Raw genomic sequence first — 53,653 nt, forward strand, 5'->3', positions numbered from 1 at the left:
TTCCGCCAGGCGCAGTTGCGTCCGAACCCCCACCCCTAACCCCTCCCCTCAAGGGGGAGGGGGATGCCCCGGTCCTGCGCCTCTTCGCCGAAGGCTCCTATGAACTCGTGCCGCACGACAATATGCGCAAGACCATCGCCCGCCGGCTGGTCGAGGCGAAGTCGACCATCCCGCATTTCTATCTCACCCTCGACTGCGAACTCGACGCACTGCTTGCGCTTCGGGCGCAGTTGAATGCCGCCGCTCCGGTGAAGAAGACCGAAAAGGGCGAGGCTCCCGCCTACAAGCTCTCGGTCAACGATCTGATCATCAAGGCGCTGGCGCTGGCGCTGCGCGACGTGCCGACGGCCAATGTCTCGTGGACCGAGACGGCCATGGTGCAGCACAGGCATGCCGATGTCGGTGTCGCGGTGTCGATCCCCGGCGGGCTGATCACGCCGATTATCCGCAAGGCCGACGAAAAGACGCTGTCGGTGATCTCCAACGAGATGAAGGACATGGCGGCAAGGGCGCGCAACAAAAAGCTGAAGCCGGAGGAATACCAAGGCGGCACCACGGCCGTCTCCAATCTCGGCATGTTCGGCATCAAGGATTTTTCCGCCGTCATCAACCCGCCGCACGCGACGATCCTGGCGGTCGGGGCGGGCGAGGAGCGGGCGGTGGTGAAGAATGGCGAAGTGAAGATCGCCACGATGATGTCGGTGACGCTGTCGACCGACCACCGCGCGGTCGACGGCGCGCTGGGCGCCGAACTCCTCGGCGCCTTCAAGCGGCATATCGAGAACCCGATGGGAATGCTGGTTTAGGGCAGCTAACCGGCGGCCGCTCCGATACCTTCTGTATGAAAACCCAGCTTCGCCAACTGCAGCCCGACCTCGTTCCAGTTCGCGCAGGTCGCCGCCGCGCCATAAGCCGTCAGGCGTGCGCCGTGTTCGGGATAGGTGTGGCCGCCGCCGGTATAGCCGATGGCGGTCATGCCGGCCGCGACCGCGCCCTCGATGCCGAACGGGGAATCCTCGATCACCACGCAGTCCGCCGGGTTTGCGCCCATTTTCTCGGCGGCGTGGAGGAAAATGTCCGGAGCGGGCTTGCCGCGCCTGACCATCGACGAACTGTAGATGGACGAGCCGAAAAACCGCGCCAGCCCGGTGATGCCGAGGCTGTGGTTTATGCGCTCGACCGACGACGACGACGCCACGCAGCGTTCGACCGCAAGTGAATCCAGGAACGGCATGATGCCGTGGGTCGGTTTCAATTCTTTGGTGAACAGGATCTTCGTCTCGGCCCAGATGTCGTCGTCAGCGTGCTCCGGAAACTGATGGCCGGTCAGTTCCCTGATCCTGACGATAATGTCTGACTGCTTCATGCCTACGCACTGCGCGATGATGTCCGCGCCGACGCCGCTCATGCCGTGCTTCTCGTAGACGCGCTCATAGGCGCGGGCGGCCAGCGGCTCGCTGTCGACCAGAACGCCGTCGCAGTCGAAAATAATCAGCTTCGATCGCGCCACGCGCTTCTCCCCGACAATTCAAAAATCGCGCACATCGCTATCCACAAAAAACCAGGTGTTCAATAGACGGGATTGCTGCCCTGCCGAATAGAGGCTCAAAGCTGCGGGAGGGCGCTGCGGCGCGATGCGCCCAGCGCCTGCTGCATGGCCTGCCGGGCCTGCGCGCGGTCGGGCGCAATCCAGTTGGGCTCGGTGCCTAGAAAGCGGTCCAGGAAGGCGACGGCATAGGCAGGCATCTCGGTGACGTTCTCGCGATACGACCACCAGGTGCGCAGATCGTCGGCGCATTTGTCGATCGTCGGCATACGCCCGAATTCCTGCTCGTAGATCGCCGCGATCGCCGACACGCAATAGTTGGTGTAGAGAAAACCCTCCGGCCAGAACCGTACGATCTCCAGCGCTTCCGGGTTGGCGGCATCCTTGTTCAGGCTATCGAGGCCGGAAACCAGCCGGGCCGGCTCCTGCCGAATCAGTTCGCGCAGAACCAGGCCGGCGGCGAAGACGATGAAATCTGCCCGATCCACCTGCGCAAAACGCTTCTGCGCCTCCATGATCTCGACCCAGTCGAGAAAGGCCCGCGTCAGCTTCGTCTCGTCGATCTCGAAGCGCAGGCCATAGGTCGCCGAGACTTCCCGGGCACTGGCGCGGAACGTCGCCCTGAACCAGCGCAACTGCCGCAGCCGATGCCGAAGGTCGGGCATCAGGGCCAATTCGTCCTTGAACCGCAAATCCATTGTTCAGGGCATCCTTTTCCAGCAGAATCTAGCACGGCTGCCTGATAAACCAAATCGGTCCACCGCTTTGTGACAGGTTTGATACGTCACGATATCATACATATTGACATCGCAGGAAACAAATGTTCTCTAATTGAAGCCGTGCCGCGCCACGTCAGCGCGGCTCGGCAAATCCTCGGGAGGAGGAGAAATATGGCGATCTGGCAATGGGGATTGCTGCTGCTGGTGGTGGTCTGGGCGCTTCAGTCGCTCGGCGTCTGGGTCCAGATGCGGCACTACTCCGGGGTCTTCAAAGGCATCACCGAAAAATACAGCGACGGCTTCGTCGGCGCCGGCAACCATCGCGGGCGCTTCGGCAAGGGAACCATCGTCCTCGTCGTCGTGACGCCCGATCTGATCGTGCGCCGCTTCCTGGCGATGAGCGGGCGCTCCGTGTTCGCGAAATTCAAGAGACACGAAGAATTCGAGGGTGTCGCCCTCGACAAGCTCCGGTCCGATCCCGCGGTTTTGGGTGAGGGGGAACCCGGTGTGGCCGAGGCCGTGAAACGGGCGATCGAGCAGATCGACCGCGCGCGGTCGGAGCCGGTCAAGCAGCCGGGCCTGTCCGGCTTGAACACAGCACGCGCATAGAGGACTGCCGCGAGCCGGGGGGACAAAGCCGGCAAGGGCTGGATAGAGGAGGAGAAATGTCCATAGTTTCAATGTTGGCGCAGCATGCCGACATGGCCGTTCAGAACCTGCATATCGCGGGTTCTGTGGTTTCGGATGCTGCATTGCACGGCAAGCTCGCCGCCGGACACAGCGCGAACGATTTTGTCGTTCTCGCCCAGGCCGAGGGCGGCATAAGCGTCGAGGAATTCCGGCAGAAGCTGGAAAACGTCCAGCAGGAGGAGCAGCTCGGCTGGCTGACCGCCGTCGGCAAATACTTCATCGGCATTTTCCAGAAGGGCGGCGAGGTCTTTGCCGGTTTCGTTACCGGCATCATCCCGACGCTCGTCGTGCTGATGACGGCGTTCTACGCCATCACCGAACTGGTCGGCGAAGAGCGCGTGCACGGGCTTGCCCGCGGTGCGGGCAGGATCGCGCTGACCCGCTACACGGTGCTGCCGCTGCTGGCGGTGTTCTTCCTGACGAATCCGATGGCCTACACTTTCGGATCGTTCCTCGAGGAAAAACACAAGCCGGCCTTCTACGATGCGGCGGTGTCCTACGTTCACCCGCCGCTCGGCCTGTTCCCGCACATCAATCCGGGCGAATATTTCGTCTGGGGCGGCGTGCTGGTCGCGCTTCTCGAACTGGAGCGCAGCGGCGCAGTGCCTTCCGGCTACCACATCAACGTCGCCATCTGGTACGCCATCGTCGGCCTCATCGTCATCCTGCTCAAGGGCATGCTGACCGAACGCATCACAGCCATCATGGCGCGCCGCCAGGGCGTCGAGCTGTAATCGGGGGAGGGCGAAATGGTTACCATGACCAAGACCTACAAGGCGGTAAAGATCTCTCGCGGCTCGGGAGGCTGGGGCGGTCCGCTCGTCATCCAGCCGACCGAACAGCGCAACAAGGTTGTGTCGGTTACCGGGGGCGGGATCCATCCGGTGGCGAAGCTCATCGCCGACATGACCGGGGCAGAAGCAGTCGACGGCTTCAAGGCGCCGCCGATCGAAAGCGAAATGGCGGTTGTTGTCGTCGACTGCGGCGGAACCGCGCGCTGCGGCGTCTATCCGCGCAAGCGCATCCCGACCGTCAATCTGACGCCGGTCGGCCAGGCGGGGCCGCTCGCCCAGTTCATCACCGAAGACATCTACGTCTCCGGGGTGAAGGCCAACAACATCGCTATGGCGGACGGGTCTGAGCCGGTCACGACCGCGGGTGCAGCCACCGGCGCCGGCCCGAGCCCGACGGGCTCTCCGGCGGTGAGGGCGGCCGACGCGGCGCCAGAAAGCGAAGGCGGGCTTGTCGGGCTGATCAGTTCGATCGGCCGCGTCATGGGCCGCGTCGTTGGCATCTTCTTCAATGCCGGCCGGCGCACCATCGACCAGGTGATCCGCAACGTGCTGCCGTTCATGGCCTTCGTGACCATGCTCATCGGCTTGATCCTCTATACAGGCATCGGCGATGTGCTGGCCCAGCCGATGGGTCCGCTGGCCAACAACATTGTCGGACTGCTGATCATCTCGGCGATCTGCGGCCTGCCGTTCCTTTCGCCCATTCTCGGGCCGGGAGCGGTCATTGCGCAGGTGATCGGCGTAGCCATCATCGGCCCGCAGATAGCCAACGGCACGATCTCTCCCGCAATGGCCCTGCCGGCGCTGTTTGCCTACAACACGCAGGTGGGCTGCGACTTCGTTCCGGTCGGCCTGGCGCTCGGCGAAGCAAAACCCAAGACGATCGAGATCGGCGTCCCGGCGGTTCTGATCAGCCGTCAGATCATGGGGCCGGTGTCCGTGCTGATCGCATGGGTGTTCAGCCTGTTCGTGCTCTAGAACCTGCCCAAATTCTGTTCCGGCGACCTGCAAAGGCTCGCCGGGGCAGGCATCGAAGGAAGAAGAAGGCGATCATGACAGTTCTCTTGCGGACACGGATCACGGAGATCGGGCCCGAGGTGGCGGATCTCGCCGAAGGCGGCGTGGTCATCCTGTTTGCAGACGGCTCGCCGTCGGAACTCGCGGAAGTCTCCGTGCTCCACAAGACGGAGCAGGGGCCGAGCGACGGCGCACCTCAAGCCGGCGCATCGATCGCGATCGGACCGCTGTCGGCCACGATCACCGCTGTCGGCCTGACGGCTTGGAGCAAGGTACGCGAGATCGGCCATGTGGTGATCTCGTTCAACGGCGCTGCCGAGGCCGAGCGGCCGGGCGAAATCTGCGCCTCGAAGGTCGACCGAGAATCGCTGGTGGCCGCCCTGAAAACCGACGCGGTCATCGAGATCGCCGCCTGACCTGGTTTGCGTTGCCGCTTGCGGTGGTGGCGCTCCCGAATACAGAGTATGCGCCATGGAACGCTCGACCATCGTCAGAGTGCATGAAGGATTGCACGCCCGCCCGGCAACGCGGTTCGTCAAGCTCGCCAAGAGCTTCGAATCCGACGTCGAGATCGTCAAGGACGGCAAGGCGGCGAGCGCCAAGAGTTCGGTGAAACTGATGCTGCTCGGCGTCAAGGAGGACCAGGAAGTCACTGTCCGCGCCACCGGCGCCGACGCGATCGAAGCAGTGGAGGCGCTGATCGGCTATCTGGAAAACCCGCTGTCGGGTCTCGATGGGGATGCAGCTGCTCAGAGCGATGCGGCCCCGGCCGTCGCGGAATCGGCACCGGCTGCGCCGGTTGATGCTCCAGAGCCGGCCGCGATGGCGGATGGAACGCTGCGCGGCATAGCCGCGAGCGAAGGAGTGGCTATCGGCCCGGCCTTCACGCACTTTCCGCCTGAAATCCGGGCGGAAGGCCGTGAACTTGCAGCCGGCGAAATTCCCGCCGAGATCGAAAGGCTGAGGAAGGCGATAGCAGCGGTCCAGCGGCGAATGGACAAGGCGCTGGCTGAGAACAGCCTGTCGGCGGGCGACCGCGGCATCATCGCCGCGCTGAAGGATATTGCGGCGGACGAGACTCTGACCGGCGAGGCCGAAACGCTGGTCGTCAGGGGCGTCGACGCGGTCTCCGCAGTGATCAGCGCGACATCGAAGATCGCGTCGGAATTCGGCGGCGTCGACGATCGCTATCTGAATGCGCGGGCCGACGACGTCCACGCCGTCGGCCGGCAGATCTGCCTCGCACTGCTAGGGCAGGACGATGTCAGCCTCGAAAACATCCCACAGGGCGCGATCCTGATCGCCGACGACATCGGCGCATGGGATCTGGCGCGCGCGCCGTTGAAGCGTATCGGCGGCGTGGTCTGCGGCCATGGCGGCGCGACTTCGCATATCGCCATCATCGCGCGGTCGCATGGCATACCCGCCGTGCTCGGCCTGGGCGAGCGGGTCAACGCGCTGCGCGAGGCAAGGGAAGTAGCCCTCGACGGCGACGCCGGCCATGTCATCGCCGACCCGGATGATGCCGTCCGCGCCGACTTCGCCCGGCGCGTGGGCGAGGCAGCCAAGGAACGCAATGCTCTGACGGCTTTCCGGGATGTCACGCCGAAGCTGGCGGACGGCACGGTCATCGAGGTCGCCGCCAATATCGGCTCGCTGGAGGAGATCGACGCAGCGCTGGAAGCGGGCGCGATGGGCGTCGGCCTGTTCCGCACCGAACTCCTGTTCATGCGCCATATGCATCTTCCTTCGGAGGACATGCAGGCCGAGACTTATTCCGCGCTGGCGCGCGCCTTCGCACCGCATCCGGTGATCGTCCGCACGCTCGATATCGGCGGCGACAAGCCGATCGCGGGGATAGAATTTCCGGAGGAGGAGAATCCCTTCCTCGGATGGCGCGGTATCAGGATGTGCCTCGACCGGCCCGACATCTTCAAGCGCCAGCTGCGCGCGCTGCTGCGGGCGGCGGTCCACGGCAACGTCAAGGTCATGCTTCCGATGGTGTCGGAGATGGACGAGGTGCGGCGGACGAAGGTGCTGATCGCTGAATGTGCGGCCGAACTCAACGCGGAGGGCGTGCCTCACGCGATGTTCCCGCTCGGCGTGATGATCGAAACGCCCGCCGCCGTCCTCATAGCTCCGGCGCTGGCGCGCGAGGTGGATTTCTTTTCCATCGGCACCAACGATCTGACGCAATATGTCATGGCCGCGGATCGCCTCAACCCGACCGTGGCGAAGCTCAACGATGTCGCCAACCCGGCAGTGATGTCGGCGATCGAGATGACCGCGCGGGCAGGCGTCGAAGCAGGCATCATGGTCGGCATGTGCGGCGAGGCCGCCGGCCGCCCCGATCTCATCCCGGCCTTCATCCGCATGGGCCTGACGGAACTCAGCATGAGCCCCGCCTCGATCCCGCGCGCCAAGAAAGTGATCGCCGACCTGAAAGCCGCCGGAGGTTAAGGCAGATGGGCGAGCAGCACGGCGAACACGGTCGTCAATTCGCCGAGCCGATCTGCCTTGCCGTAGGCCTGGACGATGCGGTCATGGCGGACATCCGCGGCCAGCATGGTGATCTCCAGCATGTCGGCGGCCGCCAGATCGTCCGCGCCGATGGTCGCAAGCCCGCAGGCCAGCGCAAGCGGCGCCAGGAAACGGATCTCCAGATCGAGGTTCCGGCCGCCGCCCTGTGCGCCCTCATTGAAGCGGATCGGGCGATGCTCGACGAGTTCGATCAGCAGCGCCGCGCAGAGCACCGCGGCTACCGCAATGCGCTCGTCCGGCTCCGCAGCGACATCCAGTTCGGCGATGAGATCGGCATGCCGCTTGCGCATCGAAGCGTGCGCGGCGGCGAGGCTCGCTTCGTAGATGCGGGGGGCGCCGGCGGTCTTCCTGGTCGCGATCGCCTTGGCGAGATAATACATGTCGCGCCGGAACGCCCGCTCGCCGTCCAGCGAGGGACTGCGGCCATTGCTGCGGAAGTAGTGGTCGAAGCTCCTGACCGTCGCGGCGTCGGCACTTGCCGGGCGCTCATGCGGCACGAGCGCTTCGGCAAGCGACATGGCGTCATCGACGACGCTGGCGGCATGTCCAAGGAGATCCTCCAGACCCTTGGCCGGCGAGGAAGGCGAACTGCGCCCCTCCGCCTCCACGGCGGCATTCCGCGCGTGATCGTGGCGGCTCTGGCGGATGACGTGGCGCACGTCCCGCAGCCGGTCCTTGAGGTTGACGCGGACATCTTCGGAAATCTGTCGGAGCATTTCAGGTCGCCTCGGCACTTCTCCCGGCGGCGGGCCCAGCGCCCATCGCCATGCACAAGAATTGTTTCTACCGATTGGTAGATCAATAGGCGATACTGCGCCAGCGCGCAGAATCGGTAGGGCCGAAGGATCGGGGGACGGAAGTGGCGAAGCGACGGTCGAATGGCGGAACCGGAGGTGCGGCGGGCGAAGCCGGCATTGCCGAGCAACAGGTGAGCGAGAGCAGGACCGACCGCCTCCGGATCCGCGCGGCCTGGATGTATTTCATCGAGCAGATGACGCAGAACGAGATCGCCGAGGTGCTTGGTGTCGGCCGCGTCACCATCGTGCGCATGCTTGCAGAGGCGCGCGCGCGCAACGAGATCAAGATAGCCATCGAAAGCGAGTTGAGCGAACTCGTCAGGCTCGAGCGCGCGCTGGAAAAGACCTTCGGCATCCAGCAGGCTTTCGTGGCGCCGCTTTCCAAGCCAGAGGCCGACCCGATCCCGGCGATTTCCGCCAAGACCGGCGCTTATCTTTCGGAGGCGATGAAGTCGAGCATGCGCGTCGGCGTCGGCTGGGGCCGCACTCTTTTCAGCACATTGTCCTTCATCACGCCAAAGTCCCTGTCGGACTTCAAGGTGATTTCGCTTCTCGGTGGCGTCGGCGTGGCTCGACAGATCAATCCGGCTGAGTTCGCCTGGCGGTTTGCGCAGACCTTTCAGGGCGAGGGTTACCTGATCCCCGCGCCGGCGGTTGTCGACAGCGTCGAGACAAAAATCGCCCTTATCGACCGCTGCGGCCTGCAGGATATCTTCCGCATGACCGATGATCTCGACGCCGTTCTGCTGAGCATCGGCGGCATCAGGTCGGCGACGACGTTCTACCGCGGCGGGTACCTCAAGGAAGCCCAGAGGGAGGAACTGATCGCGCGCGGTTCGGTCGGCGATCTGCTCTTCCACCCGTTCGACATAGACGGCCAAATCGTCGACCATCCGATCAACGGCGTGGTCATGTCGGTGGATGTCGAGCGGCTGCGCCGAGCGCCGCTCCGCATCCTGACCTCCGGCGGCCCGGAAAAGATCGAGGCGCTGCTCGGCGCCATGAGCTTGATCGCGCCGACAGTGCTGATAACCGACGAGGAAAGCGCGCGGCGGGTGCTGGAATTGCATGCCGCTCGGGAGGGGCGGCAGTAGCGCGCATCAGCTTTCGGGGTACCGCTGCGAGCCGAACCCTGCCATCGTCGCCTTCACTTCGCGGGTGATCCAGCGCTTGAATTCGAGGACCTTGGCGCTTTGCCGGCCGGATGCCCGCGTCACGAGATAGTAGCCGAGACCGCTGGCGACCGTGACGCCGAACGGTGCGACCAACCGGCCGTCGGCCAGCGCGTCCGCAGCCAGCAACTGCCACGCCAGCATGACGCCCTGGCCGGCGATCGCCGCCTCAAGGCAAAGCACCGGGTCGGTAAAGGTTGCACCCGGAAGCGGCGTGACCGGCTCGCCCCCGGCCGCCGCGAACCAGCGGTCCCAACTGAGCATGGTGTTTTCGTCCTGGATTACGGAAACGTGAGCGAGGTCGGCCGGCGAGCGCAGCCGCTTCGCGAGTTCGGGCGAGCAGACCGGAAAGATCTCCAGCGGAAGCAGGAGTTCGGCCCGCACGCGCGGCCAGTTGCCTTCGCCCATGCGGATGGCGAGCTCGACATCGGAGTGCTCGAGGTCGACGAGACGCGTCGAGGCGTCGATCCGCAGAAGGATTTCGGGGTGGAGCGCGAAGAAGCGGCTGAGCCTCGGCACCATCCAGCGCGACGCGAAAGCAGGCGGCACCGACACGACCAGAGTGTTGGTCGCCTGCTCGTCGGCCATCGCCACCGCCTGCGCGAGTTCGTGGAACCCAACCGAGAGCCGCGCGGTGAATAAGGCGCCAAACGCTGTCGGCGTCAGTCCGCCGCTCGTACGCTCGAACAGTTTCTTGCCGAGTTGCAATTCGATCCGGCCGATCTGCTGGCTGACTGCGCTGGGCGAGACGCCGAGTTCTTCGGCGGCCTTGGCGAGCGACCCGCAGCGGGCCGCCGCTTCCGCGGCGCGCAGGCCATTCAAATGCACGGAGTTGAGGTTCATGGCTTTAGATTTTCTAACGTTCTGCTCGACATTTCTGGATTGAAAATCGCCGGATTAGGCAGATCATACAGTCATTGAACCAGATGGGGCGAGAAAAACATGAAGATTTTCTCAATCAGAGCCAGAGCGGCGGGCGAGACGCGGAGAAGGCCGCGCGATATGTCAGCCGGCGAAGAAAGCTGGATACTCGACCCGCTGTCGCACCCGGCTGTCGAGGCGATGACGGAGCGCGAACTGGCCGACCTGCCGTTCAACCGCGGTTATCGCGGCGCGCCGGAATGCTTGGGCGAACGGTGCAGCGGCTGAATTCGCCTCGCTAAACCAGCGACTGAAGCACCTTGGTAGGGCGCTTCGGCTTTGCGGCTGGTCCAACGGGAAGGCGAGCGCCGCTATTGTATGCTCGGCCGACGGCAATATTGTCGCGCCATGGTTTCGAGCCCCGCGCCTCCGCTCCGTTTCGCCATCGCCGGCATGATAGCGATGGCGGTCGCCATGGGCTTCGGGCGCTTCGTCTATACGCCGATCCTGCCCGGCATGATGGACGAACTCGGCCTGTCTTCGGCCGATGCAGGGCTGATCGCTTCGGCCAACTATCTGGGCTATCTGGTCGGCGCCATCGTCGCGGCGGGCGGTTGGGCCCATGGCGGCGAACGGGCGCTGATGCTCGGCGCGCTGGCGGCGAGCGCGCTGCTCTCGGCGCTGATGGGCCTGAGCGACAGTCTGCCGGTCTTCCTGCTGATCCGCTTCCTGGCGGGACTGGCCAGCGCCTTCGTCATGGTATTCCTGACCAGTATCGTCTTCAGCCATCTGGCGGTAGCCAAGCGCAGTGATTTGCAGGCCATGCATTTCGGCGGCGTCGGCGTCGGCATTGCGGTCTCGTCGGCGATGATGGCTGTCCTGCTTGCCGCCGGTTCGCACTGGCCCGCAGGCTGGTTGTGGTCGGGCGTGATTTCGGCCGCCGGCTTCGCAGTGGTCGCGCTGCTCATCGATCGCGGCCCGCTGACCGTAGGGCCTGCCCGTCGCGAGCCGCGCCTGCCCAAAAGTGCGGCACTCGCCAAGATCATCCTCGCCTACGGCATATTCGGCTTCGGCTATATCGTCACCGCCACCTTCCTGGTGGCGATCGTGCGCCAGGGCGACGCCGGCCGGCAGTTCGAGGCGCTGGTCTGGCTGGCGACGGGGCTGGCCGGCATCCCGTCGGTCTGGCTGTGGAACCGCATCGCCGCGCGCGCCGGGCTGACGGCGACATTTGCCGTCGGCTGCATCGTGGAGGCTGTGGGCGTGACCGCGAGCGTCGCGTTCGGCGGTTTCGCCGGCCCCCTCCTCGGAGGCGTGCTGCTCGGCGGCACATTCATCGCCGTCACCGCGCTCGGTCTGCAGATCGGGCGGCTGCTTGCGCCGGAAGCGCCGCGCCGGGTGCTGGCGCTGATGACCGCTTCGTTCGGGGTGGGGCAGATCCTTGGGCCGATCGCGGCGGGCTGGGTCGCAGAGTGGACGGGAAACTTCGTCGCGGCCTCGATCGGCGCGGCTGTCGCGCTACTCTTGGCCGGCGGCATCGGCTACGACGCCGGAAGAAAGCAGAAGCTGGGCCGATAAACATCTGCCTGATTCTGCCGCAATGCGCTGTCAGGGGGATATTTCATTCGCGGGTATTCTGTGACATGCCCGCAAGCGCACTGCCGATTTGCCCCCACAGGAACTAGCCGAAATGTTCGTATCGTTTTTCCCGCAGCCGAAGCTGTTCTTCATTTCGGCGGCCGTCTGGAGCCTGGCGCTCGTTATTGTGTGGTTCTTGGGCGGGGAACAATTGGCCGCCGTTCTCGGCTGGCCGGCGGCGGCTGCAGACGTGCCGCCCATCATTGAGCCGTCACGCTTCCTGACGGCGCAATACCTCTGGTTCTACGTCTACTTTGCCGCGGGTATCGGCCTCTTCTATCTTTTTTGGGCGTGGTATGCGCCGCATCCGTGGCAAAGCTGGTCGATTCTTGGATCAGGCTTGGTCATTTTCGTCACCAATTTCTCTGTGCAGGTAAGTGTCGCGCTGAATGATTGGCGCGGCATGTTCTACGACATGGTGCAGAGGGCGTTGACAACGCCCGGAGCGGTCGCGCCGGCAGAGCTTTATTATGGCGTATGGCAGTTTCTCTCGCTGGCACTAATTGGCATTACGGTGGCAGTGCTCAACCTCTTCTTCGTCAGGCACTACGTTTTCCGCTGGCGTACCGCGATGAACGAATATTTCACGTCGTACTGGTCGCGGCTGCGCCACATCGAAGGTGCATCGCAGCGTGTCCAGGACGATACAATGCGCTTTTCCGGGACAATGCAGGGGCTCGGCGTCAATTTCATCGATTCGGTGATGACACTGATTGCGTTCCTACCTTTGCTCGCATCTCTGTCGGTTCATATCGAGACGTTGCCGCTCGTTGGATCGATCCCATATCCGCTCGTAGTCGCAGCCGTTGGCTGGTCGCTGTTCGGCACATTTTTGTTGGCTGTGGTTGGCATCAAGCTGCCCGGTCTCGAGTTCAAGAATCAACGTGTCGAGGCCGCGTTCCGCAAGGAGCTGGTTTTCGGAGAGGACGATGCCACTCGCGCCCAACCGCCAACTCTGGCCCAACTTTTCGGCAACGTGCGAAGGAACTACTTCCGCCTCTATGCGCACTACGTCTACTTCGACGTGGTACGCTATCTGTACATCCAGGCGGATGCTGTCTTCGCTACTCTGATTCTCGTTCCCACGGTCGCAATCGGGAGAATCACCTTGGGTGTGTTTCAGCAGACCGTCGCTGCTTTCACCCAGGTCGCAAATTCCTTCCAGTACCTGGTCAATTCGTGGCCGACGATCGTGGAACTGATCTCGATCTACAAACGCCTGCGCGCCTTCGAAGCGACACTGGAGGGCGCCCCCCTGCCGGAGATCGATCGGACCTATCTGGAGCGCGAGGAGAAACTCGGGGAGGAAGCAGCTACCGCCGAATGACTCGAGGCGAAAGGCTCTCAGCCGCCGAGGCCGGGTTCGGTTTTGGCTGGCTCGGCCCGATTACGCCCCAACCAGGCCTCGTGGCTCAAGCACTCGACATCCCGCTTCACGCAGATCTCTTCGGCGAAGCGTTCCAGCGCGCGCCAATAGGCGCCACCATTCATCAGCGTGAAGTGGAAGCCGATCTGCAGCGGGACGCGCTCGCCGGAATATTGCACCTCGAAGGCGGCGCGAAATGCTTCAAGCGCGCGCGTCTCGAACGCCGCTGCCTCGCCGGCGCGTTCAAGACCGCCCGAGTGGCGCACGAACAGATTGTAGTCCATGGCGATCACCCGCCGCGAAGCCGGCCCTTCGCTGATCTGCGGCAGGGCGAAACGGGTCACCCCGCCAGCCCCTTCCGGTTCCGCCGGCCCGCGCGAAACACCGCTCGCGTCATAGGCGAATTTCGCCTCGGATAGCGCCGCGTAGAGCGCCTTGCTCGTCGATAGATAGGGCGCACGAAAGCCGGAGATTTCGGTCTCCGCGAATTTTCGCCAGTCCGCCGGTTCGCGGGCGATGCCGTTAATCGCATAGGCGTCGCGCAGGATGGTCGAGAACGATGCGAATTCGTTCAGCCAGTCGGCCTTGCTCCAGTTCTTGCCGTCGAAATGGCCGCAGCCATGGCTGGCGATCTCATGGCCCTCCGAGCGCGCCAGCCGGATTTGCGCGAGCCGCGCGGCCACCTCCTCTTTCGACTGAGCGAAGCCGACATTGGATTTGCCTGCGCCCTTGCCGGGCGCGTGGTATTCACGGCGCGTTTCCTTCGACAGCAGGAATACGCAGGACAGGAAATAGGTGAAGCGCGCTCCGGTGCGGGCCGCGAGCGTGCGGCTGCGCTGCCATTGCGCCAGGTCATGCGCGCCGTCGAAAGAGATGATGACGTGCTGGATCGGCCGGGCGCCGGAATGAGCGACACTTGAAACGGGGACGGAAAGAAGGGCGCAAGCGGCGACACAAACGCGGAACGCAATGGACATTGGCATCAATTCTGAAAAGGCATGAAACGGATCGGCAAACGGCTAGGGCCGGAATGTGGCCGAGGTTGGATGGCCTGTCGCCGTGCCATAGGCAAGGGCGTAGCAGCGCGATAGGATGCCGCGTTCGTTGGTACGGGGGAGGCCGCGATGGTTCCGCTCATTCTGGGTTTGATAATCTTTCTGGGCATCCACTCGGTTCGCATCGTCGCGCCCAAATGGCGCGACCGGCAGATGGCGGCGATGGGCGAGGGGCGCTGGAAAGGTATCTACTCGCTGGTTTCGGCGGCCGGGCTGGTTCTCCTTATCTGGGGCTACGGCAGGGCATGGGAGGTGGCGCCGATCCTCTACGAGCCGCCGGTCTGGATGAAGCACACGGCCGCGCTGCTGATGTTCTTCTCCTTCGTCTCGCTGATGGTGTTCAGCTTTCCAGCCGGACGCCTGAAGCCGATGCTCAAGCACCCGTTCCTGGTTGCGGTGCAAATCTGGGCTGTCGCGCATCTGCTCGCCAATGGCGATCTGGCGTCCGTGATCCTGTTCGGCGCCTTCCTTGCATGGGCCGTGATCGACCGCCTCGCGGTGGAGTGGCGCGGGGAGGCGGCGGCGCTGCCGGGGCCGGTCAAATGGGACGCCCTCGCGGTAGTGTCTGGCGCGGTGCTCTACGTCCTGTTCATCTGGAGACTGCATCTTTGGCTGATTGGCGTGCCGCCGCTCGCCTGAACCCAATCCGGATGAAGCCAGGCCGATTTTCCGCCTCGCCCCCTTCCATGCCGGCGAAATATCGCTAAAACGCAGGCTCAACGCGCCCTTCCGCGCAGGATATGGTATAAAAACGCATGTCGGACGACAGTTTCATTCGCGAAGTCAATGAGGAAATCCGCCAGGACCAGGCGAGGGCGCTGTGGGACCGTTTCGGCCCGGCGGCGATCGCGCTTGCGGTGGCGGTCGTCCTCGGCACGGCGGCCTACGTCGCCTATGACTACTGGGTGGAAACGCGGGCGAACCGCTCGGGCGACCAGTTCTCGCAGGCCCTGGCGCTCGCCAATTCCGGCAAGCCGGACGAGGCGCTGGCCGCGCTCAAGACGCTGGAGGCGGAGGGCTACGGTGCCTATCCACTGCTGGCCCGGATGCGCGCCGCAACGGTGCTTGCCGAGAAGGGCGATTTCGCCGGCGCGGTCAAGGAATTCGACGCGGTTGCGGCCGACACCTCCATTCCGGAGGCTATCCGTGACACCGCACGGCTGCGGGCGGCCCTCCTGCTGGTCGACAACGGCTCCTACGCCGACGTTTCGGCGCGGGTGGAAACGCTGACCTCCGACACCAACACGCTGCGCCATGCCGCCCGCGAGGCGCTCGGCCTGTCGGCCTGGAAAGAGGGCAAGTCGGCCGACGCGCTGAAGCTGTTCGAGCAGGTCGCATCCGACGACGCCGCACCGCGCAACACGCGCGAGCGGGCGAACCTCATGTCCGAACTGATCCGCGGTTCGGGCAGTGCGTCGTGACGGAAGATGAGCTTCAAGGTAGCCATTCTCGGCCGGCCTAACGTCGGCAAATCGACGCTTTTCAACAGGCTGGTCGGTAAGAAGCTGGCTCTTGTCGACGACACGCCGGGCGTCACGCGCGACCGCCGCGTCCATCCGGCCAAGCTCTATGATCTCCATTTCGACGTGATCGACACCGCCGGCTTCGAGACGGCCGCCGCCGCGACGCTGCAGGGCCGCATGCGCGCGCAGACCGAGATCGCCATTCGCGAAGCCGACCTGATCTTCTTCATGGTCGATTCCAAGTCCGGCTTGATGCCCGACGACAAGGCCTTCGCCGACATCGTGCGCCGCTCCGGCAAGCCGGTGGTGCTGGTCGCCAACAAGGCCGAAGCGCGCGGCGCGCAGGGCGGCATGCTGGAAGCCTGGGAAGTCGGGCTCGGCGAGCCGATCCCCATTTCGGCCGAACACGGGCAAGGCATGCCCGATCTGCGCGATGCGGTGATCGCAGCGCTAGGGGAAGAGCGCGCCTTCGGCGAAGAAGACACGGTCGACGAGATCGCTGAAAGCGAAGCGCTGATCGGCGAAGACATAACCGACCCCGACGCTGAAGACATCCCGGCCTATGACGAAACCAAGCCGATGCGGATCGCCGTCGTCGGCCGTCCGAACGCGGGCAAGTCGACGCTGATCAACGCGCTGGTCGAGGAAGAACGGCTGCTCACCGGCCCGGAAGCCGGCATCACCCGCGATTCCATCTCGGTCGACTGGGAGTGGCGCGGACGCCGGATAAAGCTGTTCGACACCGCCGGCATGCGCCGCAAGGCGAAAATCCAGGAAAAGCTGGAAAAAATGTCGGTGTCGGACGGTCTGCGCGCCATCCGCTTTGCCGAGATCGTCATCATCGTCTTCGATGCGACCATCCCTTTCGAGAAGCAGGACCTGCAGATCGTCGATCTGATCGTCCGCGAGGGCCGCGCCCCGGTGATTGCCTTCAACAAATGGGACCTGATCGACAATCCTCAGGAGATGCTGGCCGAACTGCGCGAGAAGACGACGCGCCTTTTGCCGCAGGTGCGCGGCATAAGGGCGGTGACGTTGTCGGCCGAGACCGGCCGCGGTCTCGACAAGCTGATGGAAGCCGTTCTCGGCACGCACAGGGTCTGGAATAGCCGCGTCTCTACCGGAAAGCTCAATCGCTGGCTGGAGGGAATACTGGCGCACCATCCGCCGCCCGCCGTCGCCGGCCGCAGGCTGAAGATAAAATACATCACGCAGGCCAAAACCCGCCCGCCGGGATTCGTGCTTTCGACCTCGCGCCCGGACGCTATGCCGCAGTCCTACATACGCTACCTCGTCAACAGCCTGCGCGAAGCCTTCGACCTGCCGGGCGTGCCGATCCGCATGGTGTTGCGCGCCTCGGAGAACCCGTTCGCGGGCAAGGCCAAGAAGCGCGATTGAGTTCGCCCGCCACACTGACGCCGCAAGTGCACCGTTAACGCTCCATCAAGGTTAATGCATCATCGTCACCTCCAGTGGGGTCTTGTTGCGTTCTGGAGAGTAATCTGTGCATCGACGTCTCGTGACGCGGCGGCTGGCTGCGGCCATCCAAAGCAAGCGCTCATTCCTGCCTCCCATCATCATTGGACTTGGCATCTGGATCGGCTTTCCGACCACGGCGGCATTTCAGGACATGAGAAGCCTGGTTTCGGGCGCCGAGGCTTCCAATGCCTCCAATGCGCGCTGGGGCTCGTTTGTCGAGCAATCCGTGGCGGGTTCGGTGCACGCCGCCGAAATGCCTTTCGCCGACGCCAATCTGCCGGTCGGCTCGATTTCAGGCGGCGGCGTGGCCATTCCGGGCGTTGGCGACGTGTCGTTCCGCACGAAGAACGGCGCGGTCGGCGAGACCCCGGATGAAGAGCGCGTCAGGCGCGGCGACAAGAAGGGCCGCATCGTCAACGTCGCCCCGGTGGCGCCGCCCAAGGCGTTCAATGCCGGCTCGGTGCTGGACCGCACTTCCTTCCTGTTGCGGCCGACCACCGGCAAGGGCCTGGCAATGACGTTTGTAAAGCCCGACATCAAGGGCAAGGAAATCCAGATCGCCACCGCCTTCTACGTCAGGGAAGACAAGAAGCCCGACCCCGGCGTGCCGGCGGTGCTCGCCGCATTGGTCAACAACGAGAAGGCCGACATCCTGGCGACCGCCTACGCGCCGCCTGAGCCGGACTACGCCAAGGCTTCGCCCTTCGCGAGCCTGCTGCAGGACGAAGACGCTACCGCGGGCCGCTTCATCCCGCCGGTCGGCGAGGGCGATCACTATTGGATGAGCCAGCCGCTACCGGCCGCAGTGTTTTCGCAGGCCGAACAGAAGTGCCTGGCGACCGGCATCTATTTCGAGGCGCGCGGCGAAACCCTGAAGGGGCAGGCGGCGGTGGCGCAGGTCATCCTGAACCGTGTACGCAACCCCGCCTACCCGAACACCATTTGCGGCGTGGTCTACCAGAACGACCACTGGAAAAACCGCTGCCAGTTCTCCTTCGCCTGTGACGGCAAAAAGGACAGGATCACCAACCGCTCCGTTTACCGGATGGCCGAGGAGGTCGCGATGGCCGTAACGGCCGGCAAGATCTTCATTCCCGAAGTCGGCTCGTCGACGCACTACTATGCCGACTACGTCAATCCGCGCTGGGCCCGCACCATGGAGAAGATGAAGAAGATCGGCCTTCACATCTTCTACCGCACCTATGGCGGCGGCTGGAGCTGATCGGCCCGCCGCCCGCTCCGCGGCAACGTCGATTTTTCCGGGATTCGCCAATGCCGCCACGCGCAAAGCGCGGGGCAGGATGTCGCACTTGTCTAAACCATTGATCTAACAAGACAAATCACGGCTGCATCTTACCCATTGCGTGGCTTGACGGGGGCGGGGGCGCTAACTATGTTGCCCGCGACTTTGAAGCGGATGGACGATTGCCTTCCATCCGGGCATGGGGGTTGCGGTGGCCGACAAAAACGGGCCAGACGAAACCGGAAAAACCGGGCCCGGAGAGCAAGGCAGACCCGACATTCGCGACGACGACCTCGAGCGTCGCCGGCGGGAACTTGAAGCATTGCTTGCGACAAGACGCCCGGATCGACGCGAAGGGGGAGAAGGCGGCGCAAGCTCTAGCAGCACGGCCGGGTATGGCCAGGCCCTGAAGCTTTCCAGCGAGTTCATCGCCGGCATTGCGGTGGGTGCGGGGCTTGGCTGGGCGATCGACCGGATGGCGGGGACCTCGCCATGGGGGCTGATCGTGTTCCTGCTGCTTGGCTTCGGCGCGGGTATTCTCAATGTCCTGCGTTCCGCGGGCGTCGTTGCAGACCAGGGTTTGAAGGCATCCGACAAGGCTGCCGGCAGACCCGAGAAAGAACAATAGCGCCTGCGGGCGCGTCTTGCCGAGGGGGCCCGATTTGGCCAACGATCCGATCCATCAGTTTCAAATCGCGAAATGGATTCCGATCGAGATCGGCGGGCTCGATTTCTCGTTCACCAATTCGTCGGCCTTCATGGTCGCGACCGTCGCCGCCGCCGGCGCTTTCCTGTTCCTGACGACGTCGAGCCGAGGCCTCGTTCCGAGCCGCCTGCAGTCCGTCTCGGAAATGTCCTACGAATTTGTGGCCTCGATGCTGCGCGATGCCGCCGGCTCGCAGGGGATGAAATTCTTCCCCTTCGTGTTCTCGCTGTTTATGTTCGTCCTGGTCGCCAACCTGCTAGGGCTGTTCCCCTATTTCTTCACCGTAACCAGCCACATCATCGTCACCTTCGCGCTGGCGCTGCTGGTGATCGGCACGGTCGTTGTCTACGGCTTCATGAAGCACGGTCTGGGGTTCCTGAAACTGTTCGTGCCGCAAGGCGTGCCCGCGGTTCTGGCGCCCTTGGTGGTGCTGATCGAGGTGATCTCGTTCCTGTCGCGGCCGATCAGCCTTTCGGTTCGTCTGTTCGCCAACATGCTGGCGGGCCACATCACCCTGAAAGTGTTCGCCGGCTTCGTGACCTCGCTGAGCGCGCTGGGCTTCGTCGGCGTCGCCGGTTCGATCCTGCCGCTCCTGATGACCGTCGCCATCACCGGCCTCGAAGTTCTGGTGGCATTCCTGCAGGCCTATGTGTTTGCAGTCCTGACGTCGATGTACATCAACGACGCCATCCATCCGGGCCACTGACGACAATTTCGCCGGCGGATTTCCCGCCATCCTGACGATTTCAACCGAACTTTAGATCCACAAGGAGTTGGACAATGGAAGTAGAAGCAGCAAAGGCAATCGGCGCGGGCATCGCCTGCCTCGGCATGGGTGGCGCGGGCATCGGCCTGGGTACGATTTTCGGCAACTACCTGGCGGGCGCGCTGCGCAATCCGTCGGCTGCCGATGGCCAGTTCGGCCGCCTGATCTTCGGCTTCGCGGTGACGGAAGCTCTGGGCATCTTCTCGCTCCTCGTCGCCCTGCTGCTGCTCTTCACGTAAGAGCGGGCCGCCTGCCTAAAATGCTTCCGGCCGCGCTGTGCGGTCGGGTGACCGACAGGGGACCGAAATGTTTGTGACACCGGGATACGCGCAGGAAACAACTGCTCCCGCGTTGGACGAAGCCCATACGGTGGAAGACGCCGCCCATGGCGGCGGCGCGTTTCCGCCATTCGATTCGTCGACTTTTCCCTCGCAGCTGCTGTGGCTGGCGATCACTTTCGGCCTTTTCTACCTTTTCCTGAAAAGGGTGGTGCTGCCGCGCGTCGGCGGCATCCTCGAGGTGCGGCGTGACCGCATCGCGCAGGATCTCGACCAGGCCGCCCGCATGAAAAGCGAGGCGGACGCCGCGGTTGCGGCCTACGAGCAGGAACTGGCTGAGGCGCGGGCCAAGTCCAACGCCATCGCCCAGCAGGCCCGCGACAAGGCCAAGGCCGACGCCGACGCCGAGCGCCGGACCGTCGAGGCGACGCTTGAAAGCAAGCTTGCCGAAGCCGAGGCCCGCATTGCATCGATCAAGGCGTCGGCGATGAAGGAAGTCGGCGCCATTGCCGAGCAGACCGCCGCGACGATCGTTCAGGAACTGGTCGGCGCCAAGGTCGACAAGGCCGATGTCGCCGCAGCAGTGACCGCGGCGCGGAAATAGGAGCGGTCCATGGACGCGACATTCTGGGCGACAGTCGCCCTTCTGATCTTCATCGGCATCGTCTTCTACATGAAGGTGCCGGGCATGCTCGGCAAGTCGCTTGATGAGCGCGCCGAGCGCATCCGGGCCGAACTCGAAGAGGCCCGCCGCCTGCGCGAGGAGGCCCAGCAATTGCTGGCCGAATACCAGCGCAAGCGTAAGGAAGCCGAGAAGGAGGCTGCCGACATTCTCGACGCCGCCAAGCGCGAGGCCGGCCAGTTGGTCTCGGAAGCGCAGCAGAAGACGGAGGACTACGTCGCCCGCCGCACTGCGCTCGCCGAGCAGAAGATCGGCCAGGCCGAACGCGAGGCAGTCCAGGAGGTGCGTGCCAGCGCCGTCGATATCGCGGTCGAGGCAGCGCGTGCACTGCTCGCCCGCAAGGTCGATTCGGCCACGGGCGCGAAGCTTTTCGAGACGTCGGTTCGCGACGTGAAGTCGAAACTCAACTGAGTTTTCAGCCCGCCATTCGTCGAAAAAGCCGCCGCATCCCGGCGGCTTTCATGCCTCCTCGATCAGGCTTTCGCTGATTTCGGCCAGGCCTTCTTCGACGAGGCGGAACGGCGCGAAGCTGGCGCGGTGCAGCCGCGGCACGGCGCCGTGAACGCCGATCGCGGCGCGGTGGCGCTCCGTCGCGTAGCCCATATGGCTGTCGAAGCCGTAATGGATGTGGGTCTGGGCGCAGCCCGCCATCATGCGGTCGCGCATGACCTTGGCGACGATCGAGGCCGCTGCGATCGACTGAGAGCGCTGGTCGCCCTTGATCAGCGCACGGCAGCCGCAGGGCAGGCCGGGCGGTATGTCGCGGCCGTCGGCCAGCGCATGGCGCGGCTCGATCGGCAGGCCGATCAGCGCGCGGCGCATCGCCTCCAGGCTGGCGCGCAATATGTTGAGGCGGTCGATGCCGTCGGCGCTGACCGACGCCATCGAGACGCCGAGCGCGGTTGAAATGATTTCGGCGAACAGCTCTTCGCGCCGCGCCGCCGTCAGCCGCTTGGAATCATCCAGGCCATCGGGAATCTTTGCAGGATTGAGGATCACCGCTGCGGCGACTACCGGCCCCGCGAGCGGTCCCCGGCCGGCCTCGTCGAGGCCGGCGACCGGCCACAGGCCCTGCCTCTTCGCCTTCCGTTCGAAGGAGAAGTCGGGCCGCTCGATGATCTCGAAGAGGAGCGGAGAATCGGAACGCGATTGAGCCATTGTGCGGCAATGCTCGCATCGGTTCCGATTCTCCGCAAGGCCTTCCCGGCCATTGGGGCGGGGCGGGGAAGGCGCCGTCGGGCTGCGGGGAAAAGCCGGACGGGTTCTTTCAACGCGCAAATGGGCGCGGAGTTCTCCTCAGAGCAGCATGAGCTGCTCGTGGCGCTTTTCGGCTGCGACGAAGAGATCGGTGCGCAGCGGCGTCTTTTCGACATTGAGGCCGAGCCGTCGCGCCGCGATCTCGAAGCGCCGTCCGATCTGCCAGGCGTAAGGGCCGCTGCCCTTCATGCGCTTGCCCCATTCCGAATCGTAGTCCTTGCCATCGCGCATCGAGCGCACCAGCGACATCACATGCCGGTAGCGGTCGGGATAATGGCGCAGCAGCCAGTCCTTGAAGATCGGGCTGACCTCGAGCGGCAGCCTGAGGATAACATAGCCGGCTTCGCGCGCTCCGGCGTTGCGCGCCGAGTCCAGGATGCGCTCGATCTCCGGATCGGTCAGGCCGGGGATGATCGGCGCGACCATCACGGATGCCGGGATGCCGGCATCCGTGAGCTGGCGGATGGCTTCGAGCCGCCTCGTCGGCGTCGCCGCGCGCGGCTCCATCGTGCGGGCCAGCATGCGGTCGAGCGTCGTCACCGACAGCGCCACCTTGGCGAGGCCCTTCTCGGCCATGCGCGACAATATGTCGATGTCGCGCATCACCAGCGCCGACTTGGTGACGATGCCGACAGGATGGTTGCGCGCCTCCAGCACCTCCAGCACCTCGCGCATGATGCGGTACTGCTTCTCGATCGGCTGGTAGGGATCGGTGTTGGTTCCGATGGCGATGGTGCGGGCCTGATAGCCTTCCTTCGACAACTCCTTGTCGAGCAGCCTGGCCGCGTCGGGCTTGGCGAACAGCTTCGATTCGAAATCGAGCCCCGGCGACATGCCCATGAAGCTGTGGGTCGGCCGGGCGAAGCAATAGACGCAGCCATGCTCGCAACCGCGATAGGGATTGATCGAGCGGTCGAAGGAAATGTCCGGCGACTGGTTGCGGGTGATGATGGTGCGCGGCTTTTCGACCTGCACCTCGGTCTTGAACGGCGGCAGCTCGTCGATCGAGTTCCAGCCATCGTCGAAGACGTGCCGGGTCACCGGCTCGAAACGGCCGCTCGGATTGATGCCGGCGGCGCGGCCGCGATTGCGGTCAGGCCGAACCCGAACGCCGCTCTGCTCGACCATCGCATTCGCCATTTCGGCCCGTCCGGCTCCGAAGGCGGCGATATCGGCGCGCACGATCTGTTCCATTTTCGCCCTTTCCCAAGGCATGTCCGCCGGTCTGCGAATCGCTGTTCTCATGAAACTATTCCTATGTTCCCTAGGAGAACAAATCAAGAACTTTTTGGTTCCGCAATGGGCAACTGGTGCGTCGGGCGGCTTTGGGCTATTCGGCAGGGATGCTGACCGTGCTCATTGAAACGCGTAATTCCGAGGAAGCGCTGGCGCGCACGCTGGCTTCGCTGATCGGCGCGGCCGTCGAGGGCGTGGTGCGCGAGGTGATCGTCTGCGACCGCGGTTCGACCGACAACACGCACAAGGTCGCCGACCAGGCGGGCTGCCATTACCTCGCCGAGGGCGGCATTACGGCAGGCGTGCGGCAGGCCAAGGGCGACTGGCTGCTCCTCATAGAACCCGGCGCGCGGCTGGTCGAGGGCTGGACCGAGGAAGTGCTGGAGCATATCGGCCGCACGACCGGGCCGGCGCGATTCTCGCGCGCCCGGGCAGACCGGACGCCGTTCCTGGCGCGGGTGTTTTCGGCGCGCCGCGCGCTGGCCGAGGGGCTGGTGGTCAGCAAGATGCAGGCTGCGGCGTTGTGTAAGTCGGCCGGCAGTTCCGAAGCGCTGGCGCGCGGACTGGCGACGAAGCGGCTGGCTGCGGAGATCCGCATCGCACCGCCGGTGTGAGGCTCTTCTTCATACACATGGTGACGTAGAAAGGGGCGCTGCTTTCCAGTGCAGTGAAAAGGCTTATCTAACGTTTATCTAAGGTTGTCGTCGAAATTATCTTACCAGTTTTTCTTGATAAGTCATAGTTTTGCTTGTCGATACATATCGACGGGACAAATGGGTAGTTTTCATCGCTGAGTTTTTCTGATATTTTACTGAAATCTGATTGTGCAATCGCAAGCTTTGCCAGATATCGTGAGGTTCCCATGCTCCGGTTCCTGATCGCGGTTACTTCTGCGGCTTTCTTTACGGCTCAGGCGGGCGCGCAGACCCCCGATATTCGGCAGCAGGACTTGGAAATTGTGCCGTCGGTGGGAGGATGTCCGATCGATCCCGCGCCTGAGACCGTCGAGATCAGGGAGGCGAATCCGGCGATTGACAAGGCGAAGCATGATGAGATGCGGCAGCTTCTGTTCGATAAGGCGCAGCAGGCCAATGCGACAATTCTGTTAGGCCCAAACGTCACTATCGATTTCTCCGATGCACCCGGCCTGGTGCCAGTTGGCTTCGGCCCTTGCGTGACGGTCAAGAGCGTCGCCGCTTTCCCGCCCGCTAACTCGGGCCAGATCTTTTCGCGCACAGCGCCTGCGTTAGCCAGGCGCCTGGGTCCGGGCGATGTGGTCGATCTCTCCGACCTGACGTTGGAGCAGCCTCGGCCGGAACTTCCCGTCGGCTCCGCCCGCACGCCCAGTTCTCCCGGCCCTCTTCTCAAATTCGGCAAGCACGCGCGGGACGTCGCAAGCTCCTTCCTGTCCATCCGTTGCGATGTGGGCGACGATACGCCGAGCGACCACGTCCACCTTTCAGGCTTCCGAGTCGAGGGTCCGAGCCGTGGGCAGCAAACCGTCGATCAGTTCGGCATCTTCATATTTCGATGCCTCGACATCGAAATATCCAATATGGAGATCGCCGGCTGGGGCGGCGCGGCGATACGCGTTCTCGATGATGGCGGTCATGGCCCAGGCCAGGAGCCGCCGTCGAACCGTCCGGGCGACAGAATCGGCAGACCGGAGCAGGTCCGCATCCTGAACAACTACATCCATCACAATCAGCATGAATCGTCGGAGGAAAACGACGGCGACTCGAATCCCTTCACGCAGCATGCCGCGGGCTATGGCGTGGATGTTCATCACGGCGCCTGGGCGCAGATCACCGAAAACCTGTTCGACTTCAACCGCCATGCGATCGCCTCGTCAGGCCATGCCGGCGGTTATGACGCGACCCGAAACCTGGTGCTGAAGGGCGGCGGCTATCACGGCAGGATGTTCAACACCTGGACGCATATTTTCGATATCCACGGCACCGGCTGCATCGCCTATAGCTGCGGCCAGGCGGCCGTACAGTCCTGGTTCACGGACAATGCGTTCCAGTATCGCAACGACAATGCGATCAAGATTAGGGGAAAACCCCATGTCGCGGCGTACATTCGCGGCAACGTCTTTCCGCATGAAGGGCTGGAGGACGATTGGGGCGACGACGCCATTGCGCTCCAGACCACGCAGAATGTCGATATAGGCGCTGGTAACATCATCGAAACCGATACATACGGCCGCTATGGCGTGTGCGACTTCGATGCCGATGGCATAGACGATCTATTCCTTGCCACTCGCGCGGGCTTCTGGTTCTCGAGTTTCGGTGAGTTTCCGTGGGCGTATCTCGGCCCGCAGAAAGACAAGCTCAGCGACATTCGCCTGGGTTATTTCGACGCCGACCAGCGCTGCGACGTTCTGGCGGAGGACCGCGGGGCCTGGGTTATCTCGAGCGGAGGCCGTGGGCGCTGGCATCCGATCGGCTCCTTCGGAGCCAGGCTCGCCGACGTCGCCTTCGGCCAGTTCGATCCCAACAAACGCGACCACAGGCCGGGCGTGACCCGCCGGACCACGCATGCCTTCATGCGGGGTGCCGACGGCCAGTGGTTCGTTACCTCCTTGGCACAGCCGGACTGGCAGCCGGTGCAAAGCTCGGGCAAGCCGATGGGCGAACTACGCTTCGGTGACTTCACCGGCGACGGCGTGACCGATGTGCTCTCCGTGGACGGCGGCCGCTGGGCGATTTCCGAGAGCGCGCGCGGGACATGGCGGAGGCTCAACCAGCATCATGGCGATGCAGTGAGATCACTGTTCATCGCCGATCTCAACCATAACAATATCGACGACCTGATCCGTCTCGAGGTGATCGGCGGCGCGGCAGCCGGATCCGGTGCGGCCAAATTGACCTGGTGGGTGTCCGACGACGGACGCGGACGGTGGCGCCGGCTCAAGACGTATAATTTCCAAGCCATATTCGAGGGACGGCTGCCCAGTCTTTTTGGGCTTGCCGGACGTTTCGGTGCCGCCCCCGGCGGTGGCGTGCTGGTCGGCGACTTCAAGCGCATCGGCCACTTCTTCAGCGAAGCGGAAATCGCCGCCGGCGCCTCGCCCGATTGGACGAGCACGTTCGAATATTGAGTGTCGAACTGACGCTGGCGCTCACTTGGTCATGCCGCGCTTCAAATGCTCGTCGAGTCGCGGCATGATCTCTACGAAGTTGCAGGGCATGTGGCGGTAGTCAAGCTGCGGTTTCAGGATGCCGTCCCAGGCGTCCTTGCAGGCGCCGGGCGAGCCGGGCAGCACGAAGACGAAGGTGGCGTTGACGACGCCGCCCGTCGCCCTCGACTGGACGGTCGAGGTGCCGATCTTGTCGTAGGAGATGCGATGAAACACTTCCGAAAAGCCATCCATACGTTTTTCGAAGATCGGCTCCAATGCGTCCGGCGTCACGTCGCGGCCGGTGAATCCGGTGCCGCCGGTGGTGATGACCACGTCGATCTTTTCATCCCGTGACCAGGCGAGCACTGTGTCGCGGATCTTTTCCCGGTCGTCGGTGACGATGGCACGGTCGGCAAGAATGTGGCCCGCCTCGGCTATCCGGTCGGCGAGCGTCTGGCCGGATTTGTCGTCCGCCAGCGTGCGCGTGTCGGAGACGGTGAGCACCGCGATGCGGACCGGAATGAAGGGGCGGGTCTCGTCAAGCCGGGGCATGGACAGAATCCTTCGAAGCGATGCTTTCGGTGGCGACCACCCACCATCCGGGCTGGCGCGCCTGGATTTGCGCGGCAGCGCGGGCGGCGGCTGAGGGCGTTTCGAACAGGCCGAAGCAGGTGGCGCCGGAGCCTGACATGCGGGCGAAGGTTGCGCCGGCGGCCGTCAGCGCTTCGATGGCTTCGGTGATGGCCGGAGCGATGGAGATGGCTGAGGCCTGCAGATCGTTGCGCGTGGAGGCGAGCCAGCGGCAAATGTCGCCGAAGGCAAATTGCTCCTCACCCTCAAAAGCAAAATGCCCCTCACCCTTACCCTCTCCCCGTGATCCTTCGACAAGCTCAGGACGGGGAGAGGGGGGCATCAACGCCGCCGCTTCGTCCTTCTCCTCCGGCTCCACCGGCAGAACAGAACTGCGCTCAGCGCTGGCGGCCCCCTCTCCCCGTCCTTCACGGGGAGAGGGTAAGGGTGAGGGGCGATTGAAGAGCGGCAGCGGCGGCAATCCTGCATTCTCCCACGATGCGAGTGCGCGAAATACCTTGGGCGTCGAAACCGCCACACCCGGATTGACCAACACCAACGATAGTGCCGGGAAGCCTGCGGCCGGCTCTATCTGCTCGCCAATTCCGCGCGCGATGAGTGGGCTGCTGCGGAGGCACATAGGCACGTCGGCGCCAAGCTCCTTGCCGATTTCAGTGAGCTGTTCTGGGCTAAGCCCGAAGCTGCATAGCCTGTTCAGCGCCGTCAGCGTCGCCGCCGCGTCGCTCGATCCCCCGCCTATGCCGGAAGCGATAGGCAGGTGCTTCGTGAGATGTATCGATACCGGCTGTAGTCGGACGGAATGAAAGTTGGCCAGACTGCGCACCACATCCCTCGCTCGCACCACCAGATTACCGCCATCGAGCGGGATCTCGGCGCCGAACGGGCCGCTGGCCGAAAAGGAATCCTCGGACGCCGCGGCCACCGTCACCCGGTCGCCATGCCTCGTGAAAACCGCCAGGCTTTCGATCAAGTGAAAACCGTCCGGCCGGCGGCCGGTGATATGCAGAGCGAGATTGATCTTGGCCGGCGCGTGCTCGGCCAGTGATGCTGCGCTGAAATCCACGTCAGTCCTTGGCGAGGCGGTATTCGCCCGTTTCCGGGTCTCGGACCAAGGTGCCGTTGGCGCCGCTGGCCGTCTCATTTTCCTGCCGGCGCACCTTGGCGGTGACGCGCTCCGCCTCGCGGACGAAGGAGCGGTAGCCGAAATACGCGACCAGGCCGATCAGGGCGAAAAAAATAAGCTGCGGCATGTTCTACTCCTCCCTGTTGGCTCCGGCGCTGCCGGTCGGGTTGGCCGTCCGACAATAGCCGGCTTTGCGGCGTTCTCAAAGGCCGAAGCGGCCCCACAGCGCGCGCTCGTCGGCGGCTTCGATCAGGCCGGCCGCGGCAGCGCCCGCAATATCCGGCGCGGAAAACCCGCCCGAAGAACCGAACAGGCCGAGCTTGCGCCCGAACAGTCCGCGCGGCGGCGTGATCAGCTTGAGCTGCGCCTTGGCCCCGTAGCGGTCTTTCAGCACGGTGCGAATGTCGCCCAACGCATCGACCAATCCAAGCGAAAGGCCCTTCTTGCCGGTCCAGAACAGGCCGGTGAAGAGATCCGGATCGTCCTTCAGCTTGCCGCCGCGGCGCTCCTTGACCATGTCGATGAAGGTCTCGTGCACTTCGAGCTGCAGCGCCTTCAGCCGCTCGACATCTTCCTTCTTTTCCGGCTTGAACGGGTCGAGCAGCGCCTTGTTCTGGCCGGCCGTATAGACGCGGCGCTCGACGCCGATCTTCTTCATCATTTCGGTGAAGCCGAAGGAGGCCGAAACCACGCCGATCGAGCCGACGATGGAGGAAGGGTCGGCGATGATCTCGTCGCCGGCCACCGCTATCATGTAGCCACCGGAGGCGGCGACATCCTCGACGAAGACCAGAACGTCCTTGTTCTTCTCGGCCGCAAGGTCGCGGATGCGCTTGTAGATGAGGCGCGACTGCACCGGCGAGCCGCCGGGCGAGTTGATGGAGAGGGCGACCGCCGGGGCATCGGGGTAAGAGAAGGCCTTTTCGAGAACGCCCGCCGTGGACGCAAGCGACAGCGTCGGCCGGAACTGGCCGCCGCCGGCCATAATGGTGCCGTGCAGGCGCACGACCGGGATCGTCACCACGCCCGGCCGCATCGACTTCGGAAGCAGACGGCTCAAAAATTGTTTCACAGGCAGGGATCTCCGGTCATATCTTTGCTTGGCATGTAGGAATTCGCCGGAAAACCGCAATCCCGCCTGCGTGCGTCTTTTAAGTGTCAGCCGCATGATCTTGTCCAAAAAGTCTGCAACTTTTGGGATCATGCTCAGTCGCCGAAAAGCGAAGCCTGGCCGGCATTGATCGCCTCGGCGCGCGCGGAAAAGCCGTTGCCGGCAGTTTCGTGCAGGATAAGCGGCGGCATAATCGACAGCCCGCCGCGCGCACCGCGGGTCGCGCGAAGCACGATGCGGATCGCCGGCGCGTCGGGGCGGGCATGCACGGGAACGATCTGCGCGGTGCCGAAACGGCCGGCGAGTGTGGCGAGGATCGGCCCGAGCGATGCCGGCCGGGCGATGATCGCGACCCCGCCGCGCGGCCTGACGATTGCCGCGGCGGTGCGGAGCCAGGCTTCGAACAGCCCGTCCTCCATGACATGCGCCTGCCGCCTGAGATCGTCGGGCGTGGCGCGGTCGATTTCCGCATTGAAGGGCGGGTTCATGATGGCGAAATCGAAGGAATTGTCGGCAAGCCCGGCAGCCGTGCGGGCCTTGCCTGCCAGCGCGACATCGGCCTCCAGCACCGTGACGCGGCCGCGAAGCCGCGCATTTTCGGGAAGCTCGAGGCTTTGCCGGGCATAGCCGGCCATATCGGGGGAGTTTTCGACGAGAACGACGCTCGCCGCAGGGCAGCGCGAGGCGACGGCGAGGCCGGCGGCCCCTGCGCCCGCGCCGAGATCGGCGATCCTGCCGGCAAAGCCGGATGGCACGGCGGCGGCCAGCGCCAGCGCGTCCATGCCAGCCCGATGGCCGCCGCGCGCCGGCTGCACGAGGAAAAAACCGTCGCGATGGAAGGCGTCGATCGTCTGGGTGGACACCGAAGCTAGCCTTCGCGCATCTCGTTGCCGATGCCGGCATCGGTGAGCAGGCGGCGCGCAGCGATGGCGTCGTCCGCCCCGATCATGACGCGGCGCGGCAGGATGCCGATCGAGCCGTCGAGCACGCTCATATTCTGGTCGGCGACGAAGCATTCGATGCCGGCGTCGCGCAGCAGCGATTCGACGAAGGAGATGATGACGGCGTCGTTGGTGCGGATGAGCTCAATCATGCGCGGAAGTTCGCAGTTCGCCGCCGCGATGTAAACGGGGGCGGGCGGCGTCACGCCCTGTGCAGGCGGAGCGGTTTTGTCTTTTCGCGCTTGATGAGGCCTTTTGCTTCGAGATCGAGCTGGACCGCCTTCATCCACCACCCCGCCTTGGCGCCGCCCGGATAAAGCGTCTCCGGCAAGTGTGCTGGAACTGCACTCTGAACCTCGCCGACGGTCATCCCGGGTGCGCTTGCCGGAAGCACCGTCAGGACCGCTTGCTTCATGGCCTCGAACATGGCGGCGTCGACGCGCTCGACCTTGCCCGGATGGTTCACGTTCTCGATTGCGATCTTAGTCATGGCAGTGGCTCCCTGGCTCGAATCGGACACTCCCGATCCTGCCACAGGACGCACCGCGTTGGCCGTATTCGACAACCCGCCCAAATTTCTGCGCCAATTCGCCACTTGCCGGACACACCATCGCCGCCCTAAATCAAATCCGGTTCCAAGACGGGAGTGCTGGCCGTGGGTGTCGTTCTCAATCTCGAAAACGGGAAGCGCGGATCAGCGTCGATCAAGGAACTGATCGGCCTCACTGCGGCCGATATGGGCCGGGTCAACGAACTGATCCTGTCCAAGGCCGGCTCCGACGTCGAGATGATCCCCGAAATCGCCAACCATCTGATCTCGTCGGGCGGCAAGCGCCTGCGCCCGATGGTGACGCTCGCCGCCGCCCAGATGTTCGGCTATTCCGGCGACGGCCACGTCAAGCTCGCGACTAGCGTTGAGTTCATGCACACGGCGACGCTGCTGCACGACGATGTCGTCGACGAAAGCGGTCTGCGGCGCGGCAAGAAGACGGCGCGCATGATCTGGGGCAACCAGGCGAGCGTTCTGGTCGGTGATTTCCTGCTCGGCCAGGCGTTCCGCATGATGGTCGATGTCGGCTCGCTCGACGCGCTGGATATTCTGTCCACCGCGGCCTCGATCATCGCCGAAGGCGAGGTGATGCAGCTTGCTGCCGCCAAGAATCTGGAGACAACCGAGGATGAGCATTTTGCCGTGATCAAGGCCAAGACCGCGGCGCTGTTTTCGGCGGCCGCCGAGGTCGGGCCGGTGATTGCCGGCGCCTCGCGCACCGACCGCGCCGCGCTACGCTCCTACGGCATGAATCTCGGCCTCGCCTTCCAGCTGATCGACGACGCGCTCGATTATGGCGGCAACTCCAAGGAACTCGGCAAGAATGTCGGCGACGATTTCCGCGAGGGCAAGGTGACCCTGCCTGTGATCCTGGCCTATCGCCGCGGCACGGGGGCCGAGCGCGAGTTCTGGAAGCACGCCATCGAAACCGACGCGGCGGATGACGCGGCGCTGGAAAAGGCGATCGGCCTGATGACGCGCCACGGCGCGATCGCCGACACGATCGGGCGCGCCCGCCATTTTGGCGAGATCGCCCGCGATGCGCTTGCCCCGCTCGACGCCACGCCGCAGAAGGCCGCGCTGGTCGATGTCATCGACTTCTGCATCAGCCGCGTCGGCTGAGAGAAAATTCTACTCCGACGGACGTCCGGCAGGGGCGATCTCTGCGCGGCCTGTCGATGTTCGGCCAACTGCACGAGCGAATTCGCCGTAGTAGCTTGGATCCTCGGTACCCATCACGCGGTCCCAGAAGGTGAAATAGAGACCGAAATTCGCTCGTGCGCGGGCGTGGTGGAGGTCGTGATGGGTGACGGTGGTCAGCCAGTCGAACAAAGGCCGCCCGTCCGCACGCGCCGGAAAGATCTCGTAGCCGCAGTGGCCGATTGCGTTGCGCAGCATCATGTGACCCGTAAACAGAAAGGCGGCGAGGATGCTGGTCGGCATCACCATCAACGCAAGCGGAAGATAGATCGCGTTGACGAGGGCTTCGCTCGCATCGAAGGCATAGGAAGTCCAAGGCGACGGATTGTACGAGCGGTGGTGCAGACGGTGGAACCAGCGGAAGAGCCGTGGCCGGTGCATGATCCGGTGTGTCCAGTAGAACCAGGCATCGTGGGCGACTATCAGGACAAGAACGTTGATCACGAAGTACGGCCAGCCGCGCGCTGCCGGATCTTCGTATACGGTCAGCAGGCCAAGCCGCACCGAGACCGCGATCGCCAGTCCGATCAGCGAGAAGATCAGCACGGTTCTGAGCGAGGCAAGGATTTCGCGCCCCATCTGGCGCCAGGTCGGCTTCTCCACCCGGATCTTGCGCTTCGCCAGCCAACCGGCGAGCAGTGTGTTGATGACGAGAAACGTCCCTCCGGCGCCGATCAGATAGCGATAGAGGTCGGCCTGGAGAACAAACGGATAAATGCCGGCGGCGAAACGCGCCAGCGTAGCGTAGTCGATGCAAGCGTCGAACATTTTCGGTCTCCTTCCGTGGATGGCGGAAGGAACCTGCAGCACTGCCGCAAGGCGGTCTGCGCGCTTCCCGAAGCGAGGATTGAATTCCGGTTCCGATCAATTTTTTCCGGAATCGATCATCCGCGAGAGCGCCTGCGACCGATATTCGGACGGCGTCTTTCCAGTCAATTGGCGAAAGGCACGATTGAAGGGCGCCAGCGACGCGTATCCGACACCGAACGCGATCGACACGATCTGTTCGCGCGACCTAGCCGGGTCGGCAAGCCGCCGCTTGGCTTCTTCGACGCGGTGAGCGTTCAGGAAGGCAGCGAAATTCCGATAGCCTAACCCCTTGGCGATCAATCGCCGCAGGCGGTGCTCCGGAATGGCGACCTTGGTTGCAAGCGTGCTGAGCGACATCTCGGGTTCAAGGCATGCGCCATTGCAGACGGCGGACTTCAACCGCTCGAGTTCTATCAATTCGGCAGGCGTCAGGAGATCGGATTTCGGCTGCGGAGCCTCCGCGTTCAGAGCGAAGAGTTCAGGTTTGGTCGCCGTCAACCACAGGGCGAACAGGAACGACAGCGCAAAAAGCATTAGTGCATGGAGCGGACCGAGCCAAACGGGAAGCGCGCCATAGAGGGCATAAGTTTCGACGCCGGCGATCGTGATGCCCACCAGGGGAAGTATCAGCGTGATGGCCACTCGGAAGCGCCGTCTCGCGTCGACAAGATCGTTCCTGAAATCCAGTATCGCCAGAGAGAAGATGTGGATCAGAAGCAGGATCACGGTTGCCTGGTGTAGCAGCGCGCCGGCAACACGATAGGGCCCGCCGCCCAGCCGCAGCGCATAGAAGGCCAGCAGCAGCACGAGCGGCACGAAATAGATGTGTCGCCACTCGAAGGAATCGCGAAACAGGGCGATCCCGAACCACCAAAAGAATACCGGGGTGAGAACCGCCATCACTACGAGCGCCCCGCCCGGATAGCCCGGGCTGGGATCCGATACGAACGTATAGGATGCTATGCCAAGGCAAAACAGTGCCCCGGCGGCCGTGACAAACCGCAACGGCCGCAACCGCGCGAATTGCACCATCATGAGCATGTTCAGCGCGGCCGCTCCGGCGCGCAGCATAATTTCAGCCGTGTCCAAGGGTTCCGATATCATCGCGGTCCAGTAAAACCTCTTTGTCGCCGCTGGCAACGAGGCTGATGGTGAATTCCATGTGCGATCACTCGGGATACTCAGGCCTGGCCAAAAACCTCGTGACCGGATTGTGAAGTGCGCGCCATTGAATGCCGACCGTAAAAAGGCCATCCTTTTGCGCTTCACGATGCAGCAAAGGTTCGCCCGGAAGGTGGCGTGGCGGGAAGGATAGTAATGCGGCAACGACGTTTGAGCTGGATTGCGGGTGTTTCGGCACTGGCGGGTTTGATGATTGCAGGGCTGCCGGCCGAGGCCAGGCAGACCGCCGAACCCGTTGAAATCGGCTCGTTTACCGGCGCTTATCTGGCCGCCCGCGTGGCCGAAGTCGACAACGATCTGGACAGCGCGATCGCCTATTACAAGCAGGCGCTGGCGTTCGATCCCCAAAACCAGCAGCTTCAGCAGAGCCTGATGCTCGCGCTGATCGCGCAGGGGCGATTCGACGAATCGCTGCCCTATGCCGAAAAGCTGAAGGCGGTTCCCGACATCGAGCGGTTCTCGCGCGTGGCGCTCGCGGTCGACGCATTCCGCAAGAAGGACTACACGGCTGCCGAGACTTGGCTGAAACTCACGGTCGAATCCGACCTCGACCGGCTGATCACCGCCGTCATGACGGCCTGGGCGAAATCCGGCGCAGGCGACAGCGCCGAGGCGCTTGCCGCCCTCGACAAGGTCGAGGGGCCGGAATGGTACGTTCTGTTCAAGGCCTATCACCGCGCCCTGATAGCCGACTTCGCCGGCATGAACGGCGAGGCCGAGAAGGCCTACAGCGCTGCGTTCGACAATGTTTCGGCCGGAGGCGCCGCCCCCGAAACCTGGCTGCGCGTGGTCGAAGCCTATGCCGGCTTCCTCGCCGCCCGCGGCGACAAGGACAAGGCGTTGGCCGTACTCGACAAGGCAGCGGAGAACTCCACCGGCCAGCTGCCGCTGATAGCCCTGCGTGAAAAGATCGCCAAGGGTGAAAAGATTTCGCGGCTTGTCGCCGATCCGGCGGACGGCGCCAGCGAAATCCTGCTCAATCTCGGCGCCGCGCTCAACCGCGGCGGCGGCGAGCCTTTCGTGCGGCTCTATCTGCAATATGCGCTGGCGCTCAAGCCCGACAGCGACATCGTGCTCCTGCAACTGGCGGCCGTGGCCGAACAGCAGGAGCAAGCCGAGGAGGCGATCGCGCTTTATGGGCGCATTCCGGCCGATTCGCCGATCAAGCGCGCGTCCGAACTGCAGCTTGGCCTGAACCTGGCCGATCTCGACCGGCACGACGAGGCGATCGTCCATCTCAAGGCGCTGCTCGATTCGGACCCCGACGACATGCGCGCTTATCTGGCGCTGGGTGGCGTTTATGCCTCCAAGGAGGATTACCGCGCCGCGGCGGAGGTCTACGACCGCGCGGTGGCACGCCTGAAGGAGCCGACAAAGGCCAACTGGAACATCTTCTATCAGCGCGGCATCGCCTATGAGCGGCTGAAGGAATGGCCCAAGGCCGAGCCGAATTTCCGCAAGGCGCTGGAGCTTTTCCCCGACCAGCCTCAGGTCATGAACTATCTCGGCTATTCCTGGGTCGACATGAACATGAACCTGGAAGAAGGCCTGGACCTTATCCGCAAGGCCGTCGATCTGCGGCCGAGCGACGGCTACATCGTCGATTCGCTGGGCTGGGCCTATTATCGTCTCGGTCGGTTCGAGGAAGCCGTTGTCGAACTTGAGCGCGCGGTGTCGCTGAAGCCGGACGATCCTGTACTGAACGACCATCTCGGCGACGCCTACTGGCGGGTCGGGCGCAGACTGGAGGCCACTTTCCAGTGGAGCCATGCGCGCGACATGAAGCCGGAGCCCGACGTGCTGTCCAGCGTGCAGAAGAAGCTAACCGCAGGTCTGCCGCCGGTGGAAGGCAAGACCGCGCAGGATGCGCCGCCGGTGAAGCCGGCGCCTGTCGAGGCAAAGCCAGCGCCCGCCGCCGACCCTGACAAGAAGAGCGAGGCGCCGGCGCCGGTGGAGACGCTGGCCGCCACGCCCGCCGCCTACAAGGTGCTGCCGGGGCAGTCGCTGTGGTCGATCGCCGACGACGTGCTCGGCAATGGCGGCCGCTATATCGAGATCCTCAATCTGAACCCGCAACTGCGGGGCGATCCGGGCCGGCTGGTGCCGGGCCAGGAACTGGTGCTGCCGGGACAGTAGAGTCCTCCCTTTTCCCCTTGTGGGATGAGGGGTGTCGCGAGGAACGCCGCCCTTGCAACTGTCCTCATCCCCAACCTAAGCACTCCGTCCCCTAGCCGCAACCTTAGCACTCCGTCCAACACCCTCATCCGACCTCCCCTTCGACAAGCTCAGGGTTCGGCCACCTTCTCCCACAAGGGGAGAAGGGAGGGACAGCTCTCGCCTTGACCCATCGCAACCGCCGCACTAGAGCCTTGGCGGTTCCGATCACAGAGGCCCGCCCGTGACCTTGCCTGCCCACATGCATCCCAGCCGCTCGTTTCAGGGGCTGATCCTGACGCTCCACAACTACTGGGCGGATTACGGCTGCGTGGTGCTGCAGCCCTACGACATGGAAGTGGGCGCCGGCACCTTCCATCCAGCCACCACGCTGCGCGCGCTCGGCCCGAAGCCGTGGCGCGCCGCCTATGTGCAGCCGTCGCGCCGGCCCAAGGACGGCCGCTACGGCGAGAACCCGAACCGGCTGCAGCATTATTACCAGTACCAGGTGATCCTTAAGCCGAACCCGCCGGACCTGCAGGAGCTCTATCTCGGCTCGCTGGCCGCAATCGGCATCGACCCGCTCACGCACGACATCCGTTTCGTCGAGGACGATTGGGAGAGCCCGACGCTCGGTGCTTGGGGGCTCGGCTGGGAATGCTGGTGCGACGGCATGGAGGTGTCGCAGTTCACCTATTTCCAGCAGGTCTGCGGCATCGAATGCGCGCCTGTCGCCGGCGAACTCACCTACGGGCTGGAGCGGCTGGCCATGTATGTGCAGGGCGTCGACAATGTCTACGACCTGAACTTCAACGGCCGCGAGGGTGCTGAAAAGGTCAGCTACGGCGATGTCTTCCTGCAGGCCGAGCAGGAATATTCCAGGCACAATTTCGAGCATGCCGACACGGCGGTGCTGCTTCGGCATTTCGACGACGCCGAGGCGGAATGCCAGGCGCTGCTGAAGGCCGGCGCGGGCGAGAACTTCCACCGCATGGTCTTTCCCGCCTACGACCAGTGCATCAAGGCGAGCCACGTCTTCAACCTGCTCGACGCGCGCGGCGTGATCTCGGTGACCGAGCGGCAGAGCTACATCCTGAGGGTTCGCGATCTGGCCAAGGCGTGCGGGGTGGCGTTCCTGCAGACGGAAGCGGGCGGGCTGGCTGCCTGAATCAAGCGGTGGCTACCCCAGCCAGGGTCGCGCCGGTCATTGTGAACTCCGGAAAGCTGGTCTGGCTGGCAGAGCCCGCCATCGTCTGGAGCGCCTTGCGCACGCCGGGCATGCGCGCTTCATCCGATCCGCCGAGACATGCCGCCAGGCAGGCGCTGAGCGCGAGTAGCTGGAGAAGGGTCGAGGCCGTTTTCATGGTCGTTGTCCGAGATGTTCAGTGTCGATCGTTCTGTGTTCCGGGTCGGCGAAATGGTTCACACACAGGCCGCAGATTTCGCGGTCTGAGCGTTGGTCGCTTCAGCGCAGCATTTGGTTCATGGAAGTCTGCCCCTAGGACGAACAGGCTCGCCGCGACCCGACAGGCGGGCGGATAATTTTGCGAAGCACCGAAAGGTGACAGCGCGCGGCCGACTTGCTATGCCCGCGCAGCCTCATTTCCCACGAGACCAGACGATGCCCGACCTGCTGCTAGAATTACGCTCGGAAGAAATCCCCGCCCGCATGCAGCGCAAGGCGGCCGGCGATCTCAGGAAGATGGTGACCGATGGCCTGGTCGAGGCCGGGCTGACCTATGACGCCGCCCGCGAATATTTTACGCCGCGCCGGCTGACGCTCGACGTGCGCGGCCTGACCGCGCGCTCCAAGGATGTGCGCGAGGAGAAGAAGGGGCCGAGCACCAAGGCGCCGGAGCAGGCGATCGCCGGCTTCCTACGTTCGGCGGGGCTCGACGACATCAGCCAGGCGCATGTGCATTCCGATCCGAAGAAGGGCGATTTCTACGTCGCCCATATCGTCAGGCCGGGCCGGGCGGCGGAGGAGATCATCGCCGAGCTGATCCCCGAGATCATCCGCGACTTCCCCTGGCCGAAATCGATGCGCTGGGGCGCGGCCTCGGCAAAGCCCGGCTCGCTGCGCTGGGTGCGGCCCTTACAGTCGATCGTCTGCACCTTCGGCCCCGAGACCGAGGAGCCGGTGGTGGTCGATTTCGAGGTCGACGGCATCCGCGCCGGCAACGTCACCTACGGCCACCGTTTTCACGCGCCCGACGCCATCGTGGTGCGCCGTTTCGAGGATTATGCGGCCAAGCTCGAGGCGGCCAAGGTCGTGCTCGACGCTGACCGCCGCAAGGAGATCATCCTTTCCGACGCCCGGAACCTCGCCTTCGCCAACGGACTGGAACTCGTCGAGGATGAAGGGCTGCTGGAGGAGGTGGCCGGGCTGGTCGAATGGCCGGTGGTGCTGATGGGCGAGTTCGAGGCGGACTTTCTCGATATCCCGGCCGAAGTGATCCGGCTGACGATCCGGGCCAACCAGAAGTGTTTTGCGGTGCGTCCTTCGAGGCCGGCTTCGTCGGCACCTCAGGATGAGGAAAGGCAACGGCGGCACGACGGTCCTCATCCTGAGGTGCGAGCGGAGCGAGCCTCGAAGGACGCACTCTCCAACCGCTTCATCCTCACCGCCAATATCGAGGCGAGCGACGGCGGCAAGGAAATCGCCTACGGCAACGGCAAGGTGGTGCGCGCCAGGCTTTCCGACGCGCTGTATTTCTGGAAGACCGACCAGGCCGATCTGCCCGACCTCGACCAACTGAATGCCTCCGCCGAAAAATTCGGGCTCGATTGGAAGAAGCCGCTAGACCAGCGCATGGCGCGGCTCGACCATCTCGGTGTGACCTTCCACGCCAAGCTCGGCACGCAAGGCGAACGGGTTGAGCGCATCGCGCGGCTGGCGGAAGAGATCGCACCGATCGTGGCGGCTTCCACCTCCCCCTTGAGGGGAGGTCGCGCCGAAGGCGCGGGTGGGGGTAATTCGTCGAGCGCCAGCGCCACCGTACCCCCTCCCCTCAAGGGGGAGGGGGACAACGTCGCCGCGCTCGCCCGCCGCGCTTCCGTTCTGGCCAAGGCCGACCTGACCACCGAAGTGGTGGGCGAATTCCCCGAATTGCAGGGCGCGATGGGCCGCAAATACGCGCTGCTGCAAGGCGAACACCCATCCGTCGCAGCCGCGATCGAGGAGCATTGGAAGCCGCTTGGTCCGACCGACCGCGTGCCGACCGACCCGGTCTCGGCTTCCGTGGCGCTGGCCGACAAGCTGGATACCCTGGTGGGCTTCTGGGCGATCGACGAGAAGCCCACTGGCAGCAAGGATCCCTATGCGCTGCGACGTGCGGCGCTGGGGGTGATCCGGATAGTGGTCGAGAATGGGGTGAGGTTGGGGCTGCTGCATCAATTCGCCAACGCGCTGTTCGGGCTAACGTTCAATGCAGGAAGTCGGTTCTCTGTAATCTGGAAGGCAGAAGACGGCGGCGAGTTTACAACAGGCGTAGATTCTGCCGGCGACCTGCTTGACTATCGTTTCATTGGTTTACACTCGGAGAAATCCGAGCCGGTTTTCGAACGTCCCGCCGCTGATCTTATCCCCGATCTCCTCTCCTTCTTCCATGACCGCCTGCAGGTCTATCTCCGCGACCAGGGTGCGCGGCACGATCTGATCGATGCCGTTCTGGTGAGCGGCGGTGCCGGCCCCTCATCCTTACCCTCTCCCCGTGAAGAACGGGGAGAGGGAGTCGCCGGCGCTGACGCCCCCCTCTCCCCGTCCTTACGGGAAGAGGGTAAGGGTGAGGGGCACTCGGCCAACGACGATCTCCTCATGATCGTCCGCCGCGTCGAAGCCCTGTCCACCTTCCTCGAAACCGAGGACGGCAAGAACCTGCTCGCCGGGACCAAGCGCGCGGCGAACATTCTGGCGGCCGAGGAGAAGAAGAAAACCGTGATCGCCGATGCGGTCGATCCGGCGCTTTTGTGCGAGGAAGCGGAGAAATCGCTGTTCGCCGCGGTGAATCAAGCCGAGAGCCAGGCCGCGCAAGCGATTCAGAATGAAGACTTTTCCGCCGCCATGCGCGCGCTTAGCGCGTTGCGCGAACCGGTTGATTCATTCTTTGAACGCGTTCTCGTGAATGATGAGGATGTCGCCATCCGCGCCAACCGACTGGCGCTGCTCGCCCGCATCCGCGCGGCGACAGGCCAGGTCGCGGATTTCTCGAAAATCGCGGGGTAGCCTCAGTAGGTAACCGGCGATTCCGGAGCCGGCGCGTCGACAGGGTCCCCGTTGGGCGCTGCGGATTGCCGGCTTGGCGTCGGCCGCGCGTCGGCGGGAGCCGAGGCTTGCACAGGCGAAGATGCGGACGAAAACGCGCCGCCTGCAATGCCGCCGCGCAGCACCATCGGCGCAAAGCCGCGGCGCGGTTTTTTCGGCTTCTCGCCGACCGAGGCGACGTTTTCATAGGCGACGTCGGGCGGGCCGAAGGCGAGGATGGAGCGCGTGACCATGCGGCGCTCGTCGGTCTCGACGGCGTCTTCCGGCATGTCCGGCGGGCCCGCCACGATCATGGACGGCCCGATCGGCCCCGTCATCGGCGCCAACGTCACGATCGACGAGGCGTGTGCCGACCCCGCGCAAACCGCCGCGACGGCGAGGACAAAAAGCTTCCAGAACGATCGCACCGGCATGCTCCATTGCATTTCCACGCCGGTCCCTTATCAGTCCCGGGTTGATGCCGGCTTGAAGCGATGGGCGGCATTTTAGCGATCGGGCATATCCGGAGGATTGCGGGAAGTGGCGGAAATTCGCAACGCGGCCGAGGCGATGGACGAGGCGCTGGCTCTGCTCAGGGCCGGCGAGATCGTCGCGATCCCGACCGAAACCGTCTACGGGCTCGCCGGCGATGCGACCAATGGCGCGGCCGTGGCGAAGATATTCGAGGCCAAGGGCAGGCCGCGCTTCAACCCGCTGATCGCCCATGTCTCGATGGTCGCCATGGCCGAGGAGATCGCCGAATTGGATCCGCTGTCGCGAAAGCTCGCGGAAAAATTCTGGCCCGGCCCGCTGACGCTCGTGCTGCCGCTGAAACCCGGCGGCGCGATCCATCCGCTGGTCACGGCCGGGCTCGATACGATCGCGCTGAGGATGCCGCGCGGCTTCGGTGCGAAGCTGATCGAGCGTTTCGGACGGCCGCTGGCGGCGCCCAGCGCCAATTCGTCGGGCAGGATCAGCCCCACCACCGCCGCCGCGGTGGCGGACGATCTGGGCGACAGGATCAGGCTGGTGGTCGACGGCGGGGCGACGCCGGTCGGGCTGGAATCGACCATCGTCAAGGTCGAGGACGGAAAACTGCGGCTGCTGCGGCCGGGCGGTATCGCGGCGGAGGAACTGGAAGCGGCGGCAGGGGCAAAACTGGTGCGCGGCACCAAAAGCGGCGTCGAGGCCCCGGGTATGCTGGCCTCGCATTACGCCCCGGGCGCTCTGGTCCGCCTCAACGCGCAGGATGTGGTGGCCAGCGAGGCGCTGCTCGCCTTCGGGCCGCAGCGCGCCAGAAACGCGGAAGGCGCGGTTGCGGTGCTAAACCTTTCCGAGGCCGGCGATCTGCGCGAGGCTGCGAGCAACCTGTTCTCGCATCTCCAGGCGCTCGACAGCAGCGGCGCGAAAACGATCGCGGTGGAGCCGATACCATATGAAGGACTGGGCGAGGCGATCAACGACCGGCTGGCGCGCGCCGCCGCGCCGCGTGACAGCGGCGCTTCGTACAAGTAGGAAACGACCATGGAAGCATCCGGGCAAGGCATAGACGCAGCGCTCCTCGACCGCTTTGCTGCGATTGTCGGCGAGGCGCATGCGCTACGGAGCGATGCCGACATCGCACCTTACGTCAGCGAACGGCGCGGCCTTTATTCCGGCCGGACGCCTCTGGTGCTGCGGCCGGGCAGCGTCGACGAGATCAGCCGCATCATGCGGCTCGCCACCGAGACCAGAACACCGATCGTGCCGCAGGGCGGCAATACCGGCCTTGTCGGCGGACAGATGCCGGACGGCTCCGGCCGCGAGATCGTGCTGTCCCTGTCGCGGCTGAACCGCATCCGCGAGCTCGACGTGCAGTCGAACACGGTGACAGTGGAGGCCGGCGTGGTGCTGCAGACGCTGCGCGACGCGGCGGATGCTGCCGACCGGCTGTTTCCACTGTCGCTGGGGTCGCAGGGCTCGTGCCAGATCGGCGGCAATCTGTCGTCCAATGCCGGCGGTACCGGCGTGCTCGCCTATGGCAATGCGCGCGATCTCTGCCTCGGCGTCGAGGTGGTGCTGCCGACCGGCGAGGTCTTCGACGATTTGCGCAAGCTGAAGAAGGACAATACCGGCTACGATTTGAAGAACCTGTTCGTCGGCGCGGAAGGCACGCTGGGCATCATCACCGCGGCGGTGCTGAAGCTCTATCCCAAGCCGAAGGGCAGGGCGGTCGCCTGGGTCGGCGTCGAGTCACCGGAGGCGGCATTGTGGCTTTACGGCTTGGTCGCTGATCACGCCGGTACCGACCTGACAGCATTCGAGCTGGTGTCGGAGCGAACGCTGGATTTCGTCCTGCGCCACATCCCCGGCTCGGTGGCGCCGCTGGACGGACCGTTCCCATGGAACGTGCTCGTAGAGGTTTCCTCAGCTCGCTCCGAGGAAGATGCACGCAATCTCCTCGAAGACGCGCTCGAGAATGCAATTCTCGGGTCAGGCGATGACATTGCGCACATCAACGCCGTCTTCGCTTCTAGCCTTGCTCAAAGCGACGCCTTCTGGCGCTTGCGCGAATCCATGTCGGACGCGCAGCGCCTGGAAGGCGCGTCCATCAAGCATGATATTTCGGTGCCGGTCGCCGCGATACCGGAGTTCATAGAACGCGCCGCGATCGCCGTAGAGGCGGTCAGTCCGGGTGCCCGCCTGGTCTGCTTCGGCCACATGGGCGACGGCAATCTGCACTACAACATCTCGCAGCCGGTGGGCGCGGACGGCGCGGCGTTCCTCGGCCTCTACCGCGCGATGAACAAGGCCGTGCACGACATCGTGCGCGACCTCGGCGGCTCGTTCTCTGCCGAGCACGGCATCGGCCGGCTGAAGCGCGACGAACTGCTCGCCACCGCCCCGCCCGTCGCGATCGACCTGATGCGCCGCGTCAAGGCGGCGTTTGATCCGGCGGGCATCATGAATCCGGGGAAGATCATTTAATCAGCCCGCAAATGGTCGAGCTGCCCCTCACCTGCCTGCCGGCATCCTCTCCCCGTAAGAACGGGGAGAGGAGAGATGGCCGCAACGCTGGCGACCCCTCTCCCCGTTCTTACGGGGAGAGGGTAAGGGTGAGGGGGCGGCGCAGGCGCCAAAGGCACATCCACCAGCCCCCATTCACCCGTTCTTCACATCCCTTTCCAACACCTTGCACCCGGTCGCAAAGCGATAACCATGCGCCGGATCAGCAAAATTTAACCGACTTTCTTAAGCGCGGCGGTAAGGTCCGCGGCGTAGGCTTCTTCCCATAACGAGACCGGGAAAACCGGTTCGGAGAGACCGGAAACCGGCTCTCAGGAGTAACAGGAAGAAGGCGCAATCAATGAACACCGGACTGAAGCCAGTCTGGGCGGGACGCAACATGCGTCTCGACCCGTTTCGTCTGCCGCAGATGGTCAGCTACGCAACCCGCGACGCCTATGGCGATGTGACCTTCACCATCGACCATCGCGGCGCGGTGCTGCGCCGGGTTCTGGAAATGAGCGGCCTGCCGGTGACGGTGGCAATTCCGGCCAACGCCTTCCGCGGCGTCGCGGCGCGGGCTCTGGAGGACGAGCATGGCACGGTGACGGTGACGCTGGAACTGCTGCACAATGATCCGATGCTGTCGGTGCCGCTGCTGGTCGCCGACGATCTCGATGACGTGGCCGCGGACTGGCGCGCATGGGCAGACGCCTACCGCCTGCCGATGCTCCTGATCGAGGCCGACGGTATCGCCCGCACGCTCGAGGAATCGCTCGGCGCGGCGATCAAGGCGCTGCCGCCGCAGGAGCGCCGCAAGGGGCGCGTCACGCCGACGCGCCGGCCGCGCTTCCTCGCCAGGCGCAAGGCCGGCAATCTCGGTCTGAGGCTGGTTGTCGACGGCGCGGAGATTATTGCCCGCGACGATCTATAGAAGCGGCTTAAGCGCCATCCAGGCGCCGCCGGCGACGAGCCCGAGGAAGATCAGCCAGCCGACCGTGTTGTTCGATCGAAAGAGCCTGACACACTGGTCGGGGTTATCGATGTCGAGCACGAAGATCTGGCGCGCCATATGCGCGCCGGCGGCCACCAGCCCCGCCATCGCCGGCATCGGAACCTCGGCGGCGGAAAAGGCGCTTGCCATCAGGATCAGCGCGCCGCCATAGAGCCCGATCAGCCACGACTTCGTACTGTCTCCGAAAAGACGCGCGGTCGACTTCACGCCGATCAGCGCGTCGTCTTCCTTGTCCTGATGCGCGTAGATCGTGTCGTAGCCGATAACCCAGAAGATCGAGCCGAAATAAAGCAGGATCGCCGGCCGCGCGAGGTCCGCAAACTCGGCCGCCCAGCCCATCAGCGCGCCCCACGAGAAGGCGAGGCCCAGCACGAATTGGGGCCAGTAGGTGAAGCGCTTCATGAAGGGGTAGATCGCCACCACCGCCAGCGAGCCGATGCCGAGCAGGATCGCAAAGCTGTTGAACTGGACGAGCACGAGGAGCCCCGCCAGCGCCTGAAGGACGAGGAAGGCCCAGGCCTGCTTGCGTGTGACCTGGCCGGAGGGCAGGGGACGAGAGCGGGTGCGATCAACCTTCTCGTCAATCTTTTCGTCGACGATGTCGTTGTAGGTGCAGCCCGCGCCGCGCATCGCGACCGCGCCGATGAAGAACAGCGCCAGATGCCAAGGCTGCGGGATCAGGGACCAGAAGCTGTCGCCCGGCCGGGCATAGGCGCTGGCTGCAAGTGCGGCCGACCACCAGCAGGGCCACATCAGCAGCTGCCAGCCGATCCGCCGGTCCCAACGGGCGAGCTGCGCGTAGGGCCAGAGCTTGCGCGGCAGGGCGCGATACACCCAATGCCCGCTCGGCGCGTCGGCGACGCGGCCCTGGCTGGTTCGCGATTGAATGGTTTCCATGAGAACTGGAGTGGCAGGCAAGGGCGGAGGCGTCAAGAAGGCGAATTGTCCCCGATAAGCGACCACTGGACTTGACCGGCATGTTTTCGGACCATACCGGATGAACCCTCAAAACCGGAGGTGCGCGACGGCATGAAAGTTCTCCTCATCGGCTCGGGCGGGCGCGAGCACGCGCTGGCCTGGAAACTGGCCGCGTCTCCGATGTTGACCAAACTCTACGCCGCACCCGGCAATCCGGGCATCGCCAAGTCGGCCGAACTCGTAGCGCTGGATGTCGCCGACCATGCGGCGGTCGCTGGATTCTGCCGCGACAAGGCGATCGACCTCGTCGTGGTCGGGCCGGAAGGACCGCTCGTGGTCGGACTGGGCGACGACCTGCGCGCCGCCGCCATTCGCGTCTTCGGGCCGTCGAAAATGGCGGCGCAGCTCGAAGGCTCGAAAGGCTTCACCAAGGATCTGTGCGCCAGATACGGCATTCCTACCGCCGCTTATGGCCGCTTCGGCAGCGCCTCAGAGGCCAAGGCCTACATCCGCAAGACCGGCGCGCCGATCGTCGTCAAGGCCGACGGCCTGGCGGCGGGCAAGGGCGTCACCGTCGCCTTGACGCTGGACGAGGCGCTTGAGGCGGTCGATTCCTGCTTCGACGGCGCGTTCGGCGGGGCCGGCGCGGAAGTCGTGGTCGAGGAATTTTTGACCGGCGAGGAGGCGAGCTTCTTCTGCCTGTGCGACGGCGCGACCGCGCTGCCCTTCGGCACCGCGCAAGACCATAAGCGCGTCGGCGAGGGCGACACGGGCCCCAACACCGGCGGCATGGGCGCCTATTCGCCGGCGCCGGTGATGACGCCCGAACTGGTCGAGCGGACGATGCGCGAGATCGTCGAGCCGACCATGCGCGGCATGGCGGAGATGGGCGCGCCGTTTTCCGGCGTGCTGTTCGTCGGCCTGATGATCGGCGCCGACGGCCCGAAGCTGATCGAATACAATGTCCGCTTCGGCGACCCGGAATGCCAGGTGCTGATGATGCGGCTGAAGGACGACCTTCTGGTCCTGCTCAGCGCCGCCGCCGACGCGCAGCTTGCGCACATGTCGGTGCGCTGGCGCGACGAGGCGGCGCTGACCGTGGTCATGGCCGCCGAAGGCTACCCCGGCACGCCGCAGAAGGGCTCGGTCATTCGCGGGCTGGAGAGAGCGGGCGAAGGGGCCGAGATTTTCCATGCCGGCACGGCCGAGCGGGATGGGGAGATCGTTGCCAATGGCGGGCGCGTGCTGAACGTGACCGCGATGGGCGCGACGGTCAGCGAAGCGCAGCGCAAGTCGTACGCCGCGGTCGACCTGATCGACTGGCCGGAGGGATTTTGCCGCCGCGATATCGGGTTCAGGGCGGTGGAGAGGGAAGGCAGTCTGTAATAGCCGCCGTAGCGTCTGACGCCCGCACCAAGCGAGGATTCTGCTTGGGTGTCGAAGGCAGACCTTGACGATGACGCCAACGCCGGAACCCGGTGCGCAGCCTCGGCAAGTTTGCACGTGCCTGACCGCCGATGGACTATGTCTGAGATATCAAGATAAAAGGTCAGCGGTAACAATCCGGGATTGCAGCGCATTGACAAAGGATATGATAGTCAACGGGCTAATCGCGTTGGCGCTTTTCAGCGGAACCGTGCTTGGTTCAAGGGCGCGCGCAAAACAGATATCTGGCGATACGGCTCTCAAGCCGACGTGGTTCGCTCATGGCCTTACATTCCTGATTTTATCATTTCTAACGTTCATTGTAGTTGTGGGATCACGCGAAACGCGCACCGATCAGCTTCTCTATGTTTATGGATTATTGGTTGCCTTTGGTTTTGGGTTACTATTCTGGATTTGGTATTTTTACGCCCGCGTCGTCTACTGGAACGTTAACGGCATCGGAATTCGGGGCCTCGCACCACAACGTTTCATTCAGTGGCAAAGTGTCGATTGGGCTGGTCGAACTTGGGACGGCAGTTTCCTGGTTTCGCCTGGAAAGACGAAGGTGCGGTACTCTCAATTTGACGGCGGACACGAGCAACTGAATAGTCTCATTATGGGTAAGTTGCCCCAATTTATCGGCAAGTTTTAACGCGCTTTGGGAGCGACGCAAACTATAGGGTAGGATTGCAAGCAGTACTCCACTCAGCGCGCCAGCCTGGATTCTCAACCACTAATGCGGTCGAGCCGTCACCCCGCCCACCTATAATCCGCAACCACCTCGCCAATCACGCGCCGCGCCCATGGCCCAAGGGGCTCCGTGTCGCGGTGCTCGGCATAGGTGATCAGCGCCTTCCACAGCGTCCAGCCGCGGCCGCGCGCCCAGGTCGCCTCGTCGGCGGGCATGGCGGCGCGGAACGCCTCGCGGCTTTCGCCCTCCAGGAATGTCCAGGCGATGTAGAGGTCGCAGGCGGGATCGCCGACGGCTGAGGAGCCGAAGTCGATGACGGCGCTCAGCGGCCGTCCCTGATCAGCAGGTTGCCGACCGCGACATCTCCGTGCACCCAGACAGGCTCGCCGCACCATCTCGCGGAAAGCGCGGCCTCCCAGATCTCGGTCGCCGGATCGGTGTCGATCGCGCCGTCGAGTGCAGCGATCGCGCGCCTTGTCTCGCCGTCATAGACGGTCAGCGATCCTCCGCGGAAAAAATTGTGCTTGCCGGGCGGCGGCCCGTCGGTGGCGTCGGCTCGCTGCAGGGCGACGAGGAACTCTGCAAGCGCGGTCGCGAATTGCCGCATGTCGGCGATGCGCTCGACTGACGCGGTCTCGCCGTCGAGCCAGCGATAGACCGACCACGGCCAGGGATAGAAATCAGTCGGCTCGCCCTTTGCCAGCGGCGTGGGGATCGGAAGCGGCAGCTGCGGCGCGAGTTTCGGAAGCCAGCGTTGCTCCTTCTCCACCTGCTCCGCATAGGCAGCCGCACTCGGCAGCCTCACCGTCATTCGCTCGCCGAGATGGAAAGTCCGGTTGTCCCACCCGCCGAATTCGACCGGCCTGATCGGCAGGCCCGCCCATTGCGGGAATTGCGCCGCGACCAGCCGGCTGACCAACGCCGCGTCTATGTCTTTCCGATCGATCGTCATGCTGGCGGGAAAGGGGCTCTCTGCTGCGGTCGCCCTGCAATAACGGCATTGGCCGTTGATCGCTAGTTGCCTTCGGGAACCGTAGCCGTGGTGATCGGGTCGATGCCGGGGGGCGGCGCGTCTCCGATGCCGGCCCAGGCGACCATGCCGTTCCTTATCGACGCCAAATAGCTTGCAATCGCCTGGAACCAGCCGGTTTCGTATCTGTCGGGATAGTGCTGGCCGCGCACCTGGAAGGCGGAGGCCAGCGCGACGGCGGCGCTTGCCTGCTCGACCGGGGCATAGGACAGCGCGACATGGCCGTCGAGCGCCCGCTGCCGCGCGACCGGCACCGGAACGCTGGCGATCATCTCGACAGGCACGTCGAGCAGGCCGCCGAACGGCCAGGCCTGGCGCAGTTCCTCCACGCTCATCGAGGCGACGTTGACGTCGATGTCGAGCGGCGTGCCGGGAACGCGGTAGGGGCACTGGCGCGCATTGCAGTTTGCCTGCGCCGAGAACTGCCAGAGCGTGTAGGTCGGCCAGTTGCCTTTCGGGAAATGCATGCCGATTTCCGGCTTGTAGCGCGCATACCAGAGCGGCAGCCGCGACAGCAGCTTGTATTTCTCGCGGTTGTCGGCGATGTGCTGCGCGGTCGTGCCGTTGGTATAGAGGATCGGGAAACGTCCGACGCGGCGATGGACGTGGCGCGCGAATTCCTCGGCGTCCTCCAGCGACATCCATTTTTCCGGATCGTTCTCCTCGATGTCGAGCGCCAGAAGGTCGTCGGGGCCGGGCTCGGCGAAATCGATGAAATTGTTGGCTTGGTCGATCGGGTTGCCCGGCCGGGCGAGATGATAGGCGCCCCATTCGAGCCCGAGCGCGCGGGCGACGGTGCGGCGGGTGTGGAACAGTTCGCGCGCCACCGCATGGCGCTTGAACAGCGCCTTGCAAAGTGCGATTTCCGTCTCGTTGCCCGAGCAGGAATACGGCGGCGGCAGGCCGTCGGAGGCCTTGCTGATGAAGCCGGCGATGCGCTTGTCGGTGACGAGTTTGTGCCAGTCGATCGAATTGTATTCGTAGGCGTCGATCACCAGCGCCCGGTCGCTCTTCTTCCACGGCTCGGAAAACTCCGACGCTGACGCAGCCGGCGCGAATAGCGTTGCCGCGCCGAGCGTCAGCGAAATCAGAGAGTGGCGAACCGTCTTGCCGAACAAGGCGCAGAATCCCCGCGAGTGAACGGTCATTCTTGCCTGTCGTGGTTAACGAAATGCTGCTGGCGTGCCGTCCCGAGCTATTATCTGCCCGGAATGAAGGTGAAAGGATCGGGCGCCGGCCGGTCCGCCAGGCTTCCTTCCGCCTCGCGCTTGCGGAAATGGGTGAGCGAGCATTTCGGCGAGCAGAGGATGCCGCGGTCGCTCCAATAGGCGGGACCGTTGTCGATATCGCCGTGATAACACCAGAAGCCGGTGGCGCCGTAGGGCAGGCTGCATTCGATGCAGCGGCGGGTTTCAGGTCTAGCCAGCATTTTTTTCGCCTGTCCGGTTTCCGGCATATTTAGCCTTGATGTAGCGATGTGCAATGCCGGAGCAGCTATTTGACGTTTACGTCAAAAGTAACTAGCCCTTACGGCCGACAATTGGCTAGTGTGGACGCCGCGGCGGATGGCGGCCCGCAGATTGTTGATTGCTGGAGGAGAGGGCAGGAATGTATCGAGCGCCGGTTGAAGACATCGCCTTCACGCTGAAGCACGTTGCAGGCCTGAAGGCCGCGCTGGACACCGGCGCGCTTGGCGACCTGACCGAGGATCTGGTCGACGCCATCCTTTCCGAGGCCGGGCGCTTCGCCACGGAAGAGATCGCGCCGCTGGCCAAGATCGGTGATGAGCAAGGCGCGGTGCTGAAGGATGCGGCCGTAACGATGCCGGCCGGCTGGAAGGAACTTTACAAGCGCTGGACCGAAGGCGGCTGGAACGGCCTGTCCGCGCCGGAGGAATATGGCGGCCAGGGGCTGCCCATGATGCTCGGCGTCGCCGCGCTCGAAATGTGGAATTCCGGCTCGATGGCCTTCGCCGTCGGCCCGACGCTGACCATCGGTGCGGTCGAAGCCATCGAGAAGCACGCTTCCGACGAGTTGAAGCGGACATATCTCGAAAAGCTCGTGTCGGGTGAATGGATGGGCACCATGAACCTGACGGAGCCGCAGGCGGGCTCCGACCTCGCCGCGCTGCGCACGCGGGCCGAGCCGACCGGCGACGGCTCCTACCGCATCTTCGGCCAGAAGATCTTCATCACCTATGGCGAGCACGATTTCACCGATAACATCGTACATCTGGTGCTGGCCCGGCTGCCGGATGCCCCAGCCGGCACGCATGGCATTTCGCTGTTCCTGGTGCCGAAATTCATCCCGAACGAAGACGGCTCGCCGGGTGCCCGCAATGACGTGTTCTGCGCCAGCATCGAGCACAAGCTCGGCATACACGGCTCGCCGACCTGCACCATGATCTATGGCGACGGCTTTGCCGAGGGGATGGAGCCCGGCGCGGTCGGCTGGCTCGTCGGCGAGGAGAATCGCGGCCTCGCCTGCATGTTCACCATGATGAACAATGCGCGGCTGGCGATCGGCATGCAGGGCGTGGCGGTGGCGGAAGCCGCGTTCCAGAAGGCGCTCGCCTACGCCAATGAGCGGCGGCAGGGCAGGGCCTCCGGCTGGTCCGGCGAGGGCATGGCGCCGATCGTCCACCACCCCGATGTGCAGCGCAATCTCCTCACCATGAAGACGCTGACGCAGGCGGCGCGCGCCATCTCCTATGCCTGCGCGCATGCAACTGACATCGCGCGAAACAGCCAGGGGGCGGAAAGCGCGCACTGGCAGGACCGCGCCAATCTGCTGACGCCGATCGCCAAGGCGTTCTCCACCGACATTGGCGTCGAAGTGGCCTCGCTCGGCGTGCAGGTGCATGGTGGCATGGGGTTCATCGAGGAAACCGGCGCGGCGGCACTCTACCGGGATGCCCGCATCGCGCCGATCTACGAGGGCACCAACGGCATCCAGGCGATCGATCTTGTGGTGCGCAAGCTGCCGCTCGGCGGCGGCGAGCATGTGTTCGGCTATATCGCCGAACTCGACGAGATCGCCAACGCTGTCGCGGTATCCAATCGTAGCGGCTTCGGGCGCACCGCGCTCCTTCTCGAACAGGCGCTCGACTGCCTGACCAATGCGACGCGGCATCTCCAGAGCCGTCTTGCCGACGGAAGAACCGACGCAGCGCTCGCGGGCGCCACGCCCTATCTCAGGCTGTTCGCGCTGACGGCGGGAGCCGCCTACCTGGCGCGCGGCGCGCTGGCCGACGGCGGCGAGGAGCGCACGGCGCTCTGCCGTTTCTTCGCCGAAAACCTGCTCGGCGAGACGCGCGCGCTGAAGGACCGGGTGATCGGCGGCGCCGAAAGTCTTGCTACCGCAGCGAAAACGCTGGTCCATGGCTGATTGCCGCGAGAGGATTCACAGACAATGAGCGAACACATCATCCTCGAGCGGCAAGCCGCCGTGCAGATCATCCGGATGAACCGCCCGGACAAGAAGAACGCCATCACGCGGAAAATGTATGCAGAGATGGCGGGCGCGCTTGCGGCGGGCGACGCCGATCCGGCCGTCCGCGTCCATGTCTTCTTCGGCGTTCCCGGCGCGTTTTCGTCAGGCAACGATCTGGCCGACTTCATGGCCGTCGCCATGGGCGGCGAGGGCGGCACCGAAGTCTGGGACTTTTTGCTCGCGCTGGCGATGGCGCAGAAACCGGTCGTCTCCGGTGTCGACGGCATCGCCGTCGGCATAGGCACGACCATCAACCTGCACTGCGACCTGACCTTCGCAACGCCGCGCACGGTTTTCCGGACGCCTTTCGTCGATCTCGGGCTCGTGCCGGAGGCCGGCTCCAGCCTGCTTGCGCCGGCGATCCTCGGCCGCCAGAACGCGTTCGCGCTGCTCGGCCTCGGTGAAGGTTTCTCTGCCGAGCGAGCGAAGGATGCCGGCCTGATCTATGCGGTCGTCGACGAGGAAAGGCTGGAGGCGGAGACGCTGGCCGCGGCGCAAGCCATCGCCGCCAAGCCGCCCGAGGCGCTGAAGATCGCCCGCGACCTTATGCGCGGCTCGCGCGAAGATGTCGTCGCGCGCATCAAGGAAGAAGGCGCGCATTTCCAGGCGCGGCTGAAATCCGATGAGGCCAAGGCGGCTTTCGTGGCGTTCATGGGACGCAAGAAGGCCGGATGAAATTCTCCGGCCGGGCATTGCACCGGCGTCGCCACGCGCCGATATTGCAAGTGCTGCCGGCGGGGTAGCAATCCGATGTCGCTTCCGAGGGAGGGCAGACCGTGATGTCCACGACACGCCGCAAGCTGACCACCATCTTCTCGGCGGACGTGCAGGGTTATTCCCGCCTTATGGCCGCCGACGAGGAGGGGACGCTCGCCACCCTCAAGAAATACCGCGACGCCATGGGGCGGCTGATCGAGGCCCATTCCGGCCGCGTCGTCAACACCTGGGGCGACGGCCTGATCGCCGAATTTCCGAGCGTGGTGGAATCGGTGCGCGCCGCGATCGACGTCCAGAACGAACTGGCCGAATACAATGCCGGCCGCTCGGCGGATGAGCGGATGCTGTTTCGTATCGGCATCAATCTCGGCGACGTGATCGTCGAGGGCGACGACATCTATGGCGACGGCGTCAACATCGCCGCGCGTCTGGAGGCTTCCGCCCCGCCGGGCGGCATCGTGATCTCCAATACGGTCTACGACCAGGTTCGGAACAAGATGGCGGTGGGTTTCGATTTTTTGGGCCAACTCTCCGTCAAGAACATCGACGAGGCGGTGCCGAGCTACGCCGTCAGGATAGGCGACGCTCCCGTGACGAACCCGGAGCCGAAGGAGACCCGGACGGAATGGGGGCGGCAGCCGGTCCCGACCGCACCACCGGCGCGCGGTTCCGTCGCCGCGAACCTTGCCCGAAGCCCGGCAATCAGCCGGACAATGGCAATTATCGGCTTCGTCGCAGCCATCCCGGTGGCCGTCAATTTGCTTTCATGGCAAGGTGAGTTCTGGGCGCGGTGGCCGCTCTTCGGCTTCGCCATGCTGGCCGGACTGATCTGGGCGCGGACCAACAGGCTGGTCGACCCTATTCTTGCAATACTTGGGGTCGCCGGGCTGGGCGTGATTGCGGTCAATCTCCTGTCCTGGAGCGGCGAATTCTGGGCCGCCTGGCCCCTGCTCGGCATATCCGTCGCGGCGGGCCTGCGCTGGATCACCGGGCCGGGACGAAGACGGCAGGCACGGTGAGCGGCCACGGCAGCTACGGATAAAGC

At 64.3% G+C, this 53,653-nt stretch carries 54 protein-coding genes and 2 pseudogenes; 33 read left to right on the plus strand and 23 right to left on the minus strand.

Features of this window, described 5'->3' with window-relative positions; all coding sequences use genetic code 11:
* On the plus strand, positions 1-806 hold an 806-nt coding region (locus tag MAXJ12_RS26840), incomplete at its 5' end, for a 2-oxo acid dehydrogenase subunit E2 (RefSeq protein WP_008839250.1).
* Positions 807-811: 5 nt separating this feature from the next.
* Here the strand turns inward: MAXJ12_RS26840 and MAXJ12_RS26845 are convergent.
* Positions 812-1,510: an HAD family hydrolase gene (locus MAXJ12_RS26845; protein ID WP_008839251.1), complete on the minus strand. Its 699-nt coding sequence runs from the start codon at positions 1,508-1,510 to the stop codon at positions 812-814.
* A gap of 95 nt (positions 1,511-1,605) precedes the next feature.
* Complete coding sequence (locus MAXJ12_RS26850; protein WP_008839252.1) at positions 1,606-2,244, minus strand: hypothetical protein; 639 nt, start codon at positions 2,242-2,244, stop codon at positions 1,606-1,608.
* A 192-nt stretch (positions 2,245-2,436) separates the two neighbouring features.
* Here MAXJ12_RS26850 and MAXJ12_RS26855 point away from each other — a divergent pair, with 192 nt between their 5' ends.
* The 5 genes from MAXJ12_RS26855 to ptsP all read left to right on the plus strand — a co-directional run bounded on the left by MAXJ12_RS26855 (position 2,437) and on the right by ptsP (position 7,226).
* Complete coding sequence (locus MAXJ12_RS26855; RefSeq protein ID WP_008839253.1) at positions 2,437-2,874, plus strand: transcriptional regulator GutM; 438 nt, start codon at positions 2,437-2,439, stop codon at positions 2,872-2,874.
* Positions 2,875-2,930: 56 nt separating this feature from the next.
* A complete protein-coding gene (gene srlA / locus MAXJ12_RS26860) occupies positions 2,931-3,689 on the plus strand; it encodes a PTS glucitol/sorbitol transporter subunit IIC (RefSeq protein ID WP_085984094.1) in 759 nt (252 codons plus the stop codon).
* Positions 3,690-3,713: 24 nt separating this feature from the next.
* A complete protein-coding gene (gene srlE / locus MAXJ12_RS26865) occupies positions 3,714-4,727 on the plus strand; it encodes a PTS glucitol/sorbitol transporter subunit IIB (RefSeq protein WP_040588303.1) in 1,014 nt (337 codons plus the stop codon).
* 74 nt (positions 4,728-4,801) lie between these two features.
* Positions 4,802-5,182 (plus strand): PTS glucitol/sorbitol transporter subunit IIA, encoded by a 381-nt coding sequence (locus tag MAXJ12_RS26870; protein ID WP_008839256.1) that lies wholly within the window; start codon positions 4,802-4,804, stop codon positions 5,180-5,182.
* A 55-nt stretch (positions 5,183-5,237) separates the two neighbouring features.
* The gene (gene ptsP / locus MAXJ12_RS26875; RefSeq protein WP_008839257.1) at positions 5,238-7,226 is read left to right on the plus strand and encodes a phosphoenolpyruvate--protein phosphotransferase; all 1,989 of its coding nucleotides are present in this window, start codon (positions 5,238-5,240) and stop codon (positions 7,224-7,226) included.
* Here the strand turns inward: ptsP and MAXJ12_RS26880 are convergent.
* Positions 7,223-8,023 carry a hypothetical protein gene (locus MAXJ12_RS26880; RefSeq protein WP_008839258.1) on the minus strand — a complete coding sequence of 267 codons (801 nt, stop codon included), beginning with the start codon at positions 8,021-8,023 and terminating at the stop codon, positions 7,223-7,225. The two genes, ptsP and MAXJ12_RS26880, sit on opposite strands and share 4 nt — an antisense overlap.
* Positions 8,024-8,166: 143 nt before the next feature.
* Between MAXJ12_RS26880 and MAXJ12_RS26885 the strand changes: the two genes are divergently transcribed.
* Entirely contained in the window at positions 8,167-9,198 is a 1,032-nt protein-coding gene (locus MAXJ12_RS26885; RefSeq protein ID WP_008839259.1) for a sugar-binding transcriptional regulator, read from the plus strand.
* A 6-nt stretch (positions 9,199-9,204) separates the two neighbouring features.
* Here MAXJ12_RS26885 and MAXJ12_RS26890 read toward each other — a convergent pair whose 3' ends face one another.
* Entirely contained in the window at positions 9,205-10,119 is a 915-nt protein-coding gene (locus tag MAXJ12_RS26890; protein WP_008839260.1) for a LysR substrate-binding domain-containing protein, read from the minus strand.
* Between the two features lie 159 nt (positions 10,120-10,278).
* On the opposite strand from MAXJ12_RS26890, the gene MAXJ12_RS38325 reads away from it, so the two are divergent.
* The 3 genes from MAXJ12_RS38325 (at position 10,279) to sbmA (ending at position 13,102) form a co-directional block, all read left to right on the plus strand.
* Positions 10,279-10,425, plus strand: a complete 147-nt coding sequence (locus MAXJ12_RS38325; RefSeq protein WP_008839261.1) for a hypothetical protein — start codon at positions 10,279-10,281, stop codon at positions 10,423-10,425.
* A 120-nt stretch (positions 10,426-10,545) separates the two neighbouring features.
* A complete protein-coding gene (locus MAXJ12_RS26895) occupies positions 10,546-11,715 on the plus strand; it encodes a YbfB/YjiJ family MFS transporter (protein ID WP_008839262.1) in 1,170 nt (389 codons plus the stop codon).
* A gap of 112 nt (positions 11,716-11,827) precedes the next feature.
* A complete protein-coding gene (sbmA, locus tag MAXJ12_RS26900; protein ID WP_008839263.1) occupies positions 11,828-13,102 on the plus strand; it encodes a peptide antibiotic transporter SbmA in 1,275 nt (424 codons plus the stop codon).
* Between the two features lie 17 nt (positions 13,103-13,119).
* Here sbmA and MAXJ12_RS26905 read toward each other — a convergent pair whose 3' ends face one another.
* Positions 13,120-14,118 (minus strand): polysaccharide deacetylase family protein, encoded by a 999-nt coding sequence (locus MAXJ12_RS26905; protein ID WP_008839264.1) that lies wholly within the window; start codon positions 14,116-14,118, stop codon positions 13,120-13,122.
* A gap of 147 nt (positions 14,119-14,265) precedes the next feature.
* Between MAXJ12_RS26905 and MAXJ12_RS26910 the strand changes: the two genes are divergently transcribed.
* From MAXJ12_RS26910 to MAXJ12_RS26950, 9 genes are all read left to right on the plus strand, one after another.
* Positions 14,266-14,835, plus strand: coding sequence for an NnrU family protein (locus tag MAXJ12_RS26910; protein ID WP_008839265.1), 570 nt, complete (start codon positions 14,266-14,268; stop codon positions 14,833-14,835).
* Positions 14,836-14,951: 116 nt separating this feature from the next.
* Positions 14,952-15,617: a tetratricopeptide repeat protein gene (locus MAXJ12_RS26915; RefSeq protein ID WP_008839266.1), complete on the plus strand. Its 666-nt coding sequence runs from the start codon at positions 14,952-14,954 to the stop codon at positions 15,615-15,617.
* Positions 15,618-15,623: 6 nt separating this feature from the next.
* Positions 15,624-17,057, plus strand: a complete 1,434-nt coding sequence (gene der / locus MAXJ12_RS26920) for a ribosome biogenesis GTPase Der (protein WP_008839267.1) — start codon at positions 15,624-15,626, stop codon at positions 17,055-17,057.
* 106 nt (positions 17,058-17,163) lie between these two features.
* A complete protein-coding gene (locus MAXJ12_RS26925) occupies positions 17,164-18,360 on the plus strand; it encodes a cell wall hydrolase (protein ID WP_040588295.1) in 1,197 nt (398 codons plus the stop codon).
* Between the two features lie 232 nt (positions 18,361-18,592).
* On the plus strand, positions 18,593-19,009 hold the full coding sequence (locus tag MAXJ12_RS26930) for an AtpZ/AtpI family protein (RefSeq protein ID WP_040588309.1): 417 nt from the start codon (positions 18,593-18,595) through the stop codon (positions 19,007-19,009).
* Positions 19,010-19,043: 34 nt separating this feature from the next.
* Positions 19,044-19,793 (plus strand): F0F1 ATP synthase subunit A, encoded by a 750-nt coding sequence (locus tag MAXJ12_RS26935; RefSeq protein ID WP_008839270.1) that lies wholly within the window; start codon positions 19,044-19,046, stop codon positions 19,791-19,793.
* A 74-nt stretch (positions 19,794-19,867) separates the two neighbouring features.
* Positions 19,868-20,092 (plus strand): F0F1 ATP synthase subunit C, encoded by a 225-nt coding sequence (locus tag MAXJ12_RS26940; protein WP_008839271.1) that lies wholly within the window; start codon positions 19,868-19,870, stop codon positions 20,090-20,092.
* A gap of 67 nt (positions 20,093-20,159) precedes the next feature.
* Positions 20,160-20,735: a F0F1 ATP synthase subunit B gene (locus MAXJ12_RS26945; RefSeq protein ID WP_040588296.1), complete on the plus strand. Its 576-nt coding sequence runs from the start codon at positions 20,160-20,162 to the stop codon at positions 20,733-20,735.
* Between the two features lie 9 nt (positions 20,736-20,744).
* A complete protein-coding gene (locus tag MAXJ12_RS26950) occupies positions 20,745-21,224 on the plus strand; it encodes a F0F1 ATP synthase subunit B (RefSeq protein ID WP_008839273.1) in 480 nt (159 codons plus the stop codon).
* A gap of 48 nt (positions 21,225-21,272) precedes the next feature.
* Here MAXJ12_RS26950 and MAXJ12_RS26955 read toward each other — a convergent pair whose 3' ends face one another.
* Positions 21,273-21,971, minus strand: coding sequence for a ribonuclease HII (locus MAXJ12_RS26955; RefSeq protein WP_008839274.1), 699 nt, complete (start codon positions 21,969-21,971; stop codon positions 21,273-21,275).
* A gap of 138 nt (positions 21,972-22,109) precedes the next feature.
* The gene (locus MAXJ12_RS26960) at positions 22,110-23,264 is read right to left on the minus strand and encodes a PA0069 family radical SAM protein (RefSeq protein ID WP_008839275.1); all 1,155 of its coding nucleotides are present in this window, start codon (positions 23,262-23,264) and stop codon (positions 22,110-22,112) included.
* A gap of 149 nt (positions 23,265-23,413) precedes the next feature.
* On the opposite strand from MAXJ12_RS26960, the gene MAXJ12_RS26965 reads away from it, so the two are divergent.
* On the plus strand, positions 23,414-23,920 hold the full coding sequence (locus MAXJ12_RS26965; protein WP_008839276.1) for a glycosyltransferase: 507 nt from the start codon (positions 23,414-23,416) through the stop codon (positions 23,918-23,920).
* A gap of 248 nt (positions 23,921-24,168) precedes the next feature.
* Entirely contained in the window at positions 24,169-26,409 is a 2,241-nt protein-coding gene (locus MAXJ12_RS26970; RefSeq protein ID WP_008839277.1) for an FG-GAP repeat domain-containing protein, read from the plus strand.
* 21 nt (positions 26,410-26,430) lie between these two features.
* Here the strand turns inward: MAXJ12_RS26970 and moaB are convergent, their stop codons facing one another.
* The 8 genes and pseudogenes from moaB to MAXJ12_RS27005 all read right to left on the minus strand — a co-directional run bounded on the left by moaB (position 26,431) and on the right by MAXJ12_RS27005 (position 30,686).
* Positions 26,431-26,982: a molybdenum cofactor biosynthesis protein B gene (gene moaB / locus MAXJ12_RS26975; protein WP_008839278.1), complete on the minus strand. Its 552-nt coding sequence runs from the start codon at positions 26,980-26,982 to the stop codon at positions 26,431-26,433.
* Positions 26,969-27,343, minus strand: a complete 375-nt coding sequence (locus MAXJ12_RS39895; RefSeq protein WP_139044058.1) for a hypothetical protein — start codon at positions 27,341-27,343, stop codon at positions 26,969-26,971. Before MAXJ12_RS39895 ends, moaB begins: the two co-directional genes overlap by 14 nt.
* Positions 27,344-27,466: 123 nt before the next feature.
* A pseudogene (locus MAXJ12_RS39900) lies at positions 27,467-28,084 on the minus strand (4-(cytidine 5'-diphospho)-2-C-methyl-D-erythritol kinase); the annotation flags it as partial.
* 1 nt (position 28,085) lies between these two features.
* The gene (locus MAXJ12_RS26985; protein WP_008839280.1) at positions 28,086-28,271 is read right to left on the minus strand and encodes a membrane protein; all 186 of its coding nucleotides are present in this window, start codon (positions 28,269-28,271) and stop codon (positions 28,086-28,088) included.
* A gap of 75 nt (positions 28,272-28,346) precedes the next feature.
* A complete protein-coding gene (locus MAXJ12_RS26990) occupies positions 28,347-29,180 on the minus strand; it encodes a S49 family peptidase (protein ID WP_420492398.1) in 834 nt (277 codons plus the stop codon).
* Positions 29,181-29,350: 170 nt separating this feature from the next.
* Positions 29,351-30,118, minus strand: coding sequence for a tRNA1(Val) (adenine(37)-N6)-methyltransferase (locus tag MAXJ12_RS26995; protein ID WP_008839282.1), 768 nt, complete (start codon positions 30,116-30,118; stop codon positions 29,351-29,353).
* 5 nt (positions 30,119-30,123) lie between these two features.
* Positions 30,124-30,348 (minus strand): putative signal transducing protein, encoded by a 225-nt coding sequence (locus MAXJ12_RS27000; protein WP_008839283.1) that lies wholly within the window; start codon positions 30,346-30,348, stop codon positions 30,124-30,126.
* Positions 30,349-30,398: 50 nt separating this feature from the next.
* Positions 30,399-30,686 carry a DUF6958 family protein gene (locus tag MAXJ12_RS27005; protein ID WP_008839284.1) on the minus strand — a complete coding sequence of 96 codons (288 nt, stop codon included), beginning with the start codon at positions 30,684-30,686 and terminating at the stop codon, positions 30,399-30,401.
* A gap of 165 nt (positions 30,687-30,851) precedes the next feature.
* Between MAXJ12_RS27005 and MAXJ12_RS27010 the strand changes: the two genes are divergently transcribed.
* Entirely contained in the window at positions 30,852-31,868 is a 1,017-nt protein-coding gene (locus MAXJ12_RS27010; RefSeq protein WP_008839285.1) for a polyprenyl synthetase family protein, read from the plus strand.
* A gap of 9 nt (positions 31,869-31,877) precedes the next feature.
* On the opposite strand, the gene MAXJ12_RS27015 is transcribed toward MAXJ12_RS27010, so the two are convergent.
* Entirely contained in the window at positions 31,878-32,714 is an 837-nt protein-coding gene (locus tag MAXJ12_RS27015; RefSeq protein ID WP_008839286.1) for a sterol desaturase family protein, read from the minus strand.
* 96 nt (positions 32,715-32,810) lie between these two features.
* A complete protein-coding gene (locus tag MAXJ12_RS27020; protein ID WP_040588298.1) occupies positions 32,811-33,827 on the minus strand; it encodes a helix-turn-helix domain-containing protein in 1,017 nt (338 codons plus the stop codon).
* A gap of 246 nt (positions 33,828-34,073) precedes the next feature.
* Between MAXJ12_RS27020 and MAXJ12_RS27025 the strand changes: the two genes are divergently transcribed.
* The gene (locus MAXJ12_RS27025; protein WP_008839288.1) at positions 34,074-36,074 is read left to right on the plus strand and encodes a tetratricopeptide repeat protein; all 2,001 of its coding nucleotides are present in this window, start codon (positions 34,074-34,076) and stop codon (positions 36,072-36,074) included.
* Positions 36,075-36,354: 280 nt separating this feature from the next.
* On the plus strand, positions 36,355-37,260 hold the full coding sequence (locus MAXJ12_RS27030) for a glycine--tRNA ligase subunit alpha (protein ID WP_040588299.1): 906 nt from the start codon (positions 36,355-36,357) through the stop codon (positions 37,258-37,260).
* 1 nt (position 37,261) lies between these two features.
* Here MAXJ12_RS27030 and MAXJ12_RS27035 read toward each other — a convergent pair whose 3' ends face one another.
* Positions 37,262-37,456, minus strand: a complete 195-nt coding sequence (locus MAXJ12_RS27035) for a hypothetical protein (protein ID WP_008839290.1) — start codon at positions 37,454-37,456, stop codon at positions 37,262-37,264.
* A gap of 257 nt (positions 37,457-37,713) precedes the next feature.
* Between MAXJ12_RS27035 and glyS the strand changes: the two genes are divergently transcribed.
* Complete coding sequence (gene glyS / locus MAXJ12_RS34660; RefSeq protein WP_050898906.1) at positions 37,714-40,317, plus strand: glycine--tRNA ligase subunit beta; 2,604 nt, start codon at positions 37,714-37,716, stop codon at positions 40,315-40,317.
* A gap of 2 nt (positions 40,318-40,319) precedes the next feature.
* Here the strand turns inward: glyS and MAXJ12_RS34665 are convergent, their stop codons facing one another.
* A complete protein-coding gene (locus tag MAXJ12_RS34665) occupies positions 40,320-40,769 on the minus strand; it encodes a hypothetical protein (RefSeq protein ID WP_008839292.1) in 450 nt (149 codons plus the stop codon).
* 106 nt (positions 40,770-40,875) lie between these two features.
* Between MAXJ12_RS34665 and MAXJ12_RS27050 the strand changes: the two genes are divergently transcribed.
* From MAXJ12_RS27050 to MAXJ12_RS27060, 3 genes are all read left to right on the plus strand, one after another.
* Entirely contained in the window at positions 40,876-41,850 is a 975-nt protein-coding gene (locus MAXJ12_RS27050; RefSeq protein WP_008839293.1) for an L-threonylcarbamoyladenylate synthase, read from the plus strand.
* A gap of 9 nt (positions 41,851-41,859) precedes the next feature.
* On the plus strand, positions 41,860-43,302 hold the full coding sequence (locus MAXJ12_RS27055; RefSeq protein ID WP_008839294.1) for an FAD-binding oxidoreductase: 1,443 nt from the start codon (positions 41,860-41,862) through the stop codon (positions 43,300-43,302).
* Between the two features lie 379 nt (positions 43,303-43,681).
* Complete coding sequence (locus tag MAXJ12_RS27060) at positions 43,682-44,254, plus strand: DUF6101 family protein (RefSeq protein WP_008839295.1); 573 nt, start codon at positions 43,682-43,684, stop codon at positions 44,252-44,254.
* Here the strand turns inward: MAXJ12_RS27060 and ubiA are convergent.
* Entirely contained in the window at positions 44,249-45,232 is a 984-nt protein-coding gene (gene ubiA / locus MAXJ12_RS27065; RefSeq protein WP_008839296.1) for a 4-hydroxybenzoate octaprenyltransferase, read from the minus strand. The genes MAXJ12_RS27060 and ubiA overlap by 6 nt on opposite strands.
* Positions 45,233-45,364: 132 nt before the next feature.
* On the opposite strand from ubiA, the gene purD reads away from it, so the two are divergent.
* Both purD and MAXJ12_RS27075 read left to right on the plus strand, forming a co-directional pair.
* Positions 45,365-46,639 (plus strand): phosphoribosylamine--glycine ligase, encoded by a 1,275-nt coding sequence (purD, locus tag MAXJ12_RS27070; protein WP_008839297.1) that lies wholly within the window; start codon positions 45,365-45,367, stop codon positions 46,637-46,639.
* Positions 46,640-46,868: 229 nt separating this feature from the next.
* Positions 46,869-47,330, plus strand: a complete 462-nt coding sequence (locus MAXJ12_RS27075) for a hypothetical protein (RefSeq protein WP_139044057.1) — start codon at positions 46,869-46,871, stop codon at positions 47,328-47,330.
* 98 nt (positions 47,331-47,428) lie between these two features.
* Here MAXJ12_RS27075 and MAXJ12_RS27080 read toward each other — a convergent pair.
* From MAXJ12_RS27080 to MAXJ12_RS27090, 3 genes and pseudogenes are all read right to left on the minus strand, one after another.
* Positions 47,429-48,321 (minus strand): annotated as a pseudogene (locus tag MAXJ12_RS27080) (aminoglycoside phosphotransferase family protein).
* 62 nt (positions 48,322-48,383) lie between these two features.
* The gene (locus MAXJ12_RS27085) at positions 48,384-49,547 is read right to left on the minus strand and encodes a glycoside hydrolase family 25 protein (RefSeq protein ID WP_008839301.1); all 1,164 of its coding nucleotides are present in this window, start codon (positions 49,545-49,547) and stop codon (positions 48,384-48,386) included.
* 50 nt (positions 49,548-49,597) lie between these two features.
* Positions 49,598-49,828: a hypothetical protein gene (locus tag MAXJ12_RS27090; RefSeq protein WP_040588320.1), complete on the minus strand. Its 231-nt coding sequence runs from the start codon at positions 49,826-49,828 to the stop codon at positions 49,598-49,600.
* A gap of 179 nt (positions 49,829-50,007) precedes the next feature.
* Between MAXJ12_RS27090 and MAXJ12_RS27095 the strand changes: the two genes are divergently transcribed.
* The 3 genes from MAXJ12_RS27095 to MAXJ12_RS27105 all read left to right on the plus strand — a co-directional run bounded on the left by MAXJ12_RS27095 (position 50,008) and on the right by MAXJ12_RS27105 (position 53,627).
* Positions 50,008-51,786, plus strand: coding sequence for an acyl-CoA dehydrogenase family protein (locus MAXJ12_RS27095; protein WP_008839303.1), 1,779 nt, complete (start codon positions 50,008-50,010; stop codon positions 51,784-51,786).
* Positions 51,787-51,810: 24 nt separating this feature from the next.
* Positions 51,811-52,566, plus strand: coding sequence for a crotonase/enoyl-CoA hydratase family protein (locus MAXJ12_RS27100; RefSeq protein ID WP_008839304.1), 756 nt, complete (start codon positions 51,811-51,813; stop codon positions 52,564-52,566).
* 104 nt (positions 52,567-52,670) lie between these two features.
* The gene (locus MAXJ12_RS27105; RefSeq protein ID WP_008839305.1) at positions 52,671-53,627 is read left to right on the plus strand and encodes an adenylate/guanylate cyclase domain-containing protein; all 957 of its coding nucleotides are present in this window, start codon (positions 52,671-52,673) and stop codon (positions 53,625-53,627) included.
* Positions 53,628-53,653 lie beyond the last annotated feature (26 nt).

Origin of the sequence: Mesorhizobium alhagi CCNWXJ12-2, from assembly GCF_000236565.1 — a bacterium.
GTDB classification, from domain to species: Bacteria; Pseudomonadota; Alphaproteobacteria; order Rhizobiales; family Rhizobiaceae; genus Allomesorhizobium; species Allomesorhizobium alhagi.

Coding starts and splice junctions, on each gene's coding strand:
- ptsP (WP_008839257.1), top strand. CDS start 5,238: ATGGAACGCTCGACCATCGTCAGAGTGCATGAAGGATTGCACGCCCGC.
- MAXJ12_RS27105 (WP_008839305.1), top strand. CDS start 52,671: ATGTCCACGACACGCCGCAAGCTGACCACCATCTTCTCGGCGGACGTG.
- MAXJ12_RS26910 (WP_008839265.1), top strand. CDS start 14,266: ATGGTTCCGCTCATTCTGGGTTTGATAATCTTTCTGGGCATCCACTCG.
- MAXJ12_RS27095 (WP_008839303.1), top strand. CDS start 50,008: ATGTATCGAGCGCCGGTTGAAGACATCGCCTTCACGCTGAAGCACGTT.
- MAXJ12_RS27055 (WP_008839294.1), top strand. CDS start 41,860: ATGGAAGCATCCGGGCAAGGCATAGACGCAGCGCTCCTCGACCGCTTT.
- MAXJ12_RS26990 (WP_420492398.1), bottom strand. CDS start 29,180: ATGCGGCCGGGCGTGGTGACGATCCCGGTCGTGCGCCTGCACGGCACC.
- MAXJ12_RS26985 (WP_008839280.1), bottom strand. CDS start 28,271: ATGCCGCAGCTTATTTTTTTCGCCCTGATCGGCCTGGTCGCGTATTTC.
- MAXJ12_RS27000 (WP_008839283.1), bottom strand. CDS start 30,348: ATGATTGAGCTCATCCGCACCAACGACGCCGTCATCATCTCCTTCGTC.
- MAXJ12_RS26915 (WP_008839266.1), top strand. CDS start 14,952: ATGTCGGACGACAGTTTCATTCGCGAAGTCAATGAGGAAATCCGCCAG.
- MAXJ12_RS26945 (WP_040588296.1), top strand. CDS start 20,160: ATGTTTGTGACACCGGGATACGCGCAGGAAACAACTGCTCCCGCGTTG.
- MAXJ12_RS27060 (WP_008839295.1), top strand. CDS start 43,682: ATGAACACCGGACTGAAGCCAGTCTGGGCGGGACGCAACATGCGTCTC.
- MAXJ12_RS26960 (WP_008839275.1), bottom strand. CDS start 23,264: ATGGAACAGATCGTGCGCGCCGATATCGCCGCCTTCGGAGCCGGACGG.
- MAXJ12_RS26955 (WP_008839274.1), bottom strand. CDS start 21,971: ATGGCTCAATCGCGTTCCGATTCTCCGCTCCTCTTCGAGATCATCGAG.
- MAXJ12_RS38325 (WP_008839261.1), top strand. CDS start 10,279: ATGTCAGCCGGCGAAGAAAGCTGGATACTCGACCCGCTGTCGCACCCG.
- MAXJ12_RS26850 (WP_008839252.1), bottom strand. CDS start 2,244: ATGGATTTGCGGTTCAAGGACGAATTGGCCCTGATGCCCGACCTTCGG.
- MAXJ12_RS27020 (WP_040588298.1), bottom strand. CDS start 33,827: ATGCTGCGCGCCGGAGCGGCCGCGCTGAACATGCTCATGATGGTGCAA.
- MAXJ12_RS27030 (WP_040588299.1), top strand. CDS start 36,355: ATGCATCCCAGCCGCTCGTTTCAGGGGCTGATCCTGACGCTCCACAAC.
- MAXJ12_RS34665 (WP_008839292.1), bottom strand. CDS start 40,769: ATGCCGGTGCGATCGTTCTGGAAGCTTTTTGTCCTCGCCGTCGCGGCG.
- MAXJ12_RS26970 (WP_008839277.1), top strand. CDS start 24,169: ATGCTCCGGTTCCTGATCGCGGTTACTTCTGCGGCTTTCTTTACGGCT.
- glyS (WP_050898906.1), top strand. CDS start 37,714: ATGCCCGACCTGCTGCTAGAATTACGCTCGGAAGAAATCCCCGCCCGC.
- sbmA (WP_008839263.1), top strand. CDS start 11,828: ATGTTCGTATCGTTTTTCCCGCAGCCGAAGCTGTTCTTCATTTCGGCG.
- purD (WP_008839297.1), top strand. CDS start 45,365: ATGAAAGTTCTCCTCATCGGCTCGGGCGGGCGCGAGCACGCGCTGGCC.
- MAXJ12_RS26895 (WP_008839262.1), top strand. CDS start 10,546: ATGGTTTCGAGCCCCGCGCCTCCGCTCCGTTTCGCCATCGCCGGCATG.
- MAXJ12_RS26965 (WP_008839276.1), top strand. CDS start 23,414: ATGCTGACCGTGCTCATTGAAACGCGTAATTCCGAGGAAGCGCTGGCG.
- der (WP_008839267.1), top strand. CDS start 15,624: ATGAGCTTCAAGGTAGCCATTCTCGGCCGGCCTAACGTCGGCAAATCG.
- MAXJ12_RS27100 (WP_008839304.1), top strand. CDS start 51,811: ATGAGCGAACACATCATCCTCGAGCGGCAAGCCGCCGTGCAGATCATC.
- MAXJ12_RS26905 (WP_008839264.1), bottom strand. CDS start 14,118: ATGTCCATTGCGTTCCGCGTTTGTGTCGCCGCTTGCGCCCTTCTTTCC.
- MAXJ12_RS26855 (WP_008839253.1), top strand. CDS start 2,437: ATGGCGATCTGGCAATGGGGATTGCTGCTGCTGGTGGTGGTCTGGGCG.
- MAXJ12_RS27025 (WP_008839288.1), top strand. CDS start 34,074: ATGCGGCAACGACGTTTGAGCTGGATTGCGGGTGTTTCGGCACTGGCG.
- srlA (WP_085984094.1), top strand. CDS start 2,931: ATGTCCATAGTTTCAATGTTGGCGCAGCATGCCGACATGGCCGTTCAG.
- MAXJ12_RS26940 (WP_008839271.1), top strand. CDS start 19,868: ATGGAAGTAGAAGCAGCAAAGGCAATCGGCGCGGGCATCGCCTGCCTC.
- MAXJ12_RS26950 (WP_008839273.1), top strand. CDS start 20,745: ATGGACGCGACATTCTGGGCGACAGTCGCCCTTCTGATCTTCATCGGC.
- ubiA (WP_008839296.1), bottom strand. CDS start 45,232: ATGGAAACCATTCAATCGCGAACCAGCCAGGGCCGCGTCGCCGACGCG.
- moaB (WP_008839278.1), bottom strand. CDS start 26,982: ATGCCCCGGCTTGACGAGACCCGCCCCTTCATTCCGGTCCGCATCGCG.
- MAXJ12_RS26880 (WP_008839258.1), bottom strand. CDS start 8,023: ATGCTCCGACAGATTTCCGAAGATGTCCGCGTCAACCTCAAGGACCGG.
- srlE (WP_040588303.1), top strand. CDS start 3,714: ATGACCAAGACCTACAAGGCGGTAAAGATCTCTCGCGGCTCGGGAGGC.
- MAXJ12_RS27090 (WP_040588320.1), bottom strand. CDS start 49,828: ATGCTGGCTAGACCTGAAACCCGCCGCTGCATCGAATGCAGCCTGCCC.
- MAXJ12_RS27035 (WP_008839290.1), bottom strand. CDS start 37,456: ATGAAAACGGCCTCGACCCTTCTCCAGCTACTCGCGCTCAGCGCCTGC.
- MAXJ12_RS26870 (WP_008839256.1), top strand. CDS start 4,802: ATGACAGTTCTCTTGCGGACACGGATCACGGAGATCGGGCCCGAGGTG.
- MAXJ12_RS27005 (WP_008839284.1), bottom strand. CDS start 30,686: ATGACTAAGATCGCAATCGAGAACGTGAACCATCCGGGCAAGGTCGAG.
- MAXJ12_RS27085 (WP_008839301.1), bottom strand. CDS start 49,547: ATGACCGTTCACTCGCGGGGATTCTGCGCCTTGTTCGGCAAGACGGTT.
- MAXJ12_RS26890 (WP_008839260.1), bottom strand. CDS start 10,119: ATGAACCTCAACTCCGTGCATTTGAATGGCCTGCGCGCCGCGGAAGCG.
- MAXJ12_RS39895 (WP_139044058.1), bottom strand. CDS start 27,343: ATGCCCCCCTCTCCCCGTCCTGAGCTTGTCGAAGGATCACGGGGAGAG.
- MAXJ12_RS27015 (WP_008839286.1), bottom strand. CDS start 32,714: ATGTTCGACGCTTGCATCGACTACGCTACGCTGGCGCGTTTCGCCGCC.